The organism is Staphylococcus auricularis (genome assembly GCF_051172115.1).
Lineage (GTDB): Bacteria > Bacillota > Bacilli > Staphylococcales > Staphylococcaceae > Staphylococcus > Staphylococcus auricularis_A.
This window is the reverse complement of sequence record NZ_JBPIZN010000002.1, coordinates 57,672-113,846: the sequence shown is the minus strand read 5'-3', so window position 1 is coordinate 113,846 and position 56,175 is coordinate 57,672. Positions and strand designations below refer to the sequence as shown.

At 37.4% G+C, this 56,175-nt stretch carries 47 protein-coding genes and 4 pseudogenes (1 of these 51 cut by a window edge); 17 read left to right on the top strand and 34 right to left on the bottom strand.

Going from position 1 to position 56,175, the window contains the following annotated elements; genetic code table 11:
- A partial coding sequence (locus tag ACSBRB_RS04825; RefSeq protein WP_435031851.1) for a Rib/alpha-like domain-containing protein occupies window positions 1-4,697 on the bottom strand: 4,697 nt, incomplete at its 3' end.
- Between the two features lie 360 nt (window positions 4,698-5,057).
- On the opposite strand from ACSBRB_RS04825, the gene ACSBRB_RS04820 reads away from it, so the two are divergent.
- Window positions 5,058-5,816, top strand: coding sequence for an ABC transporter ATP-binding protein (locus ACSBRB_RS04820; RefSeq protein ID WP_435031850.1), 759 nt, complete (start codon window positions 5,058-5,060; stop codon window positions 5,814-5,816).
- Window positions 5,806-7,671 carry an FtsX-like permease family protein gene (locus ACSBRB_RS04815; protein ID WP_435031849.1) on the top strand — a complete coding sequence of 622 codons (1,866 nt, stop codon included), beginning with the start codon at window positions 5,806-5,808 and terminating at the stop codon, window positions 7,669-7,671. The genes ACSBRB_RS04820 and ACSBRB_RS04815 overlap by 11 nt, the downstream gene beginning before the upstream one ends.
- Window positions 7,672-7,797: 126 nt before the next feature.
- Here ACSBRB_RS04815 and ACSBRB_RS04810 read toward each other — a convergent pair whose 3' ends face one another.
- From ACSBRB_RS04810 to ACSBRB_RS04800, 3 genes are read right to left on the bottom strand one after another with little or no spacing between them, the layout of a single operon-like run.
- Entirely contained in the window at window positions 7,798-8,973 is a 1,176-nt protein-coding gene (locus ACSBRB_RS04810) for an ABC transporter permease (RefSeq protein WP_435031848.1), read from the bottom strand.
- On the bottom strand, window positions 8,970-9,650 hold the full coding sequence (locus ACSBRB_RS04805) for an ABC transporter ATP-binding protein (protein ID WP_059106310.1): 681 nt from the start codon (window positions 9,648-9,650) through the stop codon (window positions 8,970-8,972). The genes ACSBRB_RS04810 and ACSBRB_RS04805 overlap by 4 nt, the downstream gene beginning before the upstream one ends.
- Window positions 9,647-10,777 (bottom strand): efflux RND transporter periplasmic adaptor subunit, encoded by a 1,131-nt coding sequence (locus ACSBRB_RS04800; RefSeq protein ID WP_435031847.1) that lies wholly within the window; start codon window positions 10,775-10,777, stop codon window positions 9,647-9,649. Before ACSBRB_RS04800 ends, ACSBRB_RS04805 begins: the two co-directional genes overlap by 4 nt.
- A gap of 323 nt (window positions 10,778-11,100) precedes the next feature.
- On the opposite strand from ACSBRB_RS04800, the gene ACSBRB_RS04795 reads away from it, so the two are divergent.
- On the top strand, window positions 11,101-11,469 hold the full coding sequence (locus ACSBRB_RS04795; RefSeq protein WP_059106308.1) for a 6-pyruvoyl trahydropterin synthase family protein: 369 nt from the start codon (window positions 11,101-11,103) through the stop codon (window positions 11,467-11,469).
- A 55-nt stretch (window positions 11,470-11,524) separates the two neighbouring features.
- Here ACSBRB_RS04795 and ACSBRB_RS04790 read toward each other — a convergent pair whose 3' ends face one another.
- The 5 genes from ACSBRB_RS04790 to ACSBRB_RS04770 all read right to left on the bottom strand — a co-directional run bounded on the left by ACSBRB_RS04790 (window position 11,525) and on the right by ACSBRB_RS04770 (window position 16,123).
- On the bottom strand, window positions 11,525-11,986 hold the full coding sequence (locus ACSBRB_RS04790; protein WP_435031846.1) for an ASCH domain-containing protein: 462 nt from the start codon (window positions 11,984-11,986) through the stop codon (window positions 11,525-11,527).
- Window positions 11,987-12,143: 157 nt separating this feature from the next.
- The gene (locus ACSBRB_RS04785; protein ID WP_435031845.1) at window positions 12,144-12,866 is read right to left on the bottom strand and encodes a dihydrofolate reductase family protein; all 723 of its coding nucleotides are present in this window, start codon (window positions 12,864-12,866) and stop codon (window positions 12,144-12,146) included.
- A 152-nt stretch (window positions 12,867-13,018) separates the two neighbouring features.
- A complete protein-coding gene (locus ACSBRB_RS04780) occupies window positions 13,019-14,242 on the bottom strand; it encodes a CynX/NimT family MFS transporter (protein WP_435031844.1) in 1,224 nt (407 codons plus the stop codon).
- 228 nt (window positions 14,243-14,470) lie between these two features.
- Window positions 14,471-14,986 carry a DUF308 domain-containing protein gene (locus tag ACSBRB_RS04775; RefSeq protein WP_435031843.1) on the bottom strand — a complete coding sequence of 172 codons (516 nt, stop codon included), beginning with the start codon at window positions 14,984-14,986 and terminating at the stop codon, window positions 14,471-14,473.
- Window positions 14,987-15,175: 189 nt separating this feature from the next.
- Window positions 15,176-16,123 carry a PTS sugar transporter subunit IIC gene (locus tag ACSBRB_RS04770; RefSeq protein ID WP_232234374.1) on the bottom strand — a complete coding sequence of 316 codons (948 nt, stop codon included), beginning with the start codon at window positions 16,121-16,123 and terminating at the stop codon, window positions 15,176-15,178.
- On the opposite strand from ACSBRB_RS04770, the pseudogene ACSBRB_RS04765 reads away from it, so the two are divergent.
- Window positions 16,122-16,211: pseudogene (locus tag ACSBRB_RS04765) on the top strand (hypothetical protein); the annotation flags it as partial. The gene ACSBRB_RS04770 and the pseudogene ACSBRB_RS04765 sit on opposite strands and share 2 nt — an antisense overlap.
- 364 nt (window positions 16,212-16,575) lie before the next feature.
- Here ACSBRB_RS04765 and ACSBRB_RS04760 read toward each other — a convergent pair.
- Window positions 16,576-17,475: a mechanosensitive ion channel family protein gene (locus ACSBRB_RS04760; RefSeq protein ID WP_435031842.1), complete on the bottom strand. Its 900-nt coding sequence runs from the start codon at window positions 17,473-17,475 to the stop codon at window positions 16,576-16,578.
- 314 nt (window positions 17,476-17,789) lie between these two features.
- Window positions 17,790-18,554, bottom strand: a complete 765-nt coding sequence (locus tag ACSBRB_RS04755) for an SDR family NAD(P)-dependent oxidoreductase (protein WP_059106301.1) — start codon at window positions 18,552-18,554, stop codon at window positions 17,790-17,792.
- Between the two features lie 703 nt (window positions 18,555-19,257).
- Between ACSBRB_RS04755 and ACSBRB_RS04750 the strand changes: the two genes are divergently transcribed.
- Window positions 19,258-20,427 (top strand): ArgE/DapE family deacylase, encoded by a 1,170-nt coding sequence (locus ACSBRB_RS04750; RefSeq protein ID WP_435031841.1) that lies wholly within the window; start codon window positions 19,258-19,260, stop codon window positions 20,425-20,427.
- 73 nt (window positions 20,428-20,500) lie between these two features.
- Here the strand turns inward: ACSBRB_RS04750 and ACSBRB_RS04745 are convergent, their stop codons facing one another.
- Window positions 20,501-21,292: an arylamine N-acetyltransferase family protein gene (locus ACSBRB_RS04745; RefSeq protein WP_059106300.1), complete on the bottom strand. Its 792-nt coding sequence runs from the start codon at window positions 21,290-21,292 to the stop codon at window positions 20,501-20,503.
- Between the two features lie 284 nt (window positions 21,293-21,576).
- Here ACSBRB_RS04745 and ACSBRB_RS04740 point away from each other — a divergent pair, with 284 nt between their 5' ends.
- Window positions 21,577-22,626 (top strand): 2,3-butanediol dehydrogenase, encoded by a 1,050-nt coding sequence (locus ACSBRB_RS04740; RefSeq protein WP_435031840.1) that lies wholly within the window; start codon window positions 21,577-21,579, stop codon window positions 22,624-22,626.
- A gap of 238 nt (window positions 22,627-22,864) precedes the next feature.
- The gene (locus ACSBRB_RS04735; protein WP_435031839.1) at window positions 22,865-23,914 is read left to right on the top strand and encodes a 2,3-butanediol dehydrogenase; all 1,050 of its coding nucleotides are present in this window, start codon (window positions 22,865-22,867) and stop codon (window positions 23,912-23,914) included.
- A 182-nt stretch (window positions 23,915-24,096) separates the two neighbouring features.
- On the opposite strand, the gene ACSBRB_RS04730 is transcribed toward ACSBRB_RS04735, so the two are convergent.
- Both ACSBRB_RS04730 and ACSBRB_RS04725 read right to left on the bottom strand, forming a co-directional pair.
- Window positions 24,097-24,714, bottom strand: a complete 618-nt coding sequence (locus ACSBRB_RS04730) for a flavodoxin family protein (RefSeq protein ID WP_059106297.1) — start codon at window positions 24,712-24,714, stop codon at window positions 24,097-24,099.
- Window positions 24,715-24,777: 63 nt separating this feature from the next.
- Entirely contained in the window at window positions 24,778-25,674 is an 897-nt protein-coding gene (locus ACSBRB_RS04725) for a DUF5996 family protein (protein WP_435031838.1), read from the bottom strand.
- 400 nt (window positions 25,675-26,074) lie between these two features.
- Between ACSBRB_RS04725 and ACSBRB_RS04720 the strand changes: the two genes are divergently transcribed.
- Window positions 26,075-27,889 carry a 3-hydroxyacyl-CoA dehydrogenase gene (locus ACSBRB_RS04720; protein ID WP_435031837.1) on the top strand — a complete coding sequence of 605 codons (1,815 nt, stop codon included), beginning with the start codon at window positions 26,075-26,077 and terminating at the stop codon, window positions 27,887-27,889.
- Between the two features lie 119 nt (window positions 27,890-28,008).
- On the opposite strand, the gene ACSBRB_RS04715 is transcribed toward ACSBRB_RS04720, so the two are convergent.
- Window positions 28,009-28,698, bottom strand: coding sequence for a M15 family metallopeptidase (locus ACSBRB_RS04715; protein WP_059106294.1), 690 nt, complete (start codon window positions 28,696-28,698; stop codon window positions 28,009-28,011).
- 360 nt (window positions 28,699-29,058) lie between these two features.
- On the opposite strand from ACSBRB_RS04715, the gene ACSBRB_RS04710 reads away from it, so the two are divergent.
- From ACSBRB_RS04710 to ACSBRB_RS04690, 5 genes are all read left to right on the top strand, one after another.
- Window positions 29,059-29,781, top strand: coding sequence for a hypothetical protein (locus tag ACSBRB_RS04710; RefSeq protein ID WP_059106293.1), 723 nt, complete (start codon window positions 29,059-29,061; stop codon window positions 29,779-29,781).
- Between the two features lie 10 nt (window positions 29,782-29,791).
- Window positions 29,792-30,502 carry an AAA family ATPase gene (locus ACSBRB_RS04705; protein ID WP_435031836.1) on the top strand — a complete coding sequence of 237 codons (711 nt, stop codon included), beginning with the start codon at window positions 29,792-29,794 and terminating at the stop codon, window positions 30,500-30,502.
- A gap of 254 nt (window positions 30,503-30,756) precedes the next feature.
- Window positions 30,757-31,578, top strand: a complete 822-nt coding sequence (locus tag ACSBRB_RS04700; protein WP_435031835.1) for a class I SAM-dependent methyltransferase — start codon at window positions 30,757-30,759, stop codon at window positions 31,576-31,578.
- Between the two features lie 258 nt (window positions 31,579-31,836).
- Entirely contained in the window at window positions 31,837-32,910 is a 1,074-nt protein-coding gene (locus ACSBRB_RS04695) for an acyltransferase family protein (protein WP_435031834.1), read from the top strand.
- Window positions 32,911-33,076: 166 nt separating this feature from the next.
- Window positions 33,077-33,811 carry an NAD-dependent protein deacylase gene (locus tag ACSBRB_RS04690; RefSeq protein ID WP_370688039.1) on the top strand — a complete coding sequence of 245 codons (735 nt, stop codon included), beginning with the start codon at window positions 33,077-33,079 and terminating at the stop codon, window positions 33,809-33,811.
- Between the two features lie 51 nt (window positions 33,812-33,862).
- On the opposite strand, the gene ACSBRB_RS04685 is transcribed toward ACSBRB_RS04690, so the two are convergent.
- From ACSBRB_RS04685 to ACSBRB_RS04600, 18 genes and pseudogenes are all read right to left on the bottom strand, one after another.
- Window positions 33,863-34,477: an NDxxF motif lipoprotein gene (locus tag ACSBRB_RS04685; RefSeq protein ID WP_435031833.1), complete on the bottom strand. Its 615-nt coding sequence runs from the start codon at window positions 34,475-34,477 to the stop codon at window positions 33,863-33,865.
- A gap of 74 nt (window positions 34,478-34,551) precedes the next feature.
- A pseudogene (locus tag ACSBRB_RS04680) lies at window positions 34,552-35,159 on the bottom strand (NDxxF motif lipoprotein).
- Window positions 35,160-35,632: 473 nt separating this feature from the next.
- Window positions 35,633-36,130, bottom strand: coding sequence for a GNAT family N-acetyltransferase (locus ACSBRB_RS04675; RefSeq protein ID WP_059106286.1), 498 nt, complete (start codon window positions 36,128-36,130; stop codon window positions 35,633-35,635).
- 240 nt (window positions 36,131-36,370) lie between these two features.
- A complete protein-coding gene (locus tag ACSBRB_RS04670) occupies window positions 36,371-36,607 on the bottom strand; it encodes an HAD family hydrolase (RefSeq protein ID WP_232234375.1) in 237 nt (78 codons plus the stop codon).
- A gap of 469 nt (window positions 36,608-37,076) precedes the next feature.
- Window positions 37,077-39,880 (bottom strand): annotated as a pseudogene (locus ACSBRB_RS04665) (type I restriction endonuclease subunit R).
- A gap of 318 nt (window positions 39,881-40,198) precedes the next feature.
- Window positions 40,199-40,342, bottom strand: coding sequence for a hypothetical protein (locus ACSBRB_RS04660; protein WP_157064343.1), 144 nt, complete (start codon window positions 40,340-40,342; stop codon window positions 40,199-40,201).
- Window positions 40,343-40,703: 361 nt separating this feature from the next.
- Window positions 40,704-40,892 (bottom strand): hypothetical protein, encoded by a 189-nt coding sequence (locus tag ACSBRB_RS04655; RefSeq protein WP_150888187.1) that lies wholly within the window; start codon window positions 40,890-40,892, stop codon window positions 40,704-40,706.
- Between the two features lie 29 nt (window positions 40,893-40,921).
- On the bottom strand, window positions 40,922-41,062 hold the full coding sequence (locus tag ACSBRB_RS04650; protein ID WP_157064342.1) for a hypothetical protein: 141 nt from the start codon (window positions 41,060-41,062) through the stop codon (window positions 40,922-40,924).
- Window positions 41,063-41,191: 129 nt separating this feature from the next.
- Entirely contained in the window at window positions 41,192-43,342 is a 2,151-nt protein-coding gene (locus ACSBRB_RS04645; protein WP_435031832.1) for a peptidase domain-containing ABC transporter, read from the bottom strand.
- A 586-nt stretch (window positions 43,343-43,928) separates the two neighbouring features.
- Window positions 43,929-44,051, bottom strand: coding sequence for a bacteriocin (locus tag ACSBRB_RS04640; RefSeq protein WP_169791240.1), 123 nt, complete (start codon window positions 44,049-44,051; stop codon window positions 43,929-43,931).
- 59 nt (window positions 44,052-44,110) lie between these two features.
- Complete coding sequence (locus tag ACSBRB_RS04635; protein WP_150888191.1) at window positions 44,111-44,251, bottom strand: bacteriocin; 141 nt, start codon at window positions 44,249-44,251, stop codon at window positions 44,111-44,113.
- Window positions 44,252-44,287: 36 nt separating this feature from the next.
- On the bottom strand, window positions 44,288-44,428 hold the full coding sequence (locus ACSBRB_RS04630; protein WP_111724827.1) for a bacteriocin: 141 nt from the start codon (window positions 44,426-44,428) through the stop codon (window positions 44,288-44,290).
- Window positions 44,429-44,470: 42 nt separating this feature from the next.
- On the bottom strand, window positions 44,471-44,611 hold the full coding sequence (locus ACSBRB_RS04625) for a bacteriocin (RefSeq protein ID WP_083498130.1): 141 nt from the start codon (window positions 44,609-44,611) through the stop codon (window positions 44,471-44,473).
- Between the two features lie 549 nt (window positions 44,612-45,160).
- Window positions 45,161-46,162 (bottom strand): substrate-binding domain-containing protein, encoded by a 1,002-nt coding sequence (locus ACSBRB_RS04620; RefSeq protein ID WP_435031831.1) that lies wholly within the window; start codon window positions 46,160-46,162, stop codon window positions 45,161-45,163.
- A gap of 24 nt (window positions 46,163-46,186) precedes the next feature.
- Window positions 46,187-47,047 carry a glycerophosphodiester phosphodiesterase family protein gene (locus ACSBRB_RS04615; RefSeq protein ID WP_435031830.1) on the bottom strand — a complete coding sequence of 287 codons (861 nt, stop codon included), beginning with the start codon at window positions 47,045-47,047 and terminating at the stop codon, window positions 46,187-46,189.
- 15 nt (window positions 47,048-47,062) lie between these two features.
- Complete coding sequence (locus ACSBRB_RS04610) at window positions 47,063-48,745, bottom strand: ABC transporter permease (RefSeq protein WP_435031829.1); 1,683 nt, start codon at window positions 48,743-48,745, stop codon at window positions 47,063-47,065.
- A gap of 14 nt (window positions 48,746-48,759) precedes the next feature.
- Entirely contained in the window at window positions 48,760-49,779 is a 1,020-nt protein-coding gene (locus ACSBRB_RS04605) for an ABC transporter ATP-binding protein (RefSeq protein ID WP_435031828.1), read from the bottom strand.
- A 12-nt stretch (window positions 49,780-49,791) separates the two neighbouring features.
- The gene (locus ACSBRB_RS04600; RefSeq protein ID WP_435031827.1) at window positions 49,792-50,841 is read right to left on the bottom strand and encodes an extracellular solute-binding protein; all 1,050 of its coding nucleotides are present in this window, start codon (window positions 50,839-50,841) and stop codon (window positions 49,792-49,794) included.
- Between the two features lie 558 nt (window positions 50,842-51,399).
- On the opposite strand from ACSBRB_RS04600, the pseudogene ACSBRB_RS04595 reads away from it, so the two are divergent.
- Window positions 51,400-52,751 (top strand): annotated as a pseudogene (locus ACSBRB_RS04595) (gluconate:H+ symporter).
- A 118-nt stretch (window positions 52,752-52,869) separates the two neighbouring features.
- On the opposite strand, the gene ACSBRB_RS04590 reads toward ACSBRB_RS04595, so the two are convergent.
- Complete coding sequence (locus ACSBRB_RS04590) at window positions 52,870-53,481, bottom strand: GntR family transcriptional regulator (RefSeq protein ID WP_059106277.1); 612 nt, start codon at window positions 53,479-53,481, stop codon at window positions 52,870-52,872.
- Window positions 53,482-53,598: 117 nt separating this feature from the next.
- On the opposite strand from ACSBRB_RS04590, the gene ACSBRB_RS04585 reads away from it, so the two are divergent.
- The 3 genes in view from ACSBRB_RS04585 to ACSBRB_RS04575 are tightly spaced (at most 26 nt apart) and all read left to right on the top strand, a layout consistent with a single transcriptional unit that may run on beyond the window.
- The gene (locus ACSBRB_RS04585) at window positions 53,599-54,474 is read left to right on the top strand and encodes an NAD(P)-binding domain-containing protein (protein ID WP_435031826.1); all 876 of its coding nucleotides are present in this window, start codon (window positions 53,599-53,601) and stop codon (window positions 54,472-54,474) included.
- Window positions 54,475-54,484: 10 nt separating this feature from the next.
- Window positions 54,485-55,852, top strand: coding sequence for a four-carbon acid sugar kinase family protein (locus ACSBRB_RS04580; protein ID WP_435031825.1), 1,368 nt, complete (start codon window positions 54,485-54,487; stop codon window positions 55,850-55,852).
- Between the two features lie 26 nt (window positions 55,853-55,878).
- Window positions 55,879-56,175 carry the 5' end (the start) of a gluconate:H+ symporter gene (locus ACSBRB_RS04575; protein WP_435031824.1) on the top strand. The gene runs 1,062 nt beyond the window's last position, so the window shows 297 of its 1,359 coding nt (coding positions 1-297); it begins with the start codon at window positions 55,879-55,881; the stop codon falls past the right edge of the window.

Here is a 56,175-nt window from a genome sequence, read left to right as displayed (position 1 = left end):
ACGTGATCTTTCGATCCATCTGGGTACTCAACTGTTACGTCGACTTCTGTTGTTCCTTCCGTATTTCCGTTAGGAATCTGACTGTCTTCGAACGTTAATTTCGGTGCCTTACCATCCGTTGGATATCCTGGAATCGTAATCGCATTTGTGATGTCTTCTGGTGTTACTGGTGTACCGTAATCTTTATTCACTGAACCCGGTACTGGTTCGTATTTCGATGCGTCGGATTGTTTACCAACCGTAACTGGGGCTTTCACTTTGTCTTTCGAACCATCTGGGTATTCAACCGTTACATCCACTTCCGTTGTGCCTTCTGTATTTCCGTTCGGAATTTGACTGTCTTCAAATGTGATCTTAGGTGGTTGACCATCACTTGGATAGTTCGGAATCGTAATCGCATTTGTGATGTCTTCCGGCGTTACTGGCGTACCATGATCTTTCGTCACTTTGCCTGGTACCGGCTCATACTTAGAAGCATCTGATTGTTTACCGATTGTAATCGGAACTTTCACGTGATCTTTCGAGCCATCTGGGTACTCAACTGTTACGTCGACTTCCGTTGTGCCTTCTGTATTTCCGTTAGGAATTTTACTATCTTCGAACGTTAATTTTGGTGGCTGACTATCCGTTGGATAGTTTGGAATTGTGATCGCATTTGTGATGTCTTCCGGTGTTACCGGCGTACCGTGATCTTTATTCACTGTTCCTGGTACTGGCTCATATTTAGATGCGTCCGATTGTTTACCGATTGTCACTGGGACTTTCACTTTATCTTTTGATCCATCTGGGTACTCAACTGTCACATCCACTTCTGTTGTTCCTTCTGTGTTTCCATTTGGAATTTGACTATCTTCAAATGTGATCTTAGGTGGTTGTCCATCACTTGGATAATTAGGAATCGTAATCGCGTTTGTGATATCATCTGGCGTTACTGGCGTACCATGATCTTTCGTTACTGTTCCTGGTACCGGCTCATACTTAGAAGCATCCGATTGTTTACCAATTGTCACTGGAACTTTCACTTTATCCGTTGAACTGTCTGGATATTCAACCGTTACATCCACTTCTGTTGTTCCTTCCGTATTTCCGTTCGGAATTTGACTATCTTCGAACGTTAATTTCGGTGGTTGACTATCCGTTGGATAGTTTGGAATTGTGATCGCATTTGTGATGTCTTCTGGAGTAACAGGCGTACCATGATCTTTATTCACTGTTCCTGGTACTGGCTCATATTTAGATGCGTCCGATTGTTTACCGATTGTCACTGGGACTTTCACTTTAGCCGTTGATCCATCTGGATATTCAACCGTTACATCAACTTCCGTTGTTCCTTCTGTATTTCCGTTCGGGATTTGACTATCTTCGAACGTTAATTTCGGTGGCTGACTATCCGTTGGATAGTTTGGAATTGTGATCGCATTTGTGATGTCTTCCGGTGTTACCGGTGTACCGTAATCTTTCGTTACTTCGTTTACATTTGGTTCGTATTTAGAAGCGTTCGGTTGTTCCCCTACAATTACTGGGACTTTCACTTTATCAGTTGTGCCATCTGGATAGCCTACTGTAACTGGTACTTCTGTTCTGCCTGCTGTATTACCGTTCGGTAATGTGCTTGGCTTATCAACTGTAATTGTCGGCTGTTTGCCATTCGCTGGGAAGTTTGGCACTGTAACTGCACTTGTTACTTCGTCAGCTGTGACTGGTGTACCGTAATCTTTAGTTACTTCATTTACGTTTGGTTGTTCCCCAACTGTTACCGGTACTTTCACTTTGTCAGTTGTACCATCTGGGTAGCCGACTGTTACTGGTACTTCTGTTCTGCCTGCTGTATTACCGTTCGGTAATGTGCTTGGATCATCCACTGTAATTGTCGGTTGTTTACCATTCGCTGGGAAGTTTGGCACTGTGACTGCACTTGTCACTTCGTCAGCTGTTACCGGTGTACCGTAATCTTTCGTTACTTCGTTTACATTTGGTTCGTATTTAGAAGCGTTCGGTTGTTCCCCTACAATTACTGGGACTTTCACTTTGTCAGTCGTGCCATCTGGGTAGCCGACTGTCACATCAACTTCTGATCTACCTGGAGTATTACCATTTGGTAATTGACTAGGATCATCAATTGTAACTGTTGGTTGTTTACCTGTAGTTGGGAATTTAGGTACGGTTACCGCACGTTTAACATCATCTTCAGTAACAGGCGTACCGTAATCTTTAGTTACTTCTTTTGCAGTTGGTTCGTATGTTTTAGCATTTGTAACTTTAACAACGAATGAGTCTGCTGCAACTTCTTTATCAGCAACAATTAAGATAGCTGTGTAAACATCGCCATCTTTAACGTTACTTGGAACTGTAAATGTACCTTTAGTTTCCCCATCTTTGATTGATGTAATATCTCCAGTATTTTTAACTACCCTACCTGTTTTATCTCTCCACTCGATACGAGTTGGTAATGGAGATAGCTGCGTACCTGTAATATCAATGTTGACTTTATCACCTGCTACAGCTGGTTTATCTGTATTGTTGTAATTAACAATATTAAGGTCTACGTCTGTAGAAGATTCAACGACAGCAAAGTTAACATTATACCACATTGGGCGCATAGCTGGGTTTTGTGCCGGTGCTGCTTGCGGTGTGAATGATAAGTTACTGTTAGGTGCTCTAAATTCTGGAGTTGTAAATGATGAATAAGCTTTGATGATGTTACCTTTTTTATCTAAAACATAGCCATATACATGTTGATCATCTAATGTACCATTAGGGAATCTTAACGTATACTTACCTTCCCCATCTGTTTCACCATATACAGTAGCTGAAATATACTCAGGATGTTGTGTAAGTAAGCGTTTTGTTGCTGCTGCTTTTTCTGCATCTGGTAATCTTTCAATCTGCGCTTTATACGCTTGTCCGCCTTCTTTTGTTAATGAAGACATAACCACTGTATAGCCGACTGCTACTGGATCTCTAAGGTTTTTATTTGGTCCTGTAGCAGAGTTAAATTCATCACCTGCACCCGTTTCTAACCAAACGTGACCAGAAATTGTATTTTTCGCTTGTACTACTACAGCCGGTGCTGCTAAAGGACCTTGTGTATCATGAATCCATTGTTTATTATTTTTAGTCATATAACCATTCGTTGGTTGAATAGACATAAAGATACCTGTACGTTGCATGTTCGTACCAACTAATTGGAACTGACCGATATTCTTATCTGTTGTAGAATTAATGAATGTGCCAGGGAAGAAGCCACCTGCGACACGAAGCATAGACGCAGTGTTTCCGTTTCCTGTCTTGAAGTCGTTAATCCAGATACGATAACGTTGACCAGGACTCGCGCTAAATTTGTGTAACTTACCGTTGGCATCAACCCAACCTTGACGTAAATCAAACGCATAAGCACCTGGGCCTACTTGAGATCCATCTACTTTACTTAATTTATTTGTTGTACTTGCTGAATACGTTGGTGAAACCGCACCGTCTGTATCCATAAATTGTAAATAGACTTTTGTACCTTCAGGCACTGGTGTTAAACTGTTTGTCATTGTAGCTGGTGTACCTTTATCGACGAGCCAAGCACGTCCAGACAAAGTATTTGCCGCATTCGTTGCGTCAGTTGCTGTTTTGATATAGCCATTCTTAATCGCGTCTGCTTCAATCACTTTCTTACTTGCAGCAGTAATTTTTGGTTCATTCGCAGCTCTTGTGACTGCAGTACTTCTCGCTTCTCTTGTAGTACCTGGTAAAGTAGAAACGACTTCATCACGAGCTTGCTCATCTGCAAAGCGTTGCGCTAAAGCATAAGCAAATGATTCCGGTGTAATTTCAGAATCTTCTAACTCTAATGAATCTACGACTTTTTGGGCTTCTTCAGTAGAAACGTTTGTTACAGAAGCATAGTAAGCTGCAGCTGAAGCTTTATCATTCACATCTTCAATATCAAATGGTTGAGTTGATGATGTTGACGCTTCTTCTTTAGCAGGTTGCGCTGTTTCAGCTTTATGGTTCGTCGATTGCGCTTCTTCACCTTTATTGTCAGATTTAGCTTGTGGAGCTTCATCCGTCACTTCAGGCTTAACCACTTCATGTGAAGTTGGGGATTCAACGTCACTTTGTGGTTCTTCTTCAACAGTTGTCTCTTCTGTTTCTGTGCCAGGTGCTTCCTCCCCAGGGGCTTCAGTAGACTCTGATGCTTCTGAATCTTGTTCAGTCGCTTTGTCTGCCTCTGGCTCAGGTGTTTCTTGTGATGCAGGTGTTTCAACGTCAGATGTTGGTGCTTCAACGTCAGATTCAGGTTCCTCTTCTGTTGATTCGGCTTCAGTTTGACTTTCAGTTGATTCAGTTGCTGCTGAATCTTCAGTCACTGATGCATCATCTTCAGATGAAACTTCTGGTGATGCCTCTTCAGCTTCTGCTTCAGGAGCTTCAACCGCTTCAGTCACGTCTTGAGATGACGCTTTTGTTGCAGGTGCAGTTTCCACTGAACCTTGTGCTTCAGCATCTACCGTGTCTTCGTCAGTGTCAGCATCTTTGTTGCTATCACTCACATTAGACTCTTGATGTTCTACTTCACTCGCTTGTGCATGGTTGCCAATGCCGAAGATTAAGGTAGCTCCAATTAATAATGAAGCTGTTCCAACCGAAAATTTACGAATAGAATACCTGTTTCTTCGTTCTTTTTCTGTGAATTTAGAATTTTCCATCTATTGCATGTATCCTCCTTTAATTAAATAATTACAACCTTATTGTACATAAATACAACTCATTTGAAACCAAATTGTGTACATTTCTAGAATTATTTTAATTAGATGCGTTACATATAATTATTATTTTTAGGAACAAGCAAATAACAGTAAATACATTCAATTATATTAACCATTCTTTTAGTGGTAAGTTTTTTATTATTTATTTATTGTATTCGCTTTAGTATTACGCGTTTCCTGAGGAAATTCACGTTTCTTACAACACTGTAAGTTTTGCCTACGCATTTGTAATCTAAGATAAAGGCACCAGCTTTACTCCGGGCATACACTATATGTAACAACAAACTTAGGAGTGATTCGATGGATATTTTAAATGTAGATCATTTATCTAAAATATATGGTACTAAACGTCCTTTTAACGCATTGGACGATATTAATTTTTCAGTAGAAGAGGGAGAATTCGTCGCAATTATGGGGCCCTCTGGTTCAGGGAAAACGACGTTACTGAACGTACTTAGCTCAATAGACACAGTCTCTAAAGGTAGAGTTGAAGTGAACGGAAAAGATATCAGTAAGTTAAATAACAAAAAGTTAGCAGATTTCCGTAAAACGCAACTTGGGTTTATCTTCCAAGATTACAGCTTATTAGCCACTTTAACGGTGAAAGAAAATATTATGTTACCGCTCTCCGTTCAAAAGATGTCCAATAAAGATATGGAAGAAAATTATCAAATGGTTACAGAAGCTTTAAACATCAACCAATTAGGAGATAAATACCCTACTGAAATTTCAGGAGGACAACAACAGCGTGCAGCAGCAGCGAGAGCGTTCGTTCATCAACCTTCTATTATCTTTGCTGATGAGCCTACTGGGGCACTCGATTCTAAAAGTGCGCAAGATCTTTTAAATCGTCTCACTGATATGAACACGCAATTTAATTCTACAATCATCATGGTAACCCATGATCCGTATGCAGCTAGTTTCGCTCAACGTGTCATCATGTTGAAAGATGGACGCATTCATTCACAACTCCATCAAAAACAAAATTCGAAATCAGACTTCTATCAAAAAATCATTCATCTGCAAACCGAATTAGGTGGTGTGACTCATGAGTTTTAATCACATAGTACTGAAAAACTTAAGACAGAATTTGAAACATTATGCAATGTTTCTCATTTCATTATTATTAAGCATTATTATTTACTTTAGCTTCGCTACATTGAAATACACAGATGAAATTGCAGCAGAAAATGCACGTGTCATCAAGAATGGAGCTATGGTTGGGCTCTACGCTTTATTTGTCATCATCGTCGTCTTCTTAATGTATGCAAACCATTTATTTATTAAAAGACGGACAAAATCATTCGCTTTATTCCAACTGATTGGTCTAACAAGAGGTAATATTTTAAGAATGCTCTGTATCGAGCAACTCGCTTTCTTTGTCGCAACAGGTATACTCGGTATCTTATTAGGATTAGGCAGTTCTCAACTGTTACTGATTATCTTAGGTAAACTTATGGAATTAAAAGTTAATATCAACATTAGCTTTGAACCTAAGGCCTTACTCGTAACGTTATTGTTACTCGTCATCGCTTATATCCTTATTTTCATACAGAATGCACAATTTCTTAAAAAACGTAGTATCCTCACTATGATGAAAGATAGTTCTCAAACAGAAGCTAAAACGGCTCGTATTACACCTAAAGAAGTTCTAAGTGGTGTGCTCGGCATCATCATGATTTTCTTAGGATATTATTTATCAACTGAAATGATGGATAAATTCGCAAATATACTCACACCATTTATCATTTTAGCTTTAACGATTGTTGGTGCTTATTTATTCTTTAGAAGTACAGTTTCAGTCATTTTCAAATCACTGAAACGCTTGAAAAAAGGTCACGTAGGCATTACCGATGTGGTCTTCACTTCTTCTATTATGCATCGAATGAAGAAAAATGCGATGTCACTTACTGTTATTGCGATTATCTCAGCGATTACGGTCACTGTGCTTTGCTCTGCGACGATTGTCAAAGTCTCAACCGCAAAACAAATCGAAGCAGCTGCGCCGGAAGATTTTGATATTGTGGAAAATAAATTAGCTTCACAATTCGAAAACAAATTGCAACAAGCAAATATTCCATACAATAAAACGTCTTATCAAGTGCTTCAATCGCCAGTCAAACACAATAAAGTGTTCACCGTAGAAAGCGACAATGTGCCGTCGATTAATAGAACAACGCTTAGCTCAAATAATCATCTCAAAGGTAATGAAGCGAAAATCACAAACATATCAAGCCTCCCACAAAATATCAAAGTGAACTTGAATCAAACGGTGACAGTACAGGGTAAAACTAACGCTAAATTAAAAGTAACGTCTAAAGATGAAAATAAAGTTTATCCTGTAGAACTTACTGCTATGGCGCCCGTGCTTGAAGTGAGTCCTCAAGTCTATCAATCGCTCAGAACAGAGGAATTAGAAGTAACTGAACATGGCTACAATCTCAAAAATCAAGACGATATGGCAAAAGCTGAAAAAGTAGCTCAACAAGTCAACTCAGACATAGAATCTAAAAAACAAGTCACTAAATCAAACAATCAAACAGCGGGTATCATGATCTTTGTCTCAGCATTCTTAGGCTTTGCATTCTTAATCGCGGCGGGTTGTATCATTTACATCAAACAGATGGATGAAACTGAAGATGAACTACCAAGCTTTAAACTGTTACATCGTATCGGGTTTACTAACAGTGATATGATGCCTGGATTAACACTCAAAGTTCTATTCAACTTTGGTCTACCTCTCATCATCGCATTGCTGCACAGCTTTTTCGCAGCCAGTGCCTTTATGAACATCATGAGTAGCTCATCACACACCCCGGTCTTCATCGTCATGATTGTCTATACTATCGTTTACGCAATCTTTGCGCTGATCGCATTAATTCATTCAAGACGAATGATCAACCAAGCTCAATAATATTGAACAATTAAATGAGGAAGACAAAAAGAATCCCTCTAAACCTAACTTATGTCCTAATAAGTCTGATTTAGAGGGATTGTTCTATCTTAATATCGTGATAACTGAAGCTGGATGACACTATATCTATTTAATGATATCAATGAGTTCTTTTTTCGCAGCTGAGCGTGCGGGTACCCAACCAAAGACGATACCAATGAGTGTAGATACACCTACTGCTGTGAGTATAGAGCCTATCGTGACCGCACTCTTAATGTATTCTGGTGTCACGGCATCAATACCTTTAGATATCAAAATGCCTAGGATTAAGCCGATTAATCCTCCGAGAATACAAAGCACAACACTCTCAACTAAGAACTGAATTTCTATGTCTCGTGCTTTAGCACCAAATGCGCGTCGGATCGCAATTTCTTCTGTACGTTCGGCAACAGAGATGTACATGACGTTCATCACACCGATACCTGCGATGAATAAGGAAATACCTGCTACGGCCGCAACAAAGTAAGTGATACCGTCAAAGACTTTGTTAATCCCTTTCATCATTTCTTCAATATCTGTGTAACTGTATTCTCCGTCTCCAACACCTGAACCACTCTTATTGAGTTTGTCTGCAGCTTTGTTCGCAGTTTCTTTCTTATCTGCATCTTCCGTAAGCGTCAATTGCAGTGATGGGAATTCTTGGTTTAAGTCTGCCATATAATGGTCAAACGTCTTCGCCGGCATATGTACGGCTGAATCATTCATCGCATCGTTTTCTATGCCGACGACTTCAAAGCCTTGGCCTTCGATATAAAGCGTTTTACCCATCGGATCATTATTGAAGACGTCATCGGCGAGTTTATCATCGATCGTGACGACTTTATTTTGTAATTCATTATCATCCGCATCGAAACCTTTACCTTCCTCAGGCGCTTCTAGTGATTTGCGTTTGAGGATGTTGACCTCACCTTTTTTCTGGCTATTTGTCAGCTTCGCGGAATAACCCATGTCATCATCCACTTTCACTTTGGCGTCTTTAACACCCTCGATTTGTTTTACCGTATCGATATCTTGTGGACTAAATGGATTATCTTTCGGAGCTTCCCCGTTACTGGTCATAAAATCAATCACTGCGGAGTCTTTACCTGCACCGGATTCAGTCAATTCGTCATTCGCAGTCTTTTTAAAACCATTCCCTAAAGACATGATCGTAATAACTGCGGCAATTCCTATGATAATCCCGATCATCGTAAAGATGTTACGACGTTTATTTTTCAAAATTGATTTGAACGAGATGGCAATAATGTTAGGTAAATTCTTCATTCTACCACCTCTTCCCGTTGTACACGACCGTCTAGAATGTGAATGATGCGGTCCGCTTGATCTGCGACTTTGCGATCGTGTGTAACCATGATCATTGTTGTGTTATACGTTTGATTTAATTGAATGAAGAGTTCCATAATGTCTTTCGATGTCTTTGAATCGAGTGCACCTGTAGGCTCATCGGCGATAATAAATTTTGGCTGATTGATAATGGCACGAGCAATCGCTACACGCTGTTGTTGACCCCCGGACAGCTGATTAGGTACGAGGTTTTCTTTATCGAACAAACCAACGTCGTGTAACGTTTGTTTCACGCGATCTCTGCGTGCTTGTGAACCTAAGCCACTGTAGACGAGTGGGATGCTGACATTTTCTAAAATCGTGTTGTTTTGAATCAGTTTAAAGTTTTGAAACACAAAGCCTACCGTTTTATTTCGGATATTCGCAAGTTCATTATCAGAGGTTTCTTTATAGCTTTCATCTTTAAAAAGATAATCTCCTTCATAGCCTCGGTCGATAAAGCCTAAGATATTAATTAATGTACTTTTCCCTGAACCTGAAGGGCCCATGATGGCAACGAACTCACCTTCTTCAATCCGGATGTTGATGTCTTTTAAAATGTGATTTTCTTCGTCACCATTTTTAAAATGTCGATTGATATCTTTCAATTCTATCATGACGACACCTCAACTTTTTCTCCATCATTCATATACTTTTTCGGATTTTTAATGAGTTTGTCACCCTGTTTCAAACCATTTTCTACAAAGATTTCACCGTTTACTTTATTAATCTTGATGTTGCGTTTAGAAACTTTGTTTTCATCGTTTACGACAAAGACTTTATTGTCTTTTGTAAGTACTGATTTCGGAATTTTAATAGAGTTAAGTGGAATTTTCACATCAGTAGAATATCCGGCACGAATTGGGATATTGATATCACTGATGACAACGCTGTATTTAGATGATTCAGAATCACTGCCACCACTTGGGTCTGATTCAACGGGGTTAGACGCTTGAACGCTTCCGCCGCCGTCTTCACCTTCATCACCACCAGCAGCTGCTTCTCCGCCACCTGCTGCACTTTCACTCATTTTATCTTCATAACTTGTTGGTAGTTGTGAAATTTTCGTGATTTCACCTTTACCTGTCTTACCGTTGTTTGAAATTTTCACATCGACTTCATCACCGACTTTGATTTTATCTAAGTCATATTCTGAGACAGACGTTTTGATTTGAGGCTCATCTGCGACAAGTTGTAAAATCGGTTGGCCTTCTGATACTTCTTTACTATTTTGGATGTCGACTTTACCATCAAATGATGCGTAAACACTGTCGTTCACTTGTTGATCATATTGATCTAATTGTTTTTGTGCATCTGCAAGTGCACTTTCATCTTGCGCTAATTTCTTTTGAAGTTGATTGTCATATGGTTTTTGATTTATGTTGTTATAATCGTCATTCACGCTACTTTGAGCATCATCTACTTTGTTAGCGAGATCTTGGCGTTTGCCGCCGTTCACATCATAGCTGATTAACGGATCACCTTGATTTACGGAATCTCCGTCACTCACTTGTGTGCTAATATATGTACCAATTTGGCTATTATAGTTGTATGTTTTGACTGAACTTGGAGAAGCTTTACCTTCTAGTTTTAAAGGACTTTCTTTTTCGACTTCATACGTTTCGTATCCGTCTTTATCTTCTGCACTTTCGCTATTATTCACTTGTTTTAACACTGTTGCTACGACAATTAATGCAATGATTGCAACTACTGCTGCAATAATCCATACGAGTTTATTTTTCATATCGCTACCTTCCTTAACATTATTATAAATTGATAGTAACATATTTTTGTGCATTTATACTAGAAGGTAATTAATTGTCATCTTCTATTTTTGGAAAGTTGCTATATTTTTAAAAAATTAAATCTCCATTTTCGATTTAAAATGCCTTGAAAATAAGCTTGAGAGGTATTTTAAAATCACTTATTTTTCTATCAGCTTTATTTTTAAAAATTCGTCTTAACAAAATCTTTAAACTCAAATGTTGATGATTATACATCAAACCGTCATCACTTTATAATAAGAAAGAACAGTATTAACCACATCAAAATAAAGGGGATGAAACGATGGATTTCAACGAGATTCAACCACCTGAAACTATGCAATATCGTCAAGGACACGTCGTACTTAAGCAACAATATAACTTTACTGCTGACAATCGCATTTATTTTACGCAAACACAACACAAAGACCTACATAATCACGAATATTATCTCTATGTTGACGTGCTTTCTCCTATCAATACGTCAGGGATGGGTATGGATTTCAACGAGATTGACGCGATCTACAGCCAACATATTCAACCTCTATTGCACCACCAATTACTTAACGAAACGTTACCCAACTTTAATACTACTGCTGAAAATTTGGCATTGTGGTTATGGGATACCTTCGAGCATCATCTTCCTGAGGGTAACCATGTTTATCGACTTTAACTGTATGAAACACCTGAGCACGGCGTTGAATTAAACACGTCACTCAAACATGAATCTAGCAATCATCACTAATCACTCGTTGTTTCACTTCAAGATGTCGAACGAGTTCCCATATAGGATCAGACGGTTGAATCCCTCGATACGATTGCGGCACAGAAAAAGAGGGATCCTGCCGTTTCAACTCCGCCAACGTGACAGGTTCAAACAAATAGACAGCCTCAACCGGAATCGCATACCCTTGCTTAGCCTCTCCTAGATATGACTTGATCGCATCATAATGACCAGGTTGATCTCGTTCAGCTATAGCCGCAATTTCATCGACACGATCGATTACAGGCTGACCAAATTGAATCATGCCTACCACTTGTTTCTGGGTCTTAGAAATATAAATCAGCGCCTTAGTCGAATGCTTTTCAAACCGCTTCCGATACTCATAATGTTTCTCCCCACTTAGAATTTTATTAAAATAAGGTTCTTGAAGACTAAGTAAGATCACACTATCTGTTGGACCTATCAATTGTTGTAACTCCACTGCATCACCTTCTGTCAAAATCACATGTTATTACTTCAAATGCTACCGTAATCTCGTCATCCTGCCAACCACATACAAAAAGCGACCCCTATCTCATATGGATAGAGGCCACTTTGATATTTATATTTTCATGTGTTTCACATTAGTCATTTTTTACTTTGTAACGTAAATAAATTGTACTATCTGCAATCGTATCGTTAGAAATTAATTCTAATGGCACCGGTTCTGTGCTGTCATTTTCTCGGTTTGGTAATGCGAATGGAATTGCCTCAGGATCTCCTTCTAAGATTGGAGAAACAACAAGACTTAATTCGTCGCATAAACCAGCTTTAATGAATGACCAGTTAAGTTTTGCACCGCCACCGACCATGAATGATTCCATTGGGAAGTTTTGTTGTAAACGGTCTAGTGCGTCATTTAATCCAATTTCTGATTGACCTGCAATCACGTATGGAATGTTTTTATTGCGTAAGAATGCTTTATAATCGTCACTTGTTTCTTCAGTTACAACAACTACGACTTTCGCTTTAAATTCATTGTATTCGATTGTATCTTTCGGCCAGTCTACTCTACCATGTCCGTCTAATACAACGTAATAATGATCGAAATCTGTATCTACAATAAAGTCGCCATCTGGGACCGCTTCGTGATCTGTTGTTAATTCAGGTTCATTACCATCTGTAAAGTGTTTCTGAGCTGTAGAGCGTCCAGAAATCCATGCGTCAACGGGATGCGGTGCTTCATTTGTAAATCCATATTCGTAATAAAGCTCGCCGCCTTTTTTCGTTTCACTAAATTGACTATGGTTACCAGTAATTTTACCATCGAGTGTCATCATCATATGACAAAATAAAGTTCTATTCATAACAACATCTCCTTACAATTGCTATACCCTCCTAGTAAAATTTTAAAAGTCATCTTACACTTTAGCGACTCATTTTACACCACTTAACAGCGCTCAACAGGCATCAGCATGCACACTTCACATTTTTAAAAATTAGCCCAAACTATCTCACATTACTTCGCTAAATCATCTTCAATGACGTTGTTTTTCGCAGAAGGATACCCGAAAATGAATACACCAACTGACATGACTAAGAGCGTAATAATACCGACTGTCCAACTTTGTGTCGCATCATGTAAATAACCCATGAACAATGGGCCAACCGCAGCAATTAAATAACCGATAGATTGTCCAAATCCTGAGAGTGCAATACTGCCTTCACTTGTTCGTGCACGAATTGAAAAGAATGTCATGCACAAGCTGAAGCATGCACCTAAAGCGAGTCCTTCAATCATCATTCCAATGACGAGTAACACAATAGAATGTGTAAAGAATAAACCAAAGCCGAGTAGGTTTAATACAGTAATAATGATAATTAAAATGCGTTGATCTTTTAATTTACCCGCAATGACAGGGAAGAAGAACGTCATCGGTACTTGGCAAAATTGATTGATCATCAATAAATAACCCGCAGTTGAGGCAGAGACACCTCGGTCCATGAGAATGGAAGGGACCCACGCTGTGACCGTATAAAAAATCATAGACTGGAAGCCCATGGTCAATGCGATTAACCAAGCCAGTTTAGATTTCGTAACGGGTACATGCGCATTCTGTGAAGTGCCCTCTGTATGATCTGAAGTCGTTACTCGTTCTTGCTTTGCACCTTTACTTGCCAAAGGAATCCACAATATAAGCGCAGCAATTGCGAAAATACCCCAACAAGCTAACGATAATCTAAAACCTAATCCAGTCTCAGATAACGGGTAACTTAAACCGCCACCTAAACCTGCTGTAAAGTTCATTGTTGCAGTATAAAGACCGGTAGCGAGCCCGACTTGCATTGGAAAGCGCCATTTCACATAACTAGGTAAGACGACATTACCAATCGCTATCGCTATACCCAGTATGACAGTTCCTGAAATAAAGAGCGCAAAGCCACCTGCTACACGCACATATAATGCGACGATGAGTAGTAGAATCGCAATGAGTACGGTACGTGACATCGTCAAACGTCCAGCAATCCGTGAGACAAACGGAGACACTGCCGCAAATATTAACAACGGAATCGTCGTGAGCGTACCTGCTACACTATTATTAATATCCATCACTTCTTTGATTTCATCGATCACAGGTCCGACAGGAGTTAGCGGGGCTCTTAACGTCGACGCGACGAGTACAATCGCGAGGATGATACCCCAATTTCGTGTGAGTTTCTGTGATTGATCATACGCCTTCATCTCGATACCACCTTTAAATCGATGTTTTACTTTTATCTTATAATAATTTTACCCAGAAACCTAGCACCCTAGCGCTATCGTGCTGTTATTCTTAAAAAAAAAGAGTGAGGCAGAAACGTTAACTCACTTAACCTTTTCTCTGACTCACTCTTATGAAAATAACTTTTTAGCACTTAGGTTCCGTTAACCCTAAAGCATGTGCACTCTTTTCAAAGCTTTATATTTTTATTATGAAATACCATCAATCACATAAATAATACCAATAATCGCAAATGTCACAGCAATCATGAGGGATACAAAAATCATTCCCATAAATGGATTGAATAGAAGAAGTACCCCAAGAATGATACCTAAAATATTCGTCACAATGGTTAACGCACGTAACGCCCCACCATTGGTCATCGTCATCAATCCTAATATCGAACTCAAGATAAACCAAAAGGCGAAGAGATAGATGAATAACGTTGAGCTTACACCCACATTAAATAATACGATCAAGCCGAAGATAATATCGATGATTCCTGTCACTAAAATCATATTAGAATTAGCACCAGCTGCAGCTTTCGCTCGTTTTCGGAATGTAATACCGATCACACCATTGATTAAGATAAGCAAACCGATGAGCCACGTTAACACATAAAAGTTTCTTACGGGATAACTAAAGATCACGACTGCAATAATTAACAACAGTGTACCCATGATCAAACTCGACCATTTTAATTTATCGTTGTATTCGTTTGCCATAAAATGCCTCTTTTCTCTATTTTGAACTTTCTCTCCATTATATAAGATTGACATCTATTTTTGTTGAATGAACTTCTAAAGTGAAACATTACCCCACCAAAAAAGAATACCAACACCTATGAGCGTATCATAAGTATTGGTATTCACGTTCATTTCAATTTTTTATTTCCTGGAAAATATTTCATATGTTTATCTTGATGAATCGGCAACGCCACGTTCAATCATGTCTCGTTTGGTAACGACTGGATATTTCTTGAACACGATTGAGCCAATCAATCCAGCGATACCCCCAACGACTGCCATAGCAACGCCATAAAGCACGACGGTTAACGGGCTGTTGAAACCGAACATGACAAGGAATCCTGCAATCGGTGTTGCAGTACCTGTTGCATCATTCACCATACCTGATAGCGCAATGACGAGTCCTGCTGCAGCACCACCAAAGAAGTTCGTAATGTAAACCGGTATCGGGTTCGCAGAGACTATATCTGCTTGAGATAACGGTTCTATACTTACAGCAATCGTATCTTTACGATCACCGAGTTTCAATCTGTGGAATAATGTACTGTTGATAAATGCTGAACTAAATGCCGCCATTGCCCCAATTGCCATTGGAATACCTGTCAGGCCGAGTAAAGCGGTCAAGGCCATTGAGCTGAGTGGTGCTGTACCTACAACCGTGATAATACCGCCTAAAATGATACCCATGATAATCGGGTTTGTATCTGTACTACTCTGTATGATATCACCAATTTTCAATAATGTGTTGTTTACCACTGGTGTTAACAGTGTCGCAATCAAACGTGCGATCGGTGCCAAGATTAAGATTGAACCAATTAAGTCCAATCCATCTGGCACATATTTTTCAGTGTATTTCATCACATAACCAATTAAGTAACCTGCGAAGAATCCTGGAAGTAAATCCATACCTCCACAAGCTGCCGCGATGACTAACGCATAGACAGGTGATACACCAATCGCAAGTGCAGTGAGTCCAGCTGCTGCGACGCCATCAAGGCCACCTGCTGCATCCCCCAATTCTTCTAAGAACTTGATGCCAAAGACCTGGCCACCAACGTACTTATTAAATGCTTCGACTAAAAATGTTGCTATCGCCGCATTTGCTAAAGCCCCCATTGCTCTCATTCCATTTGGTGCCTTATAAGTAAATAGTGTGAACATAACGAGCACTAAAAATAAAAATAAAGTACCAATTAATAAATCTACCATTTCTTTTCCCCCTTGATTTATGTAATACATAAGAGTAGTTACCGTAATTCTACTAAACAATATATTATATTGCACGGAATATTTAGGGATTTCTTTGGTTTTTTTGAGATTTTTTATAAAAATGCATATAAATTCGGTGTATTATAAATATATTCGTTATTTATGTGAAAGCTTTCTCAATCTTTTAGGTGTTATTTAGTCTTCACAAATATTGTTTTTACTCATATAAATCCGAAAGTCCCAATTTGTTGGCACGTGATAGATTGAAAATGCCCACACACATAAAAAAAGCGCAACGAAATTCACTTTCTCAGTCAATTTCATTACGCTTCCTAAACTTCTTATGAATAACTTATTTCTTATTGTTGCGTGTCTTCTGATCCTGGTTCTGGTTGTTCATATTTAACAAGTGTCGGTTTTGGAATTTCAATGCCTTCTTCGTCAAAGTAATGGACAACTTCTTTACGTAATAAACGTTCACCAGGGAAATGCATACCTGGTTTCACGTGTGCTAGCAGTTTTATCACCATTTGATTACCATCAATGTCATCTAAACCGAGTAATTCTGGTGCATCCACGAAGATGTCATGTTTATCTTTGAGTGTTGGCAAGAATTCAAGGAGTTTTTTCTCAATCACTTCGTAATTTTCTTTCGGTGACACAGGTACCATCACGAGTGGTGAGACATCGGTTGATGAGAAGTTCACAATCTCACTGATCGTACCATTTGGCAGCGTAAAGATTTCACCTGTATCTGCTTGAATACGTGTTGATCTTAAACCGATTGTTCTTACGGTACCTTCCGCAATCGTCGCACCTGCAGTATTGATCTTAACGTAGTCACTGACATCAAACTGCCCTTCAAAGATAATAAAGAAACCAGTGATGATATCTTTCACAAGTGTTTGCGCACCGAAACCTACTGCGATACCGATGACCCCAGCTCCGGCTAAGATCGCAGATACGCTAATACCGAAACGTGATAAGATTGATGTTAATACGATGAACCAGACAATATAACTAATCAAATTCTGTACTAACGTAGAAAGGGTTTCACTACGTTTGATTTTATAATGTGTTTTCTTTTTCGCATTCGTTTTGAAAATTTTTCTAACCACTTTTTTCGCAACAGCGATAACAATCATACCAATAATGATATAAGCCGCAATCACTAAGACATAAACTAATAATTTTTGGTAAAATTCAACTTGTGTAAGTGGTTCAATTAGTTGCATTAACAGCTTTTTAACATGTTCCATCTGTTTCTTGGCCTCCTATTCTTCGTTTGTGACATGTTGTTTCGTCGCAATACATTCTTATTCCTTGGGTCATAAGCGAAATCTATATTGCGTATTAAAATATGCTTTACCTTTCATAATTATCACATTTAGTAAATGAATTAAACCAGAAACATTTGAAAAAGGTGAAAGTTACTGAATTTGTTAGAAATTACAACCGCCACATTATAAAACAACGCAATAAAAAAGCCGGCCTCACCTTACAGATGAAACCGGCCAAAAATGATTTTATAAATAATTGTTGTGAAATCTTTCAGCTATTCAAGCAACTTGAATTAGTTACCTGCTGTAAGACCACCGTCAAGGATTTGTTCTGTACCTGTAACGTACATTGATTCATCTGAAGCAAGATAAACAATGTTGTCTGCTACGTTTTCAGGAGCACCTAAATAACCGATTGGAATTAAGTCTTTAAGTTTTTCGATTTCTTCGTCACTGTAAACATCTTCTAACATTGGTGTACGGATGTAAGAAGGATATACACCGTTTACTCTGACGTTATAGTTTTGGTTAGCGTAGTATACGGCAGTTGCAGCTGTTAATAAACGTAATGCACCTTTAGTTGTGCTGTATGGTGCAGCGTTTTGTAAACCTCTTAAACCAGCGATAGAAACGATGTTGATGATTGAACCACCATTTTCGTTTTCTTTCATGTATTTAACTGATTCGTTACTACCTAAGAATGGTCCTTCAACATTGATTGCGAATGATTTACGGAAATCATCGATTGTTGAATCTTCAACAGTTTTAGCAATGCTGATACCTGCACTGTTAACTAATACGTCAAGGCGACCAAATTCGTCAATTGTTTTTTGAACTGCGTCTTTCCAGCCTTCTTCGCTAGTTACGTCTAATTTAACGAATAATGCTTTACCTTCACCGTCTTTGTTAATATCGTCAGCAACTTTGTTACCTAACTCTTCGTTTAAGTCAGCAATAACAACTTTTGCATCGTTTTCTACCATTCTTCTAGCAGTAACTTCACCTAAACCTGAAGCGCCACCAGTAATAATAGCGACTTTATTAGATAATCTACCCATAATACTACCTCCTTAATATTCTTTACGTATAGTATATACGACTTAGGTATGAAATTAAAGGAACTACATCTTTATACCTTAAGCACTCGATCAGCGCCCATTTTTAGGCGTTCACCATGTACTTAACGTATAAATAAATATCTTTACAATATTGTTCCCTTGCAAAGTTCCTCCGGGTGGGTAGCGACTTAGTATAGCCTTTCCTGAGTGTACGTTCATATGATAACCAATATCCCTACTATTCCTATCGGATTATCTTTGCAGTTATTAATTATATAACCTTTTATGAACTTTTTAAAACACTAAATGGCACTTTTTGTATAAATTTCTGTAATAAATATGTCAAATTTTATTCTTAAATCGTTCATAACTCGATAATATTCGCTTGATTTCATCCTCAAACCATTGACATCACAACATTTTTATTTCAAGAACTTACAAACTACAAATTTATCAAAATAAAAATAAAATCTATATATGCGCTACACAAACAATACACACTTTTAGTTTAATTTTACAACTATACACAACCTAAAAGTGTTATACTTTAAGGAGTGAGATTGGAACTGTCGCCCAACTCAGATATTCAACTACACGCAGCAAACGCACCACATTGTTCAAAAATGGAGGGCACATATTTTAAATTCGCAGTAAAAAGACACCGGTTCCTAGCTTACTGATTTTAGATAAAGGGGATGTGTGCATGAGTCTATTTAGTGAAGCACAAAAACTACAGTTTTTAGAAGATTTAATCTTGATTGATACCGTTAATCACAACGAGCTTGAAGTCTGTCGTTATTTACAACAACTGCTCTCTGACCACAATATCGAGGCGAAGATTATCGAATTAGGTGAACACCGTGCGAACCTAGTCGCTGAAATTGGAGAAGAAGGTCCTGTGCTCGGAATTTCTGGTCATATGGATGTCGTTTCACCTGGTGACCACGATAAATGGACATATGATCCATTCAAGCTCACTGAGGTGGATGGAAAATTATATGGTCGCGGTACAGCAGATATGAAAGCGGGATTACTCGCACTCGTACTCAGCCTCATTGAGATTCACGATCAAAACCTACTCCATACTGGACGCATTCGTCTACTTGCCACAACAGGGGAAGAAATCGTAGGTGAAGGCGCGAAAGCATTCCAACAACAAGGTTATATGAATGATGTTGAAGCATTGATTATCGCAGAACCTTCGCAAGATAGAATTATTTACGCCCATCGTGGCTCTATGGATATTCGGATTACTTCTCGCGGTCATGCGTCTCACAGTTCTATGCCAGAGCTTGGATTTAATGCGATTACGCCACTCATTCAATTCATTCATGACGTGAACGACCAATTCAGTCAGTTCGATCAACAGAATGATCTCCTCGGACATGCGATTATGAATAACACACTCATCAAAGGTGGCGAACAAGTGAATTCTATCCCGGCTTATGCCGAAGCTGAATTCAATATTCGTACAATTCCTGAACATGACAACGAACAATTTATCACTTTTTTCAAAGACGTTTTATCACAAATTGAAACGGAGGACACAGATTTAGAAATGGATGCTTACATGTCCAGACTTCCTGTGTACACCACTGGTCATAATCAACTCGTCGAACTCGCCATTCAGATGGGTGAAAAATACTTAAATACGACGCTCCCTTCAGAAGCTTCTCCCGGAGTTACAGATGCTTCAGATTTACTATTAGATAAAGGAGAAGGCTTCCCGTTCATCATGTTCGGACCAGGTACGATGGATCAAGCCCACCAAGTCGATGAACATATTGAAAAATCAGCTTACTTTACCTTTATCGATTTATTCACAGAAATGCTGCCAACCTATCTAGAACAACTCAATCCATCGACAAACTAAGTTGCTAAACAAAAAAGCAAGTTAAGGTGGCTAACTTAACTTGCTTATCTTCCAATAAATGCTATTTTAAAACTCAATCATTCGCCGGTTCGAGCGTTTTAACCGTTTCATCAATATCAAAGTAATCTTTTAGGATTTCGCGATAATTATCCGACGTCACAGGTAATTTCTGCTGTCCAGACGTATCTGTAATCGTTAAATGATGTTGTGACATCGTGTAACGGCCTTCTTCAGTTAAACGACTCACAACTAAATTTTGTACAAAGCCGGATGCGGGATCATGTTGGTTCTTATCGATAACCTCATCGAAATAGTCTATCGGACGGTCTATAAAATCAAAACTATACTGTGTCTTCCAAGGGCTTGCTTCATCTACTTTTTGTTGCATCTCATAATCATCCGTTGTCCCTTTGATGACGCGATAAAGACCTGAATGATGATCATCAACAACCTCACCTGTCAAAGGTACTGGAACGGTAGATGCATTACCGAAACCAACGTCGACAAGATACGTACTCCCATCGAGTTTGACGTATGTCGTTAGATGTGAATCTTTAAATACAAAGTCACCTTCTGGCGTATAAACGGTTGCGGCCAGTCTCCCTACCGTGTAACCTTTTGCCTTTAAATAGTACTGGCTCAGGGTATTCAACTCATAACAGAAGCCGCCTCGATGCTGATGGACGATCTTGTCAAAGTTAGTTTCAACATCCGTAGAAATCGGCACACCGTTCTGAACATGAATATCTTCAAAAGGGATATGTTTCATAAATTGTGTCATATAGTGCGCCAAGCCATCGACGGTATGACTTTCGACACGAGCTGGATCGACCTCGATATAGTGTTCAAACGCAGATATATCCATTTTGTAACCTCCTTTTTGTTACTTTGTAATCACGTTAGCTAATCTTTCTATTTCATTTAACGCATGCTTGTACCATTTGATGATTGAACAACTCAGCACCACGCACACGACATTTTCAAACGCGCATTCACGCCCATCGTTACACATTTTAAATTGTGTAAAAATTAAATACAGTTCTAATCCATTTTCGTCAACAAAATTTCAGATTTAATATTATATATCTTGTATTATTGGTGTTAAAATATTCTGTAGAAATAGATTAAATAAGTTAGGGGACATGTACTATGAAAGCAGCAGTATACTATGGTAAAAAAGATATCCGTGTAGAAGAATGGGAAGACCGTCCACTTCAAGCAGACGAAGTTAAAGTGAAAGTCGCTTGGACTGGTATTTGTGGTAGTGATTTACACGAATACGTTGACGGCCCACTCAACACACCCGCAGAACCAAATAGATATACACATAGACAACTTCCATTCCCACTCGGTCACGAATTCTCAGGTATTGTGGAAGATATCGGTGCAGACGTAACACACGTCGCTAAAGGGGACCGTGTCGTTATCAACCCTTCATTAACACCTGACAACCAACCAGAAGGCTTTGACAATACTGAAGGTATCGGCTTCTTAGGTCTTATCCGTCCGGGTGCCTTTGCGCAATATGTCAATGCACCAGAAACAGTCGTACACAAAGTACCAGACAATCTACCCCTTAAATATGCAGCACTTGTAGAACCACAAGCCGTTGCGAACCAAGCGATTAAAGAAGCACGACTTGCCTTTGGTCAAACCGTTGCTGTAATTGGTGTTGGACCAATTGGTATTGCAACTATTTTAGGCGCTAAAAGTGCTGGTGCAAAACGTATCGTTGCCATCGACTTATCTGATGAACGTTTAAGCTTAGCAAAAGATATGGGTGCTGATGCGGTTTACAATTCCAACAATTTCGATACACAACAAATTTTAGATAGTGAAGGTTTCGACAAAGGCTTCGACGTGACATTCGAAGTTGCTGAAGTCGCACCTACATTTGTTCAAGCTATCGAATTAACAAAAGCCCGTGGTCAAGTGAGCATCCTAAGCATTTTCGCTCATGAAATCGAATGGAACCCTGCGCAACTTACTAAATCATTCGTCAACGTACAAGCGTCACTCGGTTATACGTACGATACATTCTTAGATACATTAGAACTTATCGCAAATGGTCGTATTGATGCTTCTAAAATGATTACGTCAGAAATTTCACTCGATGAAGTTCCAGACGGCTTTGAATTATTAGCTAATGATAAAAAACAAGCTAAAATTTTAGTTAACGTAGACGGCGAAGATAACTAATTCACACGACTGCATAGATATATTTTAAGACCAGGCGTCACTGCCTGGTCTATTTTATGGAAAAAAGAACCGTCAGAACCGCTTTTTCCAACCCCTTCCACCCCAGCATCCTCAGAGTTTGTGAAAATTTTAACAAAATATTTTCTATATATTAATTTAAGTTTCATTAATGTAACTTCCGGTTAAGTAGTGTTAAACTTATCTTTGTGGAATCTTTAAAAGTTAGGGGACATGTATGATGAAAGCAGCAGTTTACTATGGTAAAAAAGACATCCGTGTGGAAGATTGGGAAGACCGTCCACTTCAAGCTGACGAAGTAAAAGTCAAAGTGGCTTGGATTGGTATTTGCGGTAGTGACTTACACGAATATGTTCATGGTCCGTTAAATACACCAGAAGAAGAAGACGAATTTACAGGAAGAACTCTTCCATTCCCATTAGGACATGAATTTACAGGTATTATAGAAGAAGTGGGTTCAGATGTAACTAAAGTCGCTAAAGGTGACCGCGTTGTAATCAACCCTGCTTTAACGTTAGACAATCAACCTGAAGGCTTCGATAACACTGAAGGCGTGGCTACTTTAGGCTTAAACCGTCCAGGTGGTTTCGCACAATACGTAAACGTGCCAGAAACAGTCGCACATAAAGTACCAGAAGATTTATCACTTAAATATGCAGCACTTACTGAACCACAAGCCGTTGCAATTCAAGCCATTAAAGAATCTGGTTTGAAATTCGGTGAAACCGTTGCTGTCATCGGTGTAGGTCCAATTGGTATCGCTACAATCTTAGGTGCAAAAGGTGCCGGTGCGAAACGTATCGTTGCCATCGACTTATCTGATGAACGCTTAAACTTAGCGAAAGAAATGGGCGCAGATGCCGTATACAATTCTAAAGATTACACTTCAGATCAAATCTTAGAAAATGAAGGTTTCGAAAATGGCTTCGACGTAACATTTGAAGTCGCAGGTGTTGCCCCTACATTCGTTCAATCTATTGATTTAACAAGAGCACGTGGTCAAGTTGTTATCTTGAGTATCTTCTCTAAAGAAATCAACTGGAACCCTGCGCAACTTACTAAATCATTCGTAAACGTTAAAGCCTCTCTTGGTTATACGTACGATACATTCTTAGATACAATGGAATTAATTGAAAATGAACGTATCAATTCACCCAAAATGGTTACTTCAGAAATCAAACTTGATGAAGTTCCAGACGGCTTTGAATTATTAGCTAACGACAAAAAACAAGCTAAAATCTTAGTTAACGTTGATGGTGAAGATAACTAATTCCAGTCATCTAAGATATATACTGTCAGAAACAAATTTGAAATCTTTTTCCAATCAAAATGAGCCATTAAATGCTTTCTTTGTTGAAGTCATTTAATGGCTTTTTTATATTACTATTACTTACCTTTCAACAAACAATCCACTTCGTAAAGGCGCCACCACAACAGCGACACCCGCTTCAATTAACCATCTAATTGGTTACCTTCATTTGGGATAGGTGTTGCATCTAAAATACGTGCCATATGAATGGTATTGTAAGCGAGCCATTGTACATGTTGTTTGGTAAATTCATTTTCATGATCGATATCTCTATAAGAAGGGCCTGGTCCTGCTTCTCCGACCCAATAGGCATCCACATTTGGCGGAATAGTAAATCCGATATGTGACAATCCATAAAGCACTGACGCTGATGCATGTTTCGCTCCGTCTTCATTACCTGTCACAATCACACCACCGACTTTGTTGTAAAATGCGGCTTGTCCTTTTTCATTTTTAATACTATTACTACCGTACATACGTTCAATGACTAAGTTAGCAACACTGCTTTTCTCACCTAACCAAAGGGGTGTACCGATGAGTACGATGTTCGCGTCGAGAATTTTATCTAAGATTTGTGGCCATTCATCGCCATCCCCCATATCACTATCGATTCCGTATTTTACATCGTAATCTGTCACTCTCACCATTTCAGTTTCAATATTTTCTTGTTGATAAATATCTATAACTTCATTCGCTAAAGCTTCCGTATGTGAAGGTTCGTCACCTGTTTTTAACGTCGTATTTAAAATTAACGCTTTCATATTAAGCCTCCAGACCTTTCATTTTTCTCTATCTTAAATTCGCAGTTGGCTAAATGATTCTAATTAATCTAAGTGGTTTTCACGCATTTTCAGTGGTAAGTGGAAATGGTCGCAATCTTCCCAGTTCAAGTAAGATTGTAAAAGATTATATGATTCATATAAGAATTTCTCGACTGATTTCACCGTATCTTGGCCGTAATCTGAAACTTCTAACAAGAACTCGCCCATATCGCCATCGAAATAGCTGCCATCTGGGAAGTCTTCATGGCATTCAAAATCATCTTCCGCAAATGGATATGACATCACGAAGAACGTAGGCCCCTTAAACTGATCATCACCAAACCAGAAGCCGAATTCGATCATCTCTTCATCAAATGCGGCACGTTCAATCACTTTGTCATCATCTTCAAATGGACGGTGCACATTGTTGATGATCGCACTAGAAATATCAAACGTACCCCAGAATAAACCGGATTGGAATTTTCTTGTGCGAAGAGATGCGATAAATGTAGATTCAGCATGATACGCAAATTTCATAATGTCGAGTGCTTTGTTGCTGATTTCGCTGTCATAATGATGATGTGTCGTATCTTGTTCAAATGGTGTTGTATCTTCGACTTCTTGTGGCGTCGTATTAATCTCTACAGTCACGCCATTTTGTTTTAAGAAATCACGAATCTCTTCGTAATAATCTTTGATTGTTGTGCCATTTTCTAACGGAATAAAGGATTTATTGCGTCCTGCACGAATTTCAATTTCATCATCAAGTAAGTTAACCGTAATTGAAAAATCTTTATCTTCACAATGCAACATGCCTGTCGTAAAGCCTTGTACAGTGATATCCAACGGGACATGAGCCCATTGAGGTTGTTGATACGCTGCTTCAAGTTTATATTTTCCTAAAATTTGGGATAACAGATGCATGGTTTCTTTCTCTTGTTTCCATTCTTCAAGTAACATAAAATCCTTTCACCTCATCTTAGTTTAAGATTTATTAATCACCTACCCCCTCTTATCGCAAATAATCATTTTATGAAGATATAAAGATTGACCTATATTTGACTTAAAAATTGTGAAAAAGGGGTATAACCCATCATATAGTGGATAATATGAAACCATTGATGTCATCTATGCATTCAGTGAATGATAAACCGATACAGTGACACACGTTTCTGCCATACGCAATTCATATTTACTCCCTAGCAAAATAAAAAATTATTTAATTTAGTTTGTGAAATATATAACAAGAGTTTTTGGTAAACTATCTTAATTAAGAGCTGTATACTATAGTTATACTGTAAAGGTTTATTCTTTTTGTCTTATTTAATATTTAAATATTTGGGAAAGAGGGTTAGTTATTATGGATATTAAAAACGCTACAGTTGCCGGTGGTGGCGTACTTGGTAGCCAAATCGCATTCCAAGCCGCTTTTCACGATTTCGATGTCACTCTTTACGACATCAGTGATGATGCTATCGACAAAGCAAGTAAAAATCTTGAATCTTTAAAAGACAGATATAAAGAAGATTTAGATGCTTCTCAAGATAAAGTCGACAAAACATATGATTCTATTCAATTGACTTCTGAACTTGAAGATGCTGTATCTCAAGCAGACATCGTCATTGAAGCAATCCCTGAAACACTTGATATCAAAACAGACTTCTACACAAGTCTTGCAGATGTAGCACCTGAAAATACAATCTTCGCTACAAACACTTCTACATTAGCTCCAAGTGATTTCAAAGAAGCAACTAAACGTGAAGATCGCTTCTTAGCACTTCACTTCGCAAACGAAGTATGGAACTTCAACACTGCAGAAGTGATGGGTACAGAAGATACTTCAGAAGAAACTTACAACACTGTCGTTGATTTCGCTGAAGCAATGGGTATGGTTTCTATCCCTATTAAAAAAGAACAACCTGGATACATCCAAAACTCATTACTCGTACCTTACTTACATGCCGGTGAATACTTATTCGGTGACGATATCGCAGATCCACATACAATTGATAAAACATGGATGAAAGCGACAAATTCAGAATTCGGACCATTCAGTGCCATCGATACTATCGGTCTTAACACAAACCTTAACATCGTGAAAAACGATTACGAAAAAGACCAAAAAGATTGGCAAAAAAAATACATGGATAAACTCCAAGAACGTATTGACGATGGTAAAACAGGGAAAGCTGCTGGTGAAGGATTCTACAAATATCCTAACCCACTCTTCGAACAAGAAGATTTCTTCAACAATCCTGAAGAAATTCGCAATTTAACTCACGGCTTCAACAATGTCACTGTTGCAGGTGGCGGTGTGCTTGGTAGCCAAATCGCATTCCAAGTTGCTACAGGTGGCTTCAATGTATCACTTTACGATATCAGCGATGAAGCAGTTGAAGCAGCAAAAAACCGCGTAAGCAACATCAAACCTCAATACAAAGATGATATGAACGCATCTGACAGCGACGTAGATGAAATCGAAGGACGCATTTCATTCTTCTCTGACTTACAAGAAGCAGTGAAAGATGCAGACTTAGTCATCGAAGTTGTACCAGAAAACATTAAAATCAAACGTTCATTCTACAGCGATCTTCGCGACGTTGTACCAGAAAAAACAATCATCGCTTCAAATACTTCAACATTAAAACCAAGTGATTTCGAAGAAGATACAGGTCGCCCAGAACAATTCGGTGCCCTTCACTTCGCTAATCACGTTTGGAAAAACAACACTGGTGAAGTAATGCCTGGTTCTAAAACAACTGACGACACTTACAACAAATTACTCGCATTTGCCCGCGACATCCACTTAGTTGTCCTTCCTGTAAGAAGAGAACAACCTGGTTATATCTTAAACACATTACTTGTTCCATTCTTAAACGCAGGATTAGACTTAAATGCACGCGGCGTTGCTGAACCAGAATTGATCGACAAAACATGGATGATCGCAACTGGCGCACCAATGGGACCATTCGGTATCATCGATAATGTTGGATTAAACACAACTAAAAATATTAAAGAAGCTGAATACGAACAAACAAACGATGAAACAGATAAAAAAATCGTTGATCTCCTTCAAGAAAAAATTGATAAAGGCGAAACTGGTATCAACGAAGGAAAAGGCTTCTACGACTATTCAGACGGTATCCCATACAACAACCCAGACTTCTTAAAATAAGAATAAGGGACAGGCTACACGTCATTAACGATATATCTAGTTGATGCAACGCATTAAGCCATTAAGTGATTCGTTCACTTAATGGCTTTTTTATATGCGCTATTTTATTCTGCGAAACATTATTTCTCTTTATCTTCTTCATCCAAACCGACATATTCTTCTAAGGCTTTGCCAGATTCTTTAATTTTTTCTGCATCTGATTTACCGACATATCTGAGATGCCATGGTTCGTATTGGTATCCTGTGATGTCTTCTTTACCTTCAGGATATCTCACTATAAATCCGTACTCATGCGCATGATTTTTGATCCATTTACCCGCGTTCGTTTCTCCAAAGGATTGATCAAAGTTATTCGGTGCATCTTGTGAACCAATATCGAACGCTAAGCCGGATTGATGTTCTGAGGTACCGGGTTCTGCGCTATATTTTTTGGCAGCTGCTTTGCCATCTCGTTGGACATATTCATTAAAGACTTGTTCTTGATATTGATAGCTTCTAAATCCGCTTGTAATGAATAAGTTTAAACCCTCTTGATTACCATCCTCTAACAGTTGATTTAACGCTTTTTTCGCTTTCGTGTCTTCACCTGGATTGTAATCTTCAGGCAACGGATGGTCGGCGTTCACAATTAAGATATCATCAACATATGTCACACCGTCTTTCACTTCTTTGTGATGTTCAGGTTCCTGTTTCACTTGTTCCGTATTTGATTTTTGATTTTTATCCTCAGATTGCTCTGTATCATTTTGTGTACCACACGCTGCTAAACCCAGACACAACCCCACAACAAGTAACTTCATTTTATGCATTTCAGGAGCCTCCTATGTGTAATAACGCAATTTAAGTTTACTATAGACTACCTTCATCCTCTACAACATATTTCACCCATATCGTAACATGTTTATGCCGTTTAATTAAAAATGAGCTTAGTTGCAGAGAGATTTCCTACGTTTATTTAAAAAAGCACTTCACATTTTCTGAATATTACAATATATTTAAATTATCTTATTTTCTTTATCATATTGGATTTCAGTACATAAATAAATAAACGATCTCACATTCACTACATATTTTACAAAAATCTTACCAAAGAAAGTAAGTGTATCTATCATCACCGGCTAATTTGTCCTTCACAAGCAAGACGAAACTGCCACGATAAGGAGAATTTTATGAGACAAACACTCGCTTTTTTCAACTATTACGTGAAGATGCTTTCAAAAGATAAGATCTCGTTATTTTGGACCATTCTTTTTCCATTGGTTCTGTCGTTAATCACTTATTTGCCGCTTCAAAATCAATTTGAAACCAACACGCAAAAGCTCGAATTTCTTTATGTTTATTGGGCGTTTTCCATCGTAATGATCTTCGTAAATGGTGTAGGTTCTTATTTTGCAACCATTAGACAACACGGTTTATTAAAAACGTTCTTTTCCATTTCAGGAAAGAAACACCCATTTGTATTATCGATTATTATCGCACAGCTCATTGTCGGATTAATTTCGTTGACTCTGTTGACGGTCGTTATGGGCTTCATATTAGATGTATTTTCACTTCGAATATTTATCAATATGTTGCTTTACTTTATCGCCATCGTCCCATTAGCACCTGCGTTTTTAATCATCGCATTTATTCCTGTGAAAGCTGAATCCGTGTCGACGATTCTCAATATTATCACAATCGTGCTCTTCATCCTTACCGCTAATTCCAGCAATCAATTCGGCGGTTTCGAGTGGCTCAATCCGTTGTATTACTTCAGAGAATTATCCCTCGTCATCGGTCAGATTCACACACATCCCTTATTACCACTCTTGAGTGTCTACGCCGTTTATTTAATCATTGGTCTATTTTCACTCTTAAAATTAGATATTAATTCGAAAGTCCAAAGAACATGAGGTGCTCGCTATGTATGAAATCAATGACATGACTTTTAAATATAAGAAAACGACCTATCCAGCATTAAAAAATATTAGTTTTAAACTTTCGCCAGGCGTGCTTAACGTATTGGTCGGTGAAAATGGGGCTGGAAAAACAACGCTCATGGACTGTATGGCTGGCATGCACAAGGTGGATGCATTACATCAACTCCCACCACAGCGTGACATGATCTATATGACACAAAACATGTTTTTTACGTCTTACACTACGGGCCAAGATATTATTCAACTCATTAAACATATGGGGTCTGCTAAAGAGTGCGCTCAATTCGATGATAAAATCAAGCAAGGTTTAGAGCCGCAAGAACTGGACAAACTCGACCATCTCAGTCATCTTTCAATCGGTAAAATGTCTGAAGGTGAAAAGAAGTGGCTATACATCACGTTACTCTCTGCGCTCAATCGTAAATTGTATTTATTCGACGAACCGACAAGTGGGGTAGACCCTCGTTCTCGAAAGTTAATCATTAAACGACTCAAAGCATTAGCGAAAGACAAGACCGTACTTATCTCAACACATCAACTTCAAGATCTGTATCATTCGACGAGCCAAATCATTTTCATTCATGATGGAAAGAAAATCTATGACGACACCTTTGATCAGTGGTTAATCGATATGAAGACAGAGGATCCAGACAAAGCGTTTGAAGACACTATTTCCCAGGAAATAGATGTGTAAGTCATCTTCATCTCTTCATACGCGCATCCCACCTTTTATTCCTAAAATGAGCCAAGGCAACCATTCGCTGGCTCATTTTTTATCGTCTTAAAAATAAAATTGTAAAAATATATGATTTTAGTAGTTTGAAATGGTAATCTAACTATGACTCTGTACGCTCACATATGAAGGTAGTATCATTTATGATATAGCTGATCATATTAATCAAGTATAAAATGTAATGAACTCAAATTATGAACACAAGGAGTATAGTTATGAAAACATTAAATGGCATACCCGAATCTATGTTGATCCCTTTAGCCGCTAGAGCAGTAGAAACGAACCACTCAGAACCTATCATCAATGATCCGTATTCTAAAACGATTTTTGAACAATTAGATTATCCCTTTGCGACAATTACTCAAGCCCCATCGTCTCAAATTGGCATTAGTATACGTACATTTATTCTAGACAGAGTCGTAAAGTATTTTATTGAACATACAAAACACCCACTCATTATTAATATAGGGAGTGGTTTAGATACGCGTTATAAACGATTGAAGCTCGACGACGTCCCTTGGTTTGATATAGATGTACCAGAAGCGATTGAAGTGCGCGCGCCATTTTTCCCTGAGACGCGTTACCATAAGATGATTGCCAAATCGATGCTAGACTTTGACTGGATTGGCCAAGTTAAGCAAGATCCTATATATCATGAATCACAAGACATCCTCTTTATCTTTGAAGGGATTCTTATGTATTTCGACAAAGCAACGAATGCGATGTTGTTAGAACAAATCAGTGAAGCGTTCAAAGATCACAATCTCCTCTTCGCGATAGAACATTGTTCTAAAACAATCGCCAAACATACGAAAGAACATAAATCCGTGTCTCAATTGAAGTCTCATCCACCTTTTAAATATGGATACAATACGCTCAGACAACTCAATGCGATTAAGCCATCACAACTGGAAGTCGCATGTGAGTTTAATTACTTTGATTACTTTAGTCATCGCTGGGGTGCGTTCGGTTTATTTCGCTTTATCCCTTTCTTAAAGCACCGCTTCAACAATAAAATCGTCTTGATGATGAATTAAGTACGTTAACTATTCGAGCATTTCCCCACGCATCCATCGTAATGTACCACAGAATAGTCCTTGCTGTTCTGTGGTATTTTTATTGTCGACTTTCGAAGACAATTCCCTTCATTGTGCGGCTTCAATAGATGCTATTTACATTTAATTAATATATATTTACAAACACTTAATATTGATAAAGGTATATTTTATTGATTTTCTTAAATACAAAATCTACCATGATTAAGGGAGTGAAGTTGAAGCAAAGGAGGTAAGTCATTGAAGAAAAAGATAGAAATTACATATGCGCGGGCATTTTTCTGTATCACCATCGTAGCCATCCACTCCTTTCCGGGACTACTCAATGATGCAGACACCCCTGATGCGAGCCTCCCATTTTATGAGTTCTTGAGGGTACTCTTATTATTCGCAACTCCGTCTTTTATTATCTTATCTGAGATTCTACTCTCTATGCGGTACTCGAATGGGCTGCCCGATGACTTCTTTCTTAAAAGAATCAAATTTATATTAATGCCATACATACTGATCGGTACATTTTTCTCACTGATGAATTATTTAGATTCGGATGGATCACAAGGGTTCTTTGAAATCTTTACCAACAATGTCCTCTATGGGAATTGGCACGGCTGGTTTATCATTGTGATCTTTCAGTTTTATATCTTACATGCATTATTCTATAAATGGTTAAACAAAGCGAATCCCCTCATCATGTTGGTGATTTCATTCCTCATTAGTTTAACGCATTCCTTACTCGCGTATGCGTACGAACCGTATTTCCAATGGTGGGACACATACTACCCATTCCATAATCGTACTGCCCTTCCATTTTGGATCTTTTACTTTATCTTTGGCTATTATTTAGGTAAAAATTACGAACGTATCATGAGTTCAGTGAAACGACATCTTTGGCCTTTGTGTGGACTGTGGGCCTTATCTGTTCTATGGATCTTCATTATGTATCACTTCTTTGATGTGACATACGTGAAATCTTATCGATTTGATTTACTGTTATATACAGTCTTTACATTCTTGCTCGTATTATATCTCATGCAAGTGATCGGCAAACACAAGTTTACGCTATTACTATTGATTAGTGATGTGTCCTTTTTCATTTATCTTTCACATCCACTCGTCAACAGTTACCTTTCTAAAGCACTTGCCTCATTCGTTGGCGTGCCATCGATTTTCTTAATCTTATTAACCTTATTTACGCTCGGCTTTAGTTTAGGTATGGCCTTTGTATTATCACACTTCCCATTATCACGCTTTGTGATTGGGAAAAATTCACTCCACAAGATGTTGGATAAGCACTTTTCACATGATGCTGGATAAATATAAGAAACGTTATCAGAGTAGGATGAACGCATGCATCCTACTCTTTTTTATGTTCAAAATGAAGGTGAAAAGCGTGAGTTTGTTTTATAAAATGAGGGATGGGCAATATAAAAATAAGTGAGATTTACATATAGGTGATAATTAAACTATGGGAGGGAAAGATGTGCCACAAGATGTCGAAACATTAAAATCAATCATTGATCAATCTGAGCAAATTGTGTTCTTCACTGGTGCTGGAATTTCTGTCGCAAGCGGCATCCCTGACTTCCGTTCAATCGGAGGACTTTATGATACTGTCGCAAAACACGGCTACGAACCCGAATATTTACTCAGTTCGGATTATTTACAACAAGATCCAGAAGGTTTTATCGATTTCTGTTATCAGTATTTATTACATGCAGATAAAGCACCCAATATCGTACATCGTTGGATTGCGGAATTAGAGGAAAATCAGCAATCTTTAGGTGTCATTACGCAAAATATAGACGGACTGCATTCCGATGCCGGTAATAAACATGTCGATGAACTTCATGGGACGCTCAACCGATTTTACTGTATGAATTGTAACGAGCAATATACGAAAGCATATGTACTCGAACATCAACTTCGTCACTGTGAAACATGTGGGGGTTACATTCGACCAGATATTGTGCTGTATGGAGAAATGTTAGATCAAGCGACGATACTCAGCGCACTTCAAAAAATCCAACAAGCCGATACGATGATTGTGCTCGGAAGCTCTCTCGTCGTGCAACCCGCAGCCGGATTAATTTCAAACTTCGAAGGCCAAAACCTAGTCATTATCAATAAAGATGTAACACCCTATGACAGAAACGCAGATTTAGTAATCCATGATGACATGGTTTCTGTGGTAGAAACCCTTCAACAACTCGATTAATATGATAAAAGCGATGATTACCGTCATTGAGGTATAACCATCGCTTCTTTATTATTTTTGAAAATTAATTGTTTCAATGCCTTTTCTATCCAAGAATTTTTCAATTTTCTCTTGTTCACGACCATTTGCTTTACTTGTATAGTCTTTTGCTTCTTTAACTTCTTTTTTAGTAGGAAAATCACCGTCTACAGCATCTTCTATCATATCAGTCACATCATCGTCTTTTTCAGAATTAACTGCTTGCATGTATTCACTGATTTTAGGCGCATATTTTTGATAACCTTCTGGAATTTGATTATTTTCGACATAGTTTTCATCGTTTTCATCTATTAAGTTTCTAGCTTTTTTAAAGGTTTTTTCCTCTTTTTTACTAAGCTCTTCATCACCATCCAACTTATCGAAATATGGCTCTATAACTCTATTAATTTTTTCATCTGTATCTAGATACGATTTGATGCTTTTTTTCATATCTGCTTCAGTTAGATTTTCATTTTCTTTATCACTATGAAAGACCTTATTTGGTAATTTAGCGGTTTGATTATTTTCATTCTGTTGTGATTGTTCTGCTTGCGTATCTTCGTCGCCTTCGACTTCATCTTCACCATTGCATCCAGCAGCTAATACCCCTAGTGCTAATACCGGTACTGCTATCATACGAAACTTCATTAACTCCACTCCTCTTGTTTAATCACGATAAAAATTAAAGATATTTTTAGTCTGAGTATAACAATCGTTCTTCCTTATTTTTGGAAATTAATTGTTTCAATCCCTTTTTCATCCAAGAATTTTTCAATTTTCTCTTGTTCACGACCATTTACGATATCATCTTTTTCATGTAATTTATCCAAATCTGCTTTAGAAGGAGTTTCACCATCTGAATATTTCTCATACATATCTAACACATCTTCCTCGTATTCATGTGCTGAACTGATATATTCACTAATTTTATTTGAATACTTTTGATAACCTTCAGGTACTTGATTATTTTCGATGTAGTTTTCAAAGTTTTCATCGTTTTCATCTAATAAATCTTCAGCTTTTTTAAATGCTTTTCCTCTTTTTTATCATGATCTTCTTCCTCATCTAACTTATCTAGATATGGATTAATTACTCTATTTATTTTTTCATCTGTATCTAGATACGTTTTGATGCTTTTTTTCATATCTGATTCAGTTAAATTTTGATTTTCTTTATCACTATGAAAGACTTTATTAGGAAGTTTAGCGGTTTGACTACTTGCACTCTGTTGAGATTGTTCCGCTTGCGTATCTTCGTCGCCTTCTACCTCTTCATTATCATTACAACCAGCAGCTAATACCCCTAGCGCTAATACCGGTACTGCTATCATTCGAAACTTCATTAACTCCACTCCTCTTGTTTAATCACGATAAAAATTAAAAGTTGTTAGTAGATATCACAATATTAGAGTAGCTAATTTATTAGTTTGTTTCAACAAAGTTTAAAAAGTTTTATACTTATATTTGGTAACCAATAAAACTACAAAAACACTAGTAGACAAACTTTCCTACTATCACATTATAGAAAATATAGGTATTAAATATTAAATCTGTCCTTATACCCAAAATAGATAAGTCAAAATAACGATGAGTGTCATTAAAACTAGAATTAAATAGAGAGCCAAGGTAATATAATTATTTCTAAAGGAATCTTTTATGTGATGTACTCCAAAAACTGGTCTGAAATTTAACTTTATGGAGTACAAGTGTTTTTTCTATACTGCTAACTAATACCATAAATTGTAGGGGTATAAAAAAGTTAGTGACCCTAGTCTCAGGTTATTGTTAATCATAATAACACCTTTTACAATAAAATTTTGTATCTAAAAGTGATACAACCATCAGGATTTGTAAAATTTGATAATTTTTGATGATTGAATTCATTTATAACTTTTTGTGAAGAAATATTTGTTGAGTCACAAGTTAACAATGCATAATTACATCCACGCAATTTTAAAATTTCTAATCCTTTTGATAATAATTTTGTTGCTACTCCCATACCTCTTTTAGTCTTTTTAACACCGTACCCAATATGCCCTCCAACATTTAGTAAGTCTTTGTTTAGATGATATCTAATATTAATAGCTCCTAATATTTCATTGTTTTCAAAACAAAAAAGAGTAACATTTTCAACCCATTCTGAGTTAAACTTTTCATTATATAAAAAATCAACATAGTCATAGAAATTTTTGTGTTCTATATTAGAAGATTGAGGAATTATTTTTTCATCATATTTTCTCCACTCTTTGATATATATGAAGTATTGTTCTACGTCTGAATATGTTAACTCTCTTATTTCCATTTATCCCCCTCCTTATGCAATGTATGAAAAAGACAGAATAACCCCTGTATTTGCAATACATTCTATTAATTATTAATTAAAAATTCTTTATAGTATTATCAAGGAGATATTTTAATAAAACTTCTATTTTACCTTCACAAACGTAAAGGTTATTTCTTTTATAAATTTCTTGACTGTTATTTGAATTAGTTAACCAAATGGCGAACATATTAACATCTAATGCTCCCAAAATATCATTTTTTAAAGAATTCCTATAAATAAGCACTCTTCAGGAGGGGTATGCATTTTAGAAGTGACATTTAAAAATGCTTGAGAATCTGGCTTTTCATAACCTATATTTTGAGATATAAAAATATTTTCTTCAAATAATGATCTAACATTGAGATTATCAATTTTAATATTCTGCTCTTCATCTTTGCCGTTAGTAAGAATTGCAAGGTTTACGTTTTCTTTCAAGGCTAAAAGTAAATCATTCATTTTTCTATTAACAGTTATACTAGATAACAATTTGAAAAAATGTTTGGAAATATATATTTGCTTCTTTATGAGAGATGTTTAAATCGAAATGTTTTAAAGTATTAATTAACCTTAATTCTCGTAACTCATCTAAAGTAATAATGCCTGCATCATGCTGTTTCCAAAAATATAAATCATATTTTCTATATAACGACATAAAATCAGTGTAATTTATACCTTTAAATAAACTATATTCTTTAAAGGTATTTCTATTAGATTTTAGCCATTAGTCATCAAAAGGAAATAGCGTATTATCTAAGTCAAAAATAATTAATTTCACTTTTCTATTCATTAATCATTCTCCTCTTCTAAAACTAATGAAGATTGTTTTATTTGTTTAATTCATAGGACAACACTAACTATGCTTATCCGCTTCATTGATAAAAGGGAGTGTTACCCTTCCAGTACCTGCTCCCTTTAATACTATGTGCTAAACACTATATTTATCTGTCATTTCTTCTACAAAGGAAGAAACGGCTTTTTTGATTCGGCGTCTTTCCTTTAATTTCTTACCTCTGACGAGTTCTTTTAATTGTTCATTGTCTACAATACCACTGTAGCCATACTGATCTGCGATAGATTTTAATTTGGGTTCATCTACATAAACCGCTTCGGCAAATTGATCAAAATCTTTTTCTTGTTTTATTTGTTCAAATGATTCATATGCATCATCAATACTATCATTTTCATTCAGCTTCGGTACAACTTCATCGATAAATTCTTGAATCAAGTCACGTTTCAAGCGCAATGTCGGATCATCTGCATTATCTAAGATACGTCTAATTTGTTCTCGGTTACGTTTTTGTTCCGCTTTATCTTTTAAATCAATTTTACGCACAAGTTCCATAATATATGACACGTTAATCATATCATTATGCATGATTTCAATTTCGAAGTCGATATCTTCTAAGATGGATACTTTACGGTTACCACCGTCAACATCAATGGGTTTCTTTTTCACTTCGTCATAAATTGCAAAGTATTTACTTCTATAATCGGCAAATTCTTGTTCATCCATGCCAATATGTTCTTCTGTAAAATCAAATTCTTCAAAGGCTTTCAATCTTAACACGAGTTTAGACAGTAATCTGAACGCTTCGACAAAGGCTTTCTTACCATTTTCATCTTGAATATCATCCACGTCTTGCGGTTTCAAAGCGATGGCTTTTAATTCAGCTAATGCATCGTTAAATTCTTCTTTATATTCTTCGTAACCTCTCATTAATACAGTATCTGTGTCATCCGTTTGAGAGAATAACTTGAGGGCTTCATCCGTATTTTTCTTCAAATCACGGTAATTGACGATTTTCCCAAATGGTTTCGTTTCTTTTTCTACACGGTTCGTACGAGAATAAGCTTGAATCAAATCGTGATGTTTTAAATTTTTATCAACATAGAGCGTATTCAACACTTTACTATCAAATCCAGTTAAGAACATATTAACGACGATTAACACATCAATTTTATTATCTTTAACGCCTTTTTTCACTGTTTTTGAAATATGGTTAAGTATTCTGAAAAACGATCTGTATTAAAGTTCGTATCAAACTGTTGATTATAATCCGCGATGATTTCTTCTAATTTATCTCTCGAATGTGTCGCATTAGTAGAAGTGTCTTTATTTTTTTCATTCGCACCATAAGTGTATACCCCAGCAACCACCAAAGGATGTTCATAATCGCCACTAATTTTCTTAAACATATCATAGTATTTAATTAAGGCAGGGATACTTTGAACAGTTAAGATAGCGGAATATTGGCGATTTCTCGTATATTTGTCATGGTTTTCAGTAATATGACGCGCGATCAATTCAATGCGTTTATCCGCCAACATGACACCCTCTGTATCGATGCCAGCCACCATTTCATCTTCGTCACTCAATCTATATTTAGGATCAATCGTCCGAGCGTAATCAACGGAAAAGCCTAGTACATTACCGTCATGAATCGCATCTTTAATCAAGTACGTGTGGAGACAGCGTCCAAAGATATCTGCAGTACTGCGCCCGTCCTGACTTTTATTTTCTTCAAAGCGAGGTGTACCAGTAAAGCCAAAGAACTGTGCGTTGTTGAAGTGTTGGCGAACGATGCGATGCATATCACCAAATTGACTGCGGTGACATTCGTCGATGATGAAGACAACTTTGTCCGTTTTATATTGTTCTAACGCTTCTGCATTATTTGAGACTGCTTTCGCCATCTTTTGAATCGTTGTGACGATGAGTGGCAAACTTTTATCCTTGAGTTGTTTCACAAGTTGTGCCGTATGATTCGTCTTATCGACAGCGCCCTTCGCAAACTTGTTGAACTCTTCTTCCGTTTGACTATCCAAGTCTTTACGGTCAACGAGGAAGATTACCTTTTTAACATCTGGTTGTTCAGCTAAAATTTGGCTTGCTTTAAATGAAGTGAGCGTTTTACCACTGCCGGTCGTATGCCAGATGTATCCATTGTTATTGGTTTCTTTCGCCTGATTGATCAATGCTTCAACCGCATGCACTTGGTACGGACGCATCGCCATGAGCAGTCGATCCGTTTCGTTTAAAATCATATAACGAGAGACCATTTTCGCAAGTTGGCACGGTCTTAAAAACGTATCCGTAAAATCATTTAATGTGTTAATACGTTTATTTTCTTTATCACTCCAGTAAAACATATGACTCTTGAAGATTTCTCCGTCGTTGTTTGAAATATAGCGCGTTTCCATCCCATTACTGATCACAAACATTTGTATATAGCGGAATAACCCAGTATAGTTTTGTTTTCGATAACGCATCACTTGGTTAAACGCTTCATTTATATCCACACCACGGCGTTTTAATTCTACTTGAACGAGCGGCAACCCATTAATCAAGATCGTCACATCATATCTCGCTTTATATTTATCTTCGACCGCAACTTGATTTGTGACTTGGAAAGTGTTCTTGCACCAATGTTTCGTATCTAAAAACGATAAATAAACTTCTGATTCATCGTCACGTTTCAATGGTAATTTATCACGTAGAATACGCGCACTTTCGAAGATACTTTTCCCATTTATCATCGTTAATAGACGTTGAAATTCTTTATCTGTTAATGGCTGTCACTCTAATTTATCTGCGTGACGTTCGTTTAAAATCGCGCGAAAGTTATCCATCAATTGTTGTTCGGTTTTAATCTTCACATTTTCATAGCCATTGGATTCGAGCTGTTCCATCATTTTCGTCTCTAATGTAGACTCACTTTGATTAGCCATCGCATTCCCCTACCTTTATACCGATTACTCTTTATTATAATATATATACCGCTTCACGTGGTGGAAATATAAATAATTTCAATTAAATTTAACACTATATTTTAGATCATAATTAAACAGGTGAGCATTATTTTATTGATGTGGAAAAATGGAGTTGAAGCTTTCTTGTTATATAGAGATTTTATAAAAAGATAAAGGAAACGAGATATCAAAAAGGCTAGCTCAGGAAGTTTGATGCTAACCCTAGAATTTTTAAGTATTTGTGTTTGATGTTACGAATAGTAATATCTGTTTAATTTTTGCGATTGCTTTGAACTTTTATTTTCTTTTAGCTTTGTCTTTTAAAATATCTGCCACGAAGATGATGGCAATGACTAATAAAATGATTGAGAATATAGCTGTGATGTAAATATTAGGGCTTGTTGTCCGACTATACATGATTAATCCAATTAATAATAACACAAAAGTCGTTAACATCCCTATTTGACGCGGTTCTATTAATTCATCCTCCTCTATTACTCTCTTTATTAGTGAAGTTTTTGGCACTAAATTTCATATTAATTTATATGTAATACATACTTAATGTTACAATTATCGTAACATGGTTAAGGAAATATAAGAATACAGAAATGCATTAATAGTCTTAGATATAAGTAAAACAAGTTTATCGAGCTACTTAAATGTAGCGAAAAAACAGTGGTTATTGTTATAATCTAACAATTAACCACTGTTTTCCATTTTTACAAAGCATCATTCTAAGAGGCGTTATAAATAAGTATTTTTTCTCTATGTGAAAAGAATATATTTAATCTAATTCCTACAATTATTTTGTATGTCCGTTGGCAGCTCCTTCTATACAATTAAAACCAATTTGAGTACCGCCATGTGCTTCAGGATGATCAGGAGCACCTGTAACACATTGTTTAAATCTTCCAGCAAAACGCCCAATGGCTTCTCCAATTCCTCCACCACCATTAATTACTTTAACATCTTCGGTAGTTAATTTTTCCATAAGAATTTCCTCCTTTCTAATGTATTATTTTAATAAAATGGTTTATCTTTAGTTTCATTGTAACCTTTTACGACATCAGGAATCTGCTTAACTACTTCCCAAGCCACATCAACTACAATATTTCCTCCACCGTTAACCAATTTTGATTCTGTATTTCCCAATTTTCTCATTATATGACCTCCTTTTTTATAATATTGTAGTATTATCTAACTACATTTTCATCTTAACACTCTAATGTAAAATTTTTATTAATTTAATATAAAAATTTTATTATTATATCAGTTTTTAATCCGCTAATTTTATAATGCTTCTGTTTGTAGTTCCCATAGCTGATAATATTCGCCATCGTGTTGAATCAATTCGTTGTGCGTACCTTGTTCGAGGACTTCACCATCTTTCAACGTGTAAATACGATCGGCATTTTTTACAGTGCTGAGTTTATGGGAAATAATAATGACTGTCTTGCCTTGTTCGACCAATCTATCAATGTTGTTCATAATACGATATTCCGTCATACTATCTAAAGCACTCGTTGCTTCGTCAAAGATATAGATGTCAGGATCTTTCAAGAATGCGCGGGCTAAAGCGACACGTTGCGCCTGACCTCCAGATAAATTTGAGCCGCCTTGTTCTAACATCGTGTCAAATTGTCGGGGAAGGATTTCGATAAAGTCATATGCTTCAGCAAGTTGGCATGCTTCAGCCACTTCATCCATACTTTTCTTCGCATTACAGCCATGAAGCAGATTATTTAAAATAGTATCCGCAAAGAGGAAGGTATCTTGAGAAACGTATCCGATATTTTGACGTAATGAAGCAAGATCAATTTCATTAATCGGTTGGTTGTCGATCTTAACCGTGCCTTCATTCGCTTGGTAATAATTGTTCAACAGCTTACCAATCGTCGTTTTACCGCTACCACTTTCACCAACAATCGCCGTTTTTGTCCCTTTGGGTACAGTCAAGCTCACATGATTTAACACAGTATTTCTGAAATTGTACTGAAAATCAACTTGGTTTAACGTAATTTGTTGGTTAAATTCATAATCAGCGGTCGCGTCATTCGTATCTGCTTCGTTATCTAAATTGATGATTTCTACGACACGGCGAGCTGCGACGATAGAAGATTGCAAGGTCGGTTGAATGTTAATCAAACGCTCAATCGGATCTAAGTAATAGATCGTTAGGGCATTGAATGAAAGCAAACTCCCTAGTGTAAGCTGGTCTGTCATGACTAAATAACTCCCAAACCATAAAATGACGAGTGAAATTGTGATTTTTAAGAAATTGTTGAACGTCAATTGTATGTTGGAAAATTTCCCGAGCTTAGCGACATTGGTAATGAGATTGTGGAATTTCTTTTCGTCTTTTTGATAGACATCATCTTCAGATTGATAACTTTTGATTGTTTGATTACCTTCAAAAGATTCAATTAAGTGTGAACTGAGTTCCGCATCATTTTCCGCAACTTTCAAATTGTACGTTGTGAATTGTTTTTTCAACGCATAACTACAAAGAATGAAAGCCGGTATGAAGATGAGCGTCACTAAGAATAACAAAGGACTTTGTATGAACAACAGTACCGCACCGACAATAATCATCAATGTATCTACAAATAATGTGACGGTTGATGAAGATAACGCTTCACGAATTTTAGAAATGTCCATAAATCTTTGAAGGATCTCCCCACTTTTCCGTGTATCAAAAAACTTTATCGGTAAATGTAGCACATGTCGGAAATAGCGTTTCATGAGATCGAGGTCGATAGATAAACTCATATTGAGAATCAAATGATACCTCACATACGTCACAACAATATTGATAATATAAAGTAGAAGGATGGCTATCCCTAAAATATGTAAACGACTTAAAACGTTCGATGGAATAATGTCATCGGTTAAATATTTAATGAAAAATGCGCTGACAATCCCTACAATATTAATAAAAATAGAGGTGATAACTACTGCGAAGACACGTTTATAATTCTTCTTAAACATGTCCCCGAAGATACTCATATACGATGGATCACTACTCTCAGTAGTAAAACTGTCCATTTTTTCAACGAGTACAGCAACATGTGTCCACATTTCTAAAAATTCTGCTTCTGTCAGTTTATATTTTCCTTTAGCAGGATCGACAACATGCAGTTCACCACTTTTAATTTGTTCAATAATGATGAAATGGTCATAGCCTTGTTGGTTAATAATGTGTGCGATAACTGGCAGTTCTACGTTATCAAATTCAGCGACCGAATCGACTTCTACACCAGTTAATTCCAGACCAATCTCCTTTGCCGCATGAACTAAACCGTACAAGTTCGTACCCAGTTTGTCCGTTTTAGCCAAATCTCGCAATCGTGGCACGGAAACCCGCTTTCCAAAATGTTGGGCTAACATCGCCACGCAAGTAGGACCACAGTCTTTTTCATCATATTGATGGATAAATTTCATTATGTATACCCCCCCTTTTAAAGTAAGCGGAGAACTCTCCGCCTAAATATAATTTATTTTGATTATGGTCAGTTTACGTTTCAAACTCTATCACTTATATTTTTTAATGCTTCTAAATTTTTTAAGAGGATTGATTTCTATCGACATCTATAACAAAAGTTAAGTTTCAATTACTTCATTAAGTAGTAAGTTTACCATTATTTTTTAATTAATATGGTTTTCTTTTCAGAGCTAAAATTTGTTATAATCCTAATGTAGCAATCATTCATTAATTTAATGTTAAACATTCGATAATTTTTTATAAATATATTAAGTATTTATATCAAATTAAGTTTTTTGTATTATATATTATGTTGCTTAACGCTCTCAATTGTGCCATTCTATAGCAACTTTCTTTTTTACAGAAAACGTAATTTATTAAAAGATTTCGCTCTTATTCCTTAAATAGTAAATCGTAGAATAAAATATAGTATTTCATAGTCGGATTTTTATAATTCACTGAAGACTTTCCATCTTACTCAAAGTAAAAAGCGGAGTCTCCTCCGCTCAAATCATTCTAACTCTATTGATTTATTTATAATCTTTATTATCTATGAAGAAATCTGCCTGGATCTTTCATAAATTTTAAGCCCTTGTTAATTAGATGACTAGCTCTATAAAAAGATCCACCACTTACTTGGTTTAATTCTTTTGTGTTAAGTTGTTTCATGGGTTTCACCCTTCTTTCACACATTTTTGAATTATTAATCAAAATTTTATATCAATTAATTATTCACTAAATGCTTGTCTTACTCCTCGCACTGCGCTTCTAACTGCACCTGCAGCTTTTCCAAGTCCGCGGCCAACCCATTCATTGGCATTAGCTCCACCATTTACTGCTTTAAGTGCTTTATTGTTAAGTTGTTTCATAGATTTTTACCTCCGGTTTAGATTTTAAAAAAGAAATTATTTACCTCTTACTAAGTTCCAGCCTTTTTTAATTAAACCGCCGCCTGTTTTAACGGCTTTTCCAACAACATAACCTGCATCTTCCCAAACATCTCCGCCGTTGATTTCTTTTAATGTTTTTGTTGATAATTTTTTCATGTTTAACCCTCCTTTACATTTGTATGCTTTATTAATGATGGTTTACCAACCATCTAATCCTTCTGAAAATCCATGGCCGATATCTTTAATTCCATTACCTACTTTTTTAGCGCCATTTTTAATTGTTTGCCAAACGCCACCGCCATTAACTTGTTTTAATTCTTTTGTACTAAGTTGTTTCATGATTTTCACCTCCTCATTCTATAAATAAGATATGAAGCAAATTACTAACTTTCACTCAGAGTGATTTTTCGTTGAAAAGTTTATTTCATAACAATGTAAGGGAATTTGCTAACGTCAAAATGGAACGGAGCTGAAATATATCCGCCACTGATTGCTCTCATTGCTTTAGCGTTAAGTTGTTTCATGAATGTGAACCTCCCTTATAGAAATTTTTGTAGTAATTTCTACTACGGTTATAACGTAACACCTTCTCATTAATTTACAGTTAATCCAGTTATAATATTTTATAAATGTTTTAAGAATTCATAAACAATTCTTTTGCTATAAATATTTATTAAGTTATTTAAAAATTTATTTTACTCCGCTTGATTGTTCGAGTTTCTTTGGAATAACAAATATGTTCCTTCAAATTAGATTGCACAATAAAAAGTGCTCCCCTCCAAAGTTTTATTCTACTGAATATAACTTTGAAGAAGAGCGTCGCTACTCAACTATATTCAATTAATCATATGGGATGTTTTCGGGAATGACTAACTCAACAGTACACGTTTAAAGCCTAGCACTTTCGCGTTCAATCAATTCCATGTTGACGCAGATATGATAAGCTTGGTTATCATTGTCTTTAATATGTTTATAAGCTAAGCGCATGGCTTCTTTGGCTAAGGTTTCTTTTGGTATCGATAAACTCGTTATGGAGGGGGAGACGGTTTCTGCCATCTCATCATTATTAATGCCGATAATCTGGAGTTGTTCTGGCACTTTGATATCACTATGTTTAATGTACTGTGCGGCACCAATCGCTAACATATCATTGGCGGTTAGGACAACATCTGGGATATCTTTTTCTTCTAATAAATACTTCATTGCTAACATACCAGATTCAATTGTCCATCCTTCGAGTTGAATGTGTGGAGCTAAATCGTGTTGTTTGCACCATGCAATATAGGACTGTTCACGGGGGTCGTCATTTGGCACACTTTTCACATTGATGATGTCGCGTTCTGTGATATGGCCACCAAAGAAGCTAATTTTTTTAAAGCCTTTAGACCAGCAATGTTCTAATAGTTGTTGAGTCATCCCATACAAATCATAAGAAACACTATTAATATAATTGGGCACATCTTTCATATCGATGGTCGTCATCTTCGGATTAACTTTGTACATCGCCTCAAGAGATGCCCTCGTAAACCGTCCAACCACGATCAGCACACAGTTCGGATCTATCTTGTTTAACACATCAAAAGAGAAATCAGGTTCGACATACACGACATCATGAAGGGTTAAATTTAACTTTTTGATTTCATCAATCAACGCTTGGTTTAATTCACGATAATATGGATCGTAATATTCTTTTACTTTGTTAGCGTGCGTGATGATTTGGATGGATTTATTTTTCCGTGCTTTCTTCGTATAACCAAGATCTTTTGCGATTTGTATCACATTATCTCGTGTTGCTTCAGAGACAGATAAGGTGTTGTCTCTATTTAATATCCTCGATACAGTTCCGACACTGACATGTGCCTGATCTGTGATATCTTGTAAAGTTGCCATAACGTTCCCCCAGAAATTGATATTTTATCCGCGTTTTGCTTCTCTTTTCAATAAATAATTATTTAATTGTGCGACCCAATCGGTTTGAATGGCATCGCAACCGATATCGAGCAATTTGCCCCAACCTTTGTCAGGATCTTCAAAGATGGACACTTCATCATCGGCATGTGCGCTGAGTACTTCTTCATTATCTAATTTAATACTGTTGATGAGCACAAACATGTCATGATCATGAATCATTTGAATCGCATCTGGTTGCACATGACTTTCGTCTGTGGATTCAAATAATATTTCAATGCCGACTACATTCATTTCTGATGTGAGCTCAAGCACGCGCTCTAATTCTTCTTTATTACGGATGATGACGATGGTCATGAATTTAATACCATGATTTCTCACTGCTTCAACCGCTTCTTCATTATTCGCATCAATCTTAACGATAAATTGTGACGCTTGATCTTCATATTGATCTAATTCATCTAAAATTTCGCCTTTCCATTTAGAAACGTGATCCACATGCATGATGATTTCCGGATGTTTTTTCATATTTTCCATCATTTCCGCAAGTGTTTCGACAGGACCAATCGGCTTGTTATTCATGTTGTAGTGTTGAAGTTGTTGAATCGTATCATCGTGTGATGCTTTCAACAGTTCTGGATATTTCAAGCGTATCAATTCTTCATTTTCATGAAAAATGTAGAAGGTCCCATCCAATGATTTCGTAATATCAAATTCTACAAATTGGGCCCCTGCGTAGATCGCATTTTCGAGGGCTTTGAAGGTATTATCTCCGATATTACCCCCTGCACTGCCTTGATGTGCAGTGATGATACAGTTTGAATTTTGATTTAATAATTTGTCTAAGCGTTCTCTGTATTGCGCCATGGTGTACACTCCTCTTTAGAATTGATCCAATTTATTTGCTCTGCCGTATACTAAGTAGAATACCACTGTATTAATCAGCATCAATGCGACAGAGTATACCATACTGATTGCTGGTGCATTCGCTGTTTGCGGTGAGTTAGACGTGTTGTAAATCGTTACACCAAGTGGTTCAAAGAATGGATGGTATAAGAATAACGACACTTCAAAGTCTTGGAGTAAATCGTTGAAGTTCAGTGCGAACACAGCAGCTGCGACAGGGATGATGACGGGTAGTATGACTTTTTTGAACGTATACCAGCTGCTTGCACCTAAGTTTTTAGCGGCATTTTCCAAGTTGTTGTCGACTCCTGAGAATGATGATTTAACAATGCGTAATGTGAACGGTATTTTAATAATGATATACGCGATCAACATTAAGGATGTCGTTCCGATTAACACTTGATTAGCGACCCAGAATTTTTGAGTGCTGTAAGTTAAGATTAAACCAAGTGCGAATAAGATACTTGGTAACATCCATGGAATGTAAAGCACCATTTCAAGGGCATTTGACCAAATGTTGTTATGTTTTCTAATGATTTGTACGATAAAGATCATGAACACAACAACGATCAGTGATGCTAATCCTGAGTAAACAATGGATGTTAAGAATTGTTTCAATGCACTGATTTCACTGAAGACCTCTATGTAGTTATCGAATGTCAGTGTTTTCAAGTCGATTTCCCCACTCGTAATGTTGTCTGTTGAAAGGAATGTGAATAATACAACCAACAAGAGTGGTAGTAAGTAAATGACGAAAAGAACCCAAGCTAATACGTTTAGTAGTACTTTGTTGATTGGATTCGCAATGTCTTGTTTTTGGAAACGTTGTTTAACTTTTGAACCTGTGAGTATCGGTGATTTACGTTCCATGTACAATGCGAAACAAAGTAATAGCAGTTGTGCGATACCTAAGATAATAGATAGAATCGCTGCTAAATCACGTGAGATTGGATTGTTGGTGAAGTTTAAGATCATTGGTGCGATCGTTTGGAAGTCTTTTCCACCTAACCCTTGTTGGAATAACAAGATCGTTAGCGTAATGAGATAAGGATTCAATGCTGGAAGAATAATTTTTGTGATGATTCTAAAGTGTCCCGCACCCATGTTTTGAGCGGCTTGAATCGTATTGTAGTCGATGTTTTTAAAAGCGCTGCGTAGTAACAACATATGGAGTGAGGTTGTCGCAAAGGTCATGGTGAATAGGACACCGAAGAACCCTTCGAACCAAGCGACGTCCATATTTGGGAAGAAATGTAATAATAAGTTCGTGATGATACCAGATTTACCATAAACATATTGATAACCGTTGGCTAGAATCACGCCGCCGAAGATCAATGTTGAACAGTAACCGATAAATAATACTTTTGAACCAAAAATTTTAAAATAGTCTACCAATAATACGAGAGTAATCCCTACGATATTTGCGGTAATGGATAGACAAATTGCTAAGATAAAGCTGTTTTTAATACTTTCTAATGCGCGTCCGGAATTCATAATTTTATTTAATGCTTCCGTTGAAAAATGACCGTCTTTAAACAATGTCGTAGCCAAGATTTGAACATTTGGTATGATCAAGAGTGAAATGATGAACCAAATAATGACGGCGATGACGAGATACATCAAAATACGCGGTAAGTTAAAACGTTTCGTTTGATCCATGTTGAGCCCTCCCCTCAATCAAATTGTTTAATGTTTGCAGGATTCATATAAAGTGTATGTTGACTGCCTTTGGATAGGTCTACATCTTGTTGAATGGAATCAGATTTTTCAAAGGTTTTTAACTTGTTACCTTTATAGTCGAACGTAAAGCGAATCGTGCTACCTAAGAATTCATAATCTTCAAGTGTCGCTTCGACTTGTGCGTGTTTGTCGTCGTTACGTACTACGTTTGTGACTCTTTCTTCACGAATGTATCCCACTTTATCAGGATTTAATTGGCTACCTGTTTGTGAATTAATTTCTTCAATGAGGGGTTTTTCTATGACATTGGATTCTCCTAAGAAGTTATTCACATACTCTGTTGCAGGGTTGTTATACAATTCCATCGGTGTCCCAACTTGTTCAATCTTACCGTTGTTAAATACGGCCAAGCGATCTGATAAGCTCAACGCTTCGTCTTGGTCATGGGTGACGTAAATCATTGTGATATGATATTGATTTTGAATTGATTTTAAATCACGTCTCAATTGTTTACGCAATTTCGCATCTAAGTTAGAAAGTGGTTCATCTAGGAGCAAGATTTTAGGTTCTTGCGCTAACCCTCTGGCAATCGCCACACGTTGTTGACCGCCTGATAACTCAGAAATGTTTTTGTCTAATTTGTCGACGTCCAACGCGACCATTTTCGCTAAGCTTTTCACTCTGTCATCGATCGTTTGTTTATCTTTTTTCTGGATTCTTAAACCAAATGCGATATTTTCGTAAATATTTAATGAAGGGAAGAGTGCATAGTTTTGAAAGACCATGCCGACTTCTCTCTTTTGTACGGGTTGTTTTGTAATGTCTTTGCCATCTAGGAAAATTTGTCCATGTGACGGTTCGATAAAGCCGGATAATGTATTTAATGTCGTAGATTTCCCAGAACCTGAAGCCCCTAATAACGTGAAAAATTCATTTTCGTTCACTTCTAAATCTAAGTGTTCAATTGCTACAAAATCCCCAAATTTAACTTGTATATCTCTAAATTCAATCATGATTTTGCTCCTTTAATAGTATTCCAATTCTATTTTTTCGACCCATTGCTCAATGTATTTATTCACTGTGTCGTAATCGATATCTTGTGGATGTGTTTGATCGATAATGTTTTGCATAGAAGGACTAATATCGTCGCGTGCGTTGACGTTGGTTGGATATGTACCGAATTCTTTCGCCCACGCTTCTTGCACTTCTGCAGATCCAAACCAGTCAATAAATGCTTTCGTGTTGCTATAATCATGATCTTTACCTTTATTCATGATACCGATAGATTCAATGGTTGTCGGTACACCTTCTTTCGGTTTGACCAATCCCGCTTCAAAATCAAACTCGTCTTCAACACCAGGTAAACCAGATGAGAATTGATATGAGATGGGTACTTTTTTGCTGACTAAGTTTTGTGTTGAATCTTCGCCTTCAGGTGTAATGTAGCCATTTTCTATGTATTGTTTGACTGCTTCCCATCCTTCTGGTTTCACACCTAATTCAGCATTGGGATCATCTTCATCAATATAAGGGGCGAGTACGATCATGATTAATGTTCTATCTGTTAAGCCACCGAGTGATGCAGGTACTGCGTATTTACCTTTGTATTTGGATTTCTCCCATAAATCACTGAATGTATGTGGTGCGGATTGTTCATCAAATACATCTTGATTGTAGATTTGGACGATACGTTGTTCGACAAGTGGGTTGTAATAATGATCTTCATCGACGAAAGGTGTGTCATCATCTGTTTCTTTTATCCATTTTGGTGTATATGGAACGAGACCATCTTGAGATTTAACCTTTTGCCAGTCCATTTGTGACATACCGTATGTCACATCGGCGACGGGGTTATTTTTCTCAGCTATCAACCGGTTTGCTAACGTATTTCCTCCCATTTGCACTACTTGAATATCAAAGCCAGCGTCTTCTGCTTTGTCCGTTAACCATTCTGCACGACCTTCACTCCCAGAGTTGGTATACACGATAATTTTGTCCTCGGGTACACCGATATTACAGGCAGTGAGCATGATTACGCTTATAACCAATAAGCATAAAAATTTAATACTTTTCATATAAACCCCCTCCGATAACACGCCTTACAATCCAATGGTATCTGAACTATGTAAATTCACTGTTAAATGCAACATAGAAATCAGTTAAAAGAATCCTATTTTTTTACTTCTTTTTACCAACTAAACTTTTACTGTTTAATTAATATATGAATTGTATTTTTGATATAGGGATACGTGAACATCGGCATGTTGGAAGGTCGTGGAAAATGTGAGTGGAGCGTCATGCGATTACAATATATTGAAGGAAATTTAGGGTAAAAAGGGAAAATTTTTGGGGCTTTCAACAGTAAAATAAACATTCATCTCACAAAGTATCTAACGAGCAAAAGCCCTCTCTGCTTTATTAGCAATTTAATTATAAAAATAAAAATGTTATTATTTATACGTCTCTTCATTTCAAAAAGACAACTCATTTAATACATATTTTAATCAATTAAATTTAAATCAATATATAGAAACGCGCGTTAACTGAACCAGGGTAGTCGTCATATTTAATCAAAATTAGCAGGACCCCAACCCTAGGTTTCACTCACAAATCTCATGAAGGGAGTCATCCATATGGAAGCATTCTGGCCTCTTCTCAGTGTGCTGATTGGCGTTATCATTCTGCTCATTTTAATCATGGGCGTGAAGTTAAATACCTTTATTGCGCTAATCATCACTTCTATGATCACGGGGCTCATTTTAGGCATGCCGCTAGACAAAATTGTCGATACCGTTGAAAAAGGGATGGGCGATACACTCGGGCATATCGCGTTAATCTTAGGTCTCGGTTCTATGTTAGGCAAGCTGTTATCAGATGGCGGTGGCGCGACAGTCATCGCTGAAAAGCTCATCGCGAAGTTCGGTGAGAAATACGTAACATGGGCGATGCTCATCGCTTCATTTATCATCGGGATCTCACTCTTTCTCGAAGTCGCATTCGTATTGCTGATCCCGCTCGTCTTTACACTGGCGAAAAAATTAAATATCTCTAATCTCAAGGTTGGTTTACCGATGGCGACATCCATTGCTGTGACCCACGGCTTTCTCCCACCCCATCCAGGACCTGTCGCAATCTCACAAGCGGTCAATGCAAATATCGGACACGTGTTGTTGTACGGGATTATTATCGGTTTTCCAATCGCGATTATCGTCGGTAGTTTGTTCCCTAAAGTTGCTTATCGCGTAGCACCGAGTGCCTTTACGAAAACAGGCAAACAAGAGAGTCTGAAGGACCTCTAAACGAAGGCACTGCACCTAGCTTTGGCATGAGTTTACTCACGGCCCTTTGCCCTGTCATACTCATGTTGCTATCAACAGTTGTACAACTCGTTACTGGTAACAATGAAGGTGAGGCAAAAGGTTTTGAAGGCTTTATTTACTTTATCGGTTCTTCTACAACGGCGATGCTCATTGCCGTACTCTTTGCCATTTATACGATGGGCATTCGACGCAAACAGAAAATGACTGACATCATGGATACGATCACCCATGCGATTACACCGATTGCGATGTTGTTACTTATCAATGGCGGTGGTGGTACATTTAAACAAGTGCTGATCGATGGGGGTGTCGGTGATGCGATTGCCGACATTTTCCAAGGTACCGAAATGTCGCCACTCATTCTCGCTTGGCTAGCTGCTGCGATGTTACGTCTTGCGATTGGCGCTACAACCGTCGCTGCGATATCTTCAGTCGGTATTGTATTGCCGCTCCTACAAACGATGGATGTGAATTTGTCACTCGTCGTACTCGCGATTGGTGCGGGCAGCGTCTTTTGTTCTCATGTGAATGATCCAGGCTTTTGGATGTTTAAAGAGTATTTCGGTCTCACAATTAAAGAGACCTTCTTAACTTGGTCTTTACTCGAATCTGTTATTTCTGTTCTCGGTTTGGGCTTAGTACTGATCTTAAATATGGTCATTTGATTGCGTGTAGAAAATGAAATCATCTACATAAAAAAGAGTAGGATCGCGTCAACTCACTTCGCTTATGTGAGTGCGTCATCCTACTCTTTTTAATTTTTGGCTATGACAAACGCCACAATTATCGTTTTGACGAGGGCAAATAGTATAAACTGAACTCCAAGTCTTTCGTTAGATGGTCTTCTAACAATTGAATTGCGCGCTCATGTTGTCGTTCAAATAACGCATCGACAATCGCACGATGTTCTTCAATGAGACCCGGGCGTCGTTTGTTAATGACTGTTTTACTAAACAAATAAATATAGCTGCTTAATTTTTGATACGTATCAATAATAAACGGATTATGTGTCGCTTTCATGATTTTTTGGTGAAACAAATCATTCGTCTTAATAATCGTTGCCTCATCTTCTTGTTCTATATCGACTTCCGTGTAACGTTTTAATTCCTCTAAATCCGCTTCTGTGTACACGATACACGCCTTTCTCAACGCATGTGTTTCCAACAAAATACGCATTTCAAAGATATCTCGATATTCTTCACTCGTAGGAATAAAAACGTGGGCATCTTTAATAAAATACTCCATCTCTAACTGTTTGATCGCTTCTCTCACTGGTGTACGACTCACTTGATACTTTTCAGCTAACTTTGCCTCAGTGAGTTTTTCGTCTTGAGTAATTTCCCCGGAAATAATATCGTTTCTAATTTTTTGATAGATGGTCAACCCTTCGCTCATCGCCCTTTTCAACTCCTTGCCATTATACTACTATAAATTTTTCAGTATTAAAATGTATACATTTATCGAATTTTAGTATACAATATACTGTAAACGCTTACAGATGGAGGTATAAATATGAAGATTGGATTTATTGGTTTAGGTATCATGGGAAAACCCATGGCTACCCATTTTCTTAACGCAAATCATACCGTTTTAGTTAACGATGTTAATAAAGAAGCAGAACAGGAACTCGCAAATAAAGGCGCTGAAACTGTCAGTATTGAAGATATCGCAAAAAATGCAGAACATTTAATTCTATCACTTCCGAATGGCGCAATTGTAAAATCTGTGCTCTATAGTGGCGAAGATGCCATCATGAACAAGGATTTCATCAACATCAAATCCGTCATTGATACAAGTTCACTCACACCGAATGAATCACTCGAAATCAGCAAAGTGCTCGAACAAAAGCAAATCAAATATGTCGATGCACCTGTTAGTGGTGGTGAACCGTTGGCCATCTCTGGTGAATTATCCGTCATGGTCGGTTGCGATCAAGCGGATTTAGATGAAGTGAAAGCAGTCCTTGATCCGATAGCTGGATCTGTCATTCGTGTCGGTGACGTGGGATCAGGTAGCGTCGTGAAACTCGCTAACCAAATCATCGTCAATACGAACATCGCAGCGTTATCTGAAGCTGTCATTTTAGCGAAAAAATTTGATATCGACCTCAACGAAATGTTTGAAGCGATCAGACACGGTTTAGCAGGTTCTGCCGCAATGGAAGCCAAATTACCTAAAATGATCGAACAAGATTACAAAGCAGGCGGTACATTGAACATCAACTTGAAAGACCTTAAAAATGTCATCTCTACTGCTGATACAGTTGGACTCTCTCTCCCACTCGCCAACCAAGTGAAAGAAATCTTCAAATCTGAAGTTAATCAAGGTCACGGCATTAACGACCAAGCAGGCATTATCAAATACTTTGAAAATATCAATAATATGTAGGTGATTATTCATGTTAGATCAAGCTTTAATAGATAAACAAATCAATGATCAATTTGATAAAAATTTAAACAGTCTGGACTACAAAATCGTCGTGCTCGATGACGATCCAACAGGTACACAAACCGTGAAAGACTTACCTGTCTACACTGAATGGACAGAAGAAAGTTTAGAAGATGCATTCAAACAATCCAACAACATGTTTTACATCTTAACGAATTCACGTGCATTGAATGACACAGAAACGACAGAACTACATAAAACCATCAGTGAAAATGTCCAAACCGTATCAAACAAACTCGACAAACCGTACCTCATTATCAGTCGCGGTGACTCTACATTACGTGGGCACTTCTACTTAGAACCTAAAGTGTTAAGCGATGCAGCAGACCAACCGTTCGATGCAGTCTTTTACTTACCTGCCTTTTTCGAAGGTGATCGCTACACTTATGAAGGCACACACTATTTAAAAGAAGGCGATGACTACATTCCAGTGGCGGATAGCGAATTTGCGAATGATACGACATTCGGTTTCAAATCCACTACGATGGCCGATTTTATCGAAGAAAAAAGTAACGGTGACATCAAATCAGAAGATGTTTATCATGTCACGCTTGAACAGCTACGCAATCGCGACCAACAAGCGATTTTCGACATCTTTGATGCACTACAAAATCTCGATGCGGTCGTTGTCGATGCATTAAACGATGAAGATATGGATTACTTTACGGCATGCTTAACGGCTTATTTAAAAGGACATGATAAAAAATTCATTTTCCGCAGTGCCGCTTCATTCGTCAAATCTATTTGTACGACACCTGGTGAAATCATCAACTTGAAAGATTATAAGAAAAATGACAATGGTGGCGTCATCATCGTCGGCTCACACGTAAAAAAATCATCATCACAACTGTCTCACCTCATCGAACATGCGGACATTCAACCGATTGAGTTTGACGTGAAACAAGTGACGAAAACGACGTTAGATACGTATATTCAACAAGTCAAACAACAAGTCGAACAACACATCTCAAACGGGGAAGATGTCGTCGTTTATACCTCACGTGACGTCATCAAAACAGACGATTTAAAACATAACTTAAACATTTCAACTCAAATTTCAAACAGCTTAGTGCGGATTATTAAATTACTTACCATCCGTCCTAACTTCATCATCGCAAAAGGCGGTATCACTTCAAGTGATGTCGCAACTAAAGGACTCAACATTAAAAAAGCCGAAGTCATCGGTCAAATCACTAAAGGGGTGCCTGTATGGTTAACAGGAGACGAGGCTAAATACGACCATATGCCATACGTGATTTTCCCAGGTAACGTCGGTGAAGTTGAAAAGTTAACAGAAGTTTATCAACTCAACAGTTAATCATATAAGCGAAGGGAGTCATTCATATGGAAACGATTTGGCCACTGGTTGGCGTCGTCATTGGCGTGCTGTTATTGCTCGTCTTAATCATGGTATTTAAACTCAACACATTTATCGCATTAATCATTACATCTATGGTCACGGGTATCATTCTAGGCATGCCACTCGACAAAATTGTCGATACGATTGAAAAAGGGATGGGCGATACATTAGGGCATATCGCGATCATCTTTGGCCTTGGTTCAATCCTAGGTAAATTACTATCAGACGGTGGCGGTGCGACGAAAATCGCTGAAAAGCTCATCGATAAATTTGGTGAAAAA

Excerpts from the sequence above, each read along its gene's own strand:
- ACSBRB_RS04820 (WP_435031850.1), top strand. The coding sequence starts at position 5,058 with ATGGATATTTTAAATGTAGATCATTTATCTAAAATATATGGTACTAAA.
- ACSBRB_RS04815 (WP_435031849.1), top strand. The coding sequence starts at position 5,806 with ATGAGTTTTAATCACATAGTACTGAAAAACTTAAGACAGAATTTGAAA.
- ACSBRB_RS04810 (WP_435031848.1), bottom strand. The coding sequence starts at position 8,973 with ATGAAGAATTTACCTAACATTATTGCCATCTCGTTCAAATCAATTTTG.
- ACSBRB_RS04805 (WP_059106310.1), bottom strand. The coding sequence starts at position 9,650 with ATGATAGAATTGAAAGATATCAATCGACATTTTAAAAATGGTGACGAA.
- ACSBRB_RS04800 (WP_435031847.1), bottom strand. The coding sequence starts at position 10,777 with ATGAAAAATAAACTCGTATGGATTATTGCAGCAGTAGTTGCAATCATT.
- ACSBRB_RS04795 (WP_059106308.1), top strand. The coding sequence starts at position 11,101 with ATGGATTTCAACGAGATTCAACCACCTGAAACTATGCAATATCGTCAA.
- ACSBRB_RS04785 (WP_435031845.1), bottom strand. The coding sequence starts at position 12,866 with ATGAATAGAACTTTATTTTGTCATATGATGATGACACTCGATGGTAAA.
- ACSBRB_RS04780 (WP_435031844.1), bottom strand. The coding sequence starts at position 14,242 with ATGAAGGCGTATGATCAATCACAGAAACTCACACGAAATTGGGGTATC.
- ACSBRB_RS04775 (WP_435031843.1), bottom strand. The coding sequence starts at position 14,986 with ATGGCAAACGAATACAACGATAAATTAAAATGGTCGAGTTTGATCATG.
- ACSBRB_RS04770 (WP_232234374.1), bottom strand. The coding sequence starts at position 16,123 with ATGGGGGCTTTAGCAAATGCGGCGATAGCAACATTTTTAGTCGAAGCA.
- ACSBRB_RS04760 (WP_435031842.1), bottom strand. The coding sequence starts at position 17,475 with ATGGAACATGTTAAAAAGCTGTTAATGCAACTAATTGAACCACTTACA.
- ACSBRB_RS04755 (WP_059106301.1), bottom strand. The coding sequence starts at position 18,554 with ATGGGTAGATTATCTAATAAAGTCGCTATTATTACTGGTGGCGCTTCA.
- ACSBRB_RS04750 (WP_435031841.1), top strand. The coding sequence starts at position 19,258 with ATGAGTCTATTTAGTGAAGCACAAAAACTACAGTTTTTAGAAGATTTA.
- ACSBRB_RS04745 (WP_059106300.1), bottom strand. The coding sequence starts at position 21,292 with ATGGATATATCTGCGTTTGAACACTATATCGAGGTCGATCCAGCTCGT.
- ACSBRB_RS04740 (WP_435031840.1), top strand. The coding sequence starts at position 21,577 with ATGAAAGCAGCAGTATACTATGGTAAAAAAGATATCCGTGTAGAAGAA.
- ACSBRB_RS04735 (WP_435031839.1), top strand. The coding sequence starts at position 22,865 with ATGAAAGCAGCAGTTTACTATGGTAAAAAAGACATCCGTGTGGAAGAT.
- ACSBRB_RS04730 (WP_059106297.1), bottom strand. The coding sequence starts at position 24,714 with ATGAAAGCGTTAATTTTAAATACGACGTTAAAAACAGGTGACGAACCT.
- ACSBRB_RS04725 (WP_435031838.1), bottom strand. The coding sequence starts at position 25,674 with ATGTTACTTGAAGAATGGAAACAAGAGAAAGAAACCATGCATCTGTTA.
- ACSBRB_RS04720 (WP_435031837.1), top strand. The coding sequence starts at position 26,075 with ATGGATATTAAAAACGCTACAGTTGCCGGTGGTGGCGTACTTGGTAGC.
- ACSBRB_RS04715 (WP_059106294.1), bottom strand. The coding sequence starts at position 28,698 with ATGCATAAAATGAAGTTACTTGTTGTGGGGTTGTGTCTGGGTTTAGCA.
- ACSBRB_RS04710 (WP_059106293.1), top strand. The coding sequence starts at position 29,059 with ATGAGACAAACACTCGCTTTTTTCAACTATTACGTGAAGATGCTTTCA.
- ACSBRB_RS04705 (WP_435031836.1), top strand. The coding sequence starts at position 29,792 with ATGTATGAAATCAATGACATGACTTTTAAATATAAGAAAACGACCTAT.
- ACSBRB_RS04700 (WP_435031835.1), top strand. The coding sequence starts at position 30,757 with ATGAAAACATTAAATGGCATACCCGAATCTATGTTGATCCCTTTAGCC.
- ACSBRB_RS04685 (WP_435031833.1), bottom strand. The coding sequence starts at position 34,477 with ATGAAGTTTCGTATGATAGCAGTACCGGTATTAGCACTAGGGGTATTA.
- ACSBRB_RS04675 (WP_059106286.1), bottom strand. The coding sequence starts at position 36,130 with ATGGAAATAAGAGAGTTAACATATTCAGACGTAGAACAATACTTCATA.
- ACSBRB_RS04670 (WP_232234375.1), bottom strand. The coding sequence starts at position 36,607 with ATGAATGATTTACTTTTAGCCTTGAAAGAAAACGTAAACCTTGCAATT.
- ACSBRB_RS04655 (WP_150888187.1), bottom strand. The coding sequence starts at position 40,892 with ATGGAAAAATTAACTACCGAAGATGTTAAAGTAATTAATGGTGGTGGA.
- ACSBRB_RS04650 (WP_157064342.1), bottom strand. The coding sequence starts at position 41,062 with ATGAGAAAATTGGGAAATACAGAATCAAAATTGGTTAACGGTGGAGGA.
- ACSBRB_RS04645 (WP_435031832.1), bottom strand. The coding sequence starts at position 43,342 with ATGAAATTTATCCATCAATATGATGAAAAAGACTGTGGTCCTACTTGC.
- ACSBRB_RS04640 (WP_169791240.1), bottom strand. The coding sequence starts at position 44,051 with ATGAAACAACTTAACACAAAAGAATTAAACCAAGTAAGTGGTGGATCT.
- ACSBRB_RS04635 (WP_150888191.1), bottom strand. The coding sequence starts at position 44,251 with ATGAAACAACTTAACAATAAAGCACTTAAAGCAGTAAATGGTGGAGCT.
- ACSBRB_RS04630 (WP_111724827.1), bottom strand. The coding sequence starts at position 44,428 with ATGAAAAAATTATCAACAAAAACATTAAAAGAAATCAACGGCGGAGAT.
- ACSBRB_RS04625 (WP_083498130.1), bottom strand. The coding sequence starts at position 44,611 with ATGAAACAACTTAGTACAAAAGAATTAAAACAAGTTAATGGCGGTGGC.
- ACSBRB_RS04620 (WP_435031831.1), bottom strand. The coding sequence starts at position 46,162 with ATGGCAACTTTACAAGATATCACAGATCAGGCACATGTCAGTGTCGGA.
- ACSBRB_RS04615 (WP_435031830.1), bottom strand. The coding sequence starts at position 47,047 with ATGGCGCAATACAGAGAACGCTTAGACAAATTATTAAATCAAAATTCA.
- ACSBRB_RS04610 (WP_435031829.1), bottom strand. The coding sequence starts at position 48,745 with ATGGATCAAACGAAACGTTTTAACTTACCGCGTATTTTGATGTATCTC.
- ACSBRB_RS04605 (WP_435031828.1), bottom strand. The coding sequence starts at position 49,779 with ATGATTGAATTTAGAGATATACAAGTTAAATTTGGGGATTTTGTAGCA.
- ACSBRB_RS04600 (WP_435031827.1), bottom strand. The coding sequence starts at position 50,841 with ATGAAAAGTATTAAATTTTTATGCTTATTGGTTATAAGCGTAATCATG.
- ACSBRB_RS04590 (WP_059106277.1), bottom strand. The coding sequence starts at position 53,481 with ATGAGCGAAGGGTTGACCATCTATCAAAAAATTAGAAACGATATTATT.
- ACSBRB_RS04585 (WP_435031826.1), top strand. The coding sequence starts at position 53,599 with ATGAAGATTGGATTTATTGGTTTAGGTATCATGGGAAAACCCATGGCT.
- ACSBRB_RS04580 (WP_435031825.1), top strand. The coding sequence starts at position 54,485 with ATGTTAGATCAAGCTTTAATAGATAAACAAATCAATGATCAATTTGAT.